At 39.4% G+C, this 57,671-nt stretch carries 53 protein-coding genes and 1 tRNA gene (1 of these 54 running past the window's edge); 20 read left to right on the forward strand and 34 right to left on the reverse strand.

What is annotated here, in order from left to right; genetic code table 11:
• Both DET49_RS14750 and DET49_RS14755 read left to right on the forward strand, forming a co-directional pair.
• Window positions 1–2,394: T9SS type A sorting domain-containing protein (locus tag DET49_RS14750; RefSeq protein ID WP_133549029.1), on the forward strand; the 2,394-nt coding region annotated here is incomplete at its 5' end.
• A 45-nt stretch (window positions 2,395–2,439) separates the two neighbouring features.
• Window positions 2,440–3,330, forward strand: a complete 891-nt coding sequence (locus DET49_RS14755) for an outer membrane beta-barrel protein (RefSeq protein ID WP_133549031.1) — start codon at window positions 2,440–2,442, stop codon at window positions 3,328–3,330.
• Window positions 3,331–3,848: 518 nt separating this feature from the next.
• Here DET49_RS14755 and DET49_RS14760 read toward each other — a convergent pair.
• Both DET49_RS14760 and pyrE read right to left on the reverse strand, forming a co-directional pair.
• Window positions 3,849–4,241: an SRPBCC family protein gene (locus tag DET49_RS14760; protein WP_133549033.1), complete on the reverse strand. Its 393-nt coding sequence runs from the start codon at window positions 4,239–4,241 to the stop codon at window positions 3,849–3,851.
• A gap of 3 nt (window positions 4,242–4,244) precedes the next feature.
• Window positions 4,245–4,886 carry an orotate phosphoribosyltransferase gene (gene pyrE, locus DET49_RS14765; protein WP_133549035.1) on the reverse strand — a complete coding sequence of 214 codons (642 nt, stop codon included), beginning with the start codon at window positions 4,884–4,886 and terminating at the stop codon, window positions 4,245–4,247.
• Window positions 4,887–4,893: 7 nt separating this feature from the next.
• On the opposite strand from pyrE, the gene DET49_RS14770 reads away from it, so the two are divergent.
• On the forward strand, window positions 4,894–5,517 hold the full coding sequence (locus DET49_RS14770; RefSeq protein ID WP_133549037.1) for an NUDIX hydrolase: 624 nt from the start codon (window positions 4,894–4,896) through the stop codon (window positions 5,515–5,517).
• Here the strand turns inward: DET49_RS14770 and DET49_RS14775 are convergent.
• Window positions 5,485–7,236, reverse strand: coding sequence for a M14 family metallopeptidase (locus tag DET49_RS14775; protein ID WP_133549039.1), 1,752 nt, complete (start codon window positions 7,234–7,236; stop codon window positions 5,485–5,487). The genes DET49_RS14770 and DET49_RS14775 overlap by 33 nt on opposite strands.
• Before the next feature lie 224 nt (window positions 7,237–7,460).
• Here DET49_RS14775 and DET49_RS14780 point away from each other — a divergent pair, with 224 nt between their 5' ends.
• Entirely contained in the window at window positions 7,461–9,749 is a 2,289-nt protein-coding gene (locus DET49_RS14780) for a TonB-dependent receptor (RefSeq protein WP_133549041.1), read from the forward strand.
• Window positions 9,750–9,859: 110 nt separating this feature from the next.
• On the opposite strand, the gene coaD is transcribed toward DET49_RS14780, so the two are convergent.
• Together coaD and DET49_RS14790 are read right to left on the reverse strand one after the other, a co-directional pair.
• The gene (gene coaD / locus DET49_RS14785) at window positions 9,860–10,312 is read right to left on the reverse strand and encodes a pantetheine-phosphate adenylyltransferase (protein WP_133549043.1); all 453 of its coding nucleotides are present in this window, start codon (window positions 10,310–10,312) and stop codon (window positions 9,860–9,862) included.
• Window positions 10,313–10,571: 259 nt separating this feature from the next.
• Complete coding sequence (locus DET49_RS14790) at window positions 10,572–11,552, reverse strand: D-alanine--D-alanine ligase (RefSeq protein ID WP_133549045.1); 981 nt, start codon at window positions 11,550–11,552, stop codon at window positions 10,572–10,574.
• Window positions 11,553–11,867: 315 nt separating this feature from the next.
• Between DET49_RS14790 and DET49_RS14795 the strand changes: the two genes are divergently transcribed.
• Window positions 11,868–12,485 carry a PASTA domain-containing protein gene (locus DET49_RS14795; protein WP_133549047.1) on the forward strand — a complete coding sequence of 206 codons (618 nt, stop codon included), beginning with the start codon at window positions 11,868–11,870 and terminating at the stop codon, window positions 12,483–12,485.
• A complete protein-coding gene (locus DET49_RS14800; RefSeq protein WP_133549049.1) occupies window positions 12,485–13,534 on the forward strand; it encodes an RluA family pseudouridine synthase in 1,050 nt (349 codons plus the stop codon). The genes DET49_RS14795 and DET49_RS14800 overlap by 1 nt, the downstream gene beginning before the upstream one ends.
• Window positions 13,535–13,667: 133 nt before the next feature.
• Here DET49_RS14800 and DET49_RS14805 read toward each other — a convergent pair whose 3' ends face one another.
• The 3 genes from DET49_RS14805 to DET49_RS14815 all read right to left on the reverse strand — a co-directional run bounded on the left by DET49_RS14805 (window position 13,668) and on the right by DET49_RS14815 (window position 15,313).
• Entirely contained in the window at window positions 13,668–14,396 is a 729-nt protein-coding gene (locus tag DET49_RS14805) for an SDR family oxidoreductase (RefSeq protein ID WP_133549051.1), read from the reverse strand.
• 279 nt (window positions 14,397–14,675) lie between these two features.
• A complete protein-coding gene (locus tag DET49_RS14810; protein ID WP_133549053.1) occupies window positions 14,676–14,924 on the reverse strand; it encodes a hypothetical protein in 249 nt (82 codons plus the stop codon).
• 92 nt (window positions 14,925–15,016) lie between these two features.
• Window positions 15,017–15,313: a TIGR03643 family protein gene (locus DET49_RS14815; RefSeq protein WP_133549055.1), complete on the reverse strand. Its 297-nt coding sequence runs from the start codon at window positions 15,311–15,313 to the stop codon at window positions 15,017–15,019.
• Between the two features lie 387 nt (window positions 15,314–15,700).
• Here DET49_RS14815 and yaaA point away from each other — a divergent pair, with 387 nt between their 5' ends.
• The 3 genes from yaaA to DET49_RS14830 all read left to right on the forward strand — a co-directional run bounded on the left by yaaA (window position 15,701) and on the right by DET49_RS14830 (window position 21,019).
• Window positions 15,701–16,462 (forward strand): peroxide stress protein YaaA, encoded by a 762-nt coding sequence (gene yaaA / locus DET49_RS14820; protein WP_133549057.1) that lies wholly within the window; start codon window positions 15,701–15,703, stop codon window positions 16,460–16,462.
• Window positions 16,463–16,874: 412 nt separating this feature from the next.
• The gene (locus DET49_RS14825; protein ID WP_133549059.1) at window positions 16,875–20,324 is read left to right on the forward strand and encodes a pyruvate carboxylase; all 3,450 of its coding nucleotides are present in this window, start codon (window positions 16,875–16,877) and stop codon (window positions 20,322–20,324) included.
• 35 nt (window positions 20,325–20,359) lie between these two features.
• Window positions 20,360–21,019, forward strand: coding sequence for a uracil-DNA glycosylase family protein (locus tag DET49_RS14830; protein ID WP_133549061.1), 660 nt, complete (start codon window positions 20,360–20,362; stop codon window positions 21,017–21,019).
• Between the two features lie 81 nt (window positions 21,020–21,100).
• Here DET49_RS14830 and DET49_RS14835 read toward each other — a convergent pair whose 3' ends face one another.
• The 5 genes from DET49_RS14835 to DET49_RS14855 form a co-directional block, all read right to left on the reverse strand.
• Window positions 21,101–22,378 carry a hypothetical protein gene (locus DET49_RS14835; protein ID WP_166636585.1) on the reverse strand — a complete coding sequence of 426 codons (1,278 nt, stop codon included), beginning with the start codon at window positions 22,376–22,378 and terminating at the stop codon, window positions 21,101–21,103.
• Window positions 22,379–22,459: 81 nt separating this feature from the next.
• On the reverse strand, window positions 22,460–22,702 hold the full coding sequence (locus DET49_RS14840; protein ID WP_133549063.1) for a peroxiredoxin family protein: 243 nt from the start codon (window positions 22,700–22,702) through the stop codon (window positions 22,460–22,462).
• A 76-nt stretch (window positions 22,703–22,778) separates the two neighbouring features.
• Window positions 22,779–22,967, reverse strand: a complete 189-nt coding sequence (locus DET49_RS14845; protein ID WP_133549065.1) for a hypothetical protein — start codon at window positions 22,965–22,967, stop codon at window positions 22,779–22,781.
• Window positions 22,968–23,768: 801 nt separating this feature from the next.
• Window positions 23,769–24,659: a CPBP family intramembrane glutamic endopeptidase gene (locus DET49_RS14850; RefSeq protein ID WP_133549067.1), complete on the reverse strand. Its 891-nt coding sequence runs from the start codon at window positions 24,657–24,659 to the stop codon at window positions 23,769–23,771.
• 19 nt (window positions 24,660–24,678) lie between these two features.
• Window positions 24,679–25,089: a hypothetical protein gene (locus DET49_RS14855; protein WP_133549069.1), complete on the reverse strand. Its 411-nt coding sequence runs from the start codon at window positions 25,087–25,089 to the stop codon at window positions 24,679–24,681.
• A 32-nt stretch (window positions 25,090–25,121) separates the two neighbouring features.
• Between DET49_RS14855 and DET49_RS18515 the strand changes: the two genes are divergently transcribed.
• A complete protein-coding gene (locus tag DET49_RS18515; RefSeq protein ID WP_166636587.1) occupies window positions 25,122–25,283 on the forward strand; it encodes a hypothetical protein in 162 nt (53 codons plus the stop codon).
• 200 nt (window positions 25,284–25,483) lie between these two features.
• On the opposite strand, the gene DET49_RS14860 is transcribed toward DET49_RS18515, so the two are convergent.
• From DET49_RS14860 to DET49_RS14870, 3 genes are all read right to left on the reverse strand, one after another.
• A complete protein-coding gene (locus DET49_RS14860; RefSeq protein WP_133549071.1) occupies window positions 25,484–26,020 on the reverse strand; it encodes a 2'-5' RNA ligase family protein in 537 nt (178 codons plus the stop codon).
• A 77-nt stretch (window positions 26,021–26,097) separates the two neighbouring features.
• On the reverse strand, window positions 26,098–27,321 hold the full coding sequence (lysA, locus tag DET49_RS14865; RefSeq protein ID WP_133549073.1) for a diaminopimelate decarboxylase: 1,224 nt from the start codon (window positions 27,319–27,321) through the stop codon (window positions 26,098–26,100).
• Window positions 27,322–27,430: 109 nt separating this feature from the next.
• A complete protein-coding gene (locus tag DET49_RS14870; protein ID WP_133549075.1) occupies window positions 27,431–28,603 on the reverse strand; it encodes an MFS transporter in 1,173 nt (390 codons plus the stop codon).
• Between the two features lie 268 nt (window positions 28,604–28,871).
• On the opposite strand from DET49_RS14870, the gene sucC reads away from it, so the two are divergent.
• The 3 genes from sucC to DET49_RS14885 all read left to right on the forward strand — a co-directional run bounded on the left by sucC (window position 28,872) and on the right by DET49_RS14885 (window position 31,081).
• Window positions 28,872–30,068: an ADP-forming succinate--CoA ligase subunit beta gene (gene sucC, locus DET49_RS14875; RefSeq protein ID WP_133549077.1), complete on the forward strand. Its 1,197-nt coding sequence runs from the start codon at window positions 28,872–28,874 to the stop codon at window positions 30,066–30,068.
• Window positions 30,069–30,289: 221 nt separating this feature from the next.
• Entirely contained in the window at window positions 30,290–30,541 is a 252-nt protein-coding gene (locus DET49_RS14880) for a hypothetical protein (protein ID WP_133549079.1), read from the forward strand.
• A gap of 207 nt (window positions 30,542–30,748) precedes the next feature.
• Complete coding sequence (locus DET49_RS14885; protein WP_133549081.1) at window positions 30,749–31,081, forward strand: hypothetical protein; 333 nt, start codon at window positions 30,749–30,751, stop codon at window positions 31,079–31,081.
• Window positions 31,082–31,156: 75 nt separating this feature from the next.
• Here DET49_RS14885 and DET49_RS14890 read toward each other — a convergent pair whose 3' ends face one another.
• The 6 genes from DET49_RS14890 to DET49_RS14915 all read right to left on the reverse strand — a co-directional run bounded on the left by DET49_RS14890 (window position 31,157) and on the right by DET49_RS14915 (window position 36,455).
• Window positions 31,157–31,966, reverse strand: a complete 810-nt coding sequence (locus DET49_RS14890; protein WP_133549083.1) for an MBL fold metallo-hydrolase — start codon at window positions 31,964–31,966, stop codon at window positions 31,157–31,159.
• Between the two features lie 63 nt (window positions 31,967–32,029).
• Window positions 32,030–32,485: a GNAT family N-acetyltransferase gene (locus DET49_RS14895; protein WP_133549085.1), complete on the reverse strand. Its 456-nt coding sequence runs from the start codon at window positions 32,483–32,485 to the stop codon at window positions 32,030–32,032.
• A gap of 78 nt (window positions 32,486–32,563) precedes the next feature.
• Window positions 32,564–32,929, reverse strand: a complete 366-nt coding sequence (locus DET49_RS14900) for a DUF1622 domain-containing protein (RefSeq protein WP_133549087.1) — start codon at window positions 32,927–32,929, stop codon at window positions 32,564–32,566.
• Window positions 32,919–33,929, reverse strand: coding sequence for a formimidoylglutamase (locus tag DET49_RS14905; protein ID WP_133549089.1), 1,011 nt, complete (start codon window positions 33,927–33,929; stop codon window positions 32,919–32,921). Before DET49_RS14905 ends, DET49_RS14900 begins: the two co-directional genes overlap by 11 nt.
• Window positions 33,929–35,167, reverse strand: coding sequence for an imidazolonepropionase (gene hutI / locus DET49_RS14910; protein WP_133549091.1), 1,239 nt, complete (start codon window positions 35,165–35,167; stop codon window positions 33,929–33,931). The genes DET49_RS14905 and hutI overlap by 1 nt, the downstream gene beginning before the upstream one ends.
• A gap of 232 nt (window positions 35,168–35,399) precedes the next feature.
• Window positions 35,400–36,455 carry an NAD(P)-dependent alcohol dehydrogenase gene (locus DET49_RS14915; RefSeq protein ID WP_133549093.1) on the reverse strand — a complete coding sequence of 352 codons (1,056 nt, stop codon included), beginning with the start codon at window positions 36,453–36,455 and terminating at the stop codon, window positions 35,400–35,402.
• A 180-nt stretch (window positions 36,456–36,635) separates the two neighbouring features.
• Here DET49_RS14915 and DET49_RS14920 point away from each other — a divergent pair, with 180 nt between their 5' ends.
• From DET49_RS14920 to DET49_RS14940, 5 genes are all read left to right on the forward strand, one after another.
• The gene (locus DET49_RS14920) at window positions 36,636–37,790 is read left to right on the forward strand and encodes a trans-sulfuration enzyme family protein (protein WP_133549095.1); all 1,155 of its coding nucleotides are present in this window, start codon (window positions 36,636–36,638) and stop codon (window positions 37,788–37,790) included.
• Between the two features lie 82 nt (window positions 37,791–37,872).
• Window positions 37,873–38,589 (forward strand): bacillithiol biosynthesis deacetylase BshB1, encoded by a 717-nt coding sequence (bshB1, locus tag DET49_RS14925; protein WP_133549097.1) that lies wholly within the window; start codon window positions 37,873–37,875, stop codon window positions 38,587–38,589.
• A gap of 139 nt (window positions 38,590–38,728) precedes the next feature.
• Window positions 38,729–38,804: transfer RNA gene (locus DET49_RS14930), tRNA-His, on the forward strand.
• 217 nt (window positions 38,805–39,021) lie between these two features.
• Entirely contained in the window at window positions 39,022–39,795 is a 774-nt protein-coding gene (gene mazG / locus DET49_RS14935) for a nucleoside triphosphate pyrophosphohydrolase (protein WP_133549099.1), read from the forward strand.
• Window positions 39,796–39,944: 149 nt separating this feature from the next.
• Entirely contained in the window at window positions 39,945–40,544 is a 600-nt protein-coding gene (locus tag DET49_RS14940) for a DUF998 domain-containing protein (protein WP_133549101.1), read from the forward strand.
• A 173-nt stretch (window positions 40,545–40,717) separates the two neighbouring features.
• Here the strand turns inward: DET49_RS14940 and DET49_RS14945 are convergent, their stop codons facing one another.
• The 8 genes from DET49_RS14945 to DET49_RS14980 form a co-directional block, all read right to left on the reverse strand.
• On the reverse strand, window positions 40,718–41,344 hold the full coding sequence (locus DET49_RS14945; RefSeq protein ID WP_133549103.1) for a class I SAM-dependent methyltransferase: 627 nt from the start codon (window positions 41,342–41,344) through the stop codon (window positions 40,718–40,720).
• Window positions 41,345–41,357: 13 nt separating this feature from the next.
• Entirely contained in the window at window positions 41,358–43,628 is a 2,271-nt protein-coding gene (locus DET49_RS14950) for a DUF349 domain-containing protein (protein ID WP_133549105.1), read from the reverse strand.
• 111 nt (window positions 43,629–43,739) lie between these two features.
• Window positions 43,740–44,468 carry a shikimate dehydrogenase family protein gene (locus tag DET49_RS14955; protein WP_133549107.1) on the reverse strand — a complete coding sequence of 243 codons (729 nt, stop codon included), beginning with the start codon at window positions 44,466–44,468 and terminating at the stop codon, window positions 43,740–43,742.
• Window positions 44,465–45,490: a DUF368 domain-containing protein gene (locus tag DET49_RS14960; protein WP_133549109.1), complete on the reverse strand. Its 1,026-nt coding sequence runs from the start codon at window positions 45,488–45,490 to the stop codon at window positions 44,465–44,467. Before DET49_RS14960 ends, DET49_RS14955 begins: the two co-directional genes overlap by 4 nt.
• Complete coding sequence (locus DET49_RS14965) at window positions 45,477–46,415, reverse strand: DUF368 domain-containing protein (protein ID WP_133549111.1); 939 nt, start codon at window positions 46,413–46,415, stop codon at window positions 45,477–45,479. The genes DET49_RS14960 and DET49_RS14965 overlap by 14 nt, the downstream gene beginning before the upstream one ends.
• Before the next feature lie 40 nt (window positions 46,416–46,455).
• On the reverse strand, window positions 46,456–47,853 hold the full coding sequence (locus DET49_RS14970; RefSeq protein ID WP_133549113.1) for a tetratricopeptide repeat protein: 1,398 nt from the start codon (window positions 47,851–47,853) through the stop codon (window positions 46,456–46,458).
• A 181-nt stretch (window positions 47,854–48,034) separates the two neighbouring features.
• A complete protein-coding gene (locus DET49_RS14975; RefSeq protein ID WP_133549115.1) occupies window positions 48,035–49,234 on the reverse strand; it encodes an aspartate aminotransferase family protein in 1,200 nt (399 codons plus the stop codon).
• Window positions 49,227–51,035 carry an OstA-like protein gene (locus tag DET49_RS14980; protein WP_133549117.1) on the reverse strand — a complete coding sequence of 603 codons (1,809 nt, stop codon included), beginning with the start codon at window positions 51,033–51,035 and terminating at the stop codon, window positions 49,227–49,229. The genes DET49_RS14975 and DET49_RS14980 overlap by 8 nt, the downstream gene beginning before the upstream one ends.
• A 252-nt stretch (window positions 51,036–51,287) precedes the next feature.
• Here DET49_RS14980 and DET49_RS14985 point away from each other — a divergent pair, with 252 nt between their 5' ends.
• Both DET49_RS14985 and DET49_RS14990 read left to right on the forward strand, forming a co-directional pair.
• Entirely contained in the window at window positions 51,288–52,031 is a 744-nt protein-coding gene (locus DET49_RS14985) for a ferritin-like domain-containing protein (RefSeq protein ID WP_133549119.1), read from the forward strand.
• A 27-nt stretch (window positions 52,032–52,058) separates the two neighbouring features.
• Complete coding sequence (locus DET49_RS14990; protein WP_133549121.1) at window positions 52,059–52,898, forward strand: ferritin-like domain-containing protein; 840 nt, start codon at window positions 52,059–52,061, stop codon at window positions 52,896–52,898.
• A gap of 97 nt (window positions 52,899–52,995) precedes the next feature.
• Here DET49_RS14990 and DET49_RS14995 read toward each other — a convergent pair whose 3' ends face one another.
• The 4 genes in view from DET49_RS14995 to DET49_RS15010 are tightly spaced (at most 35 nt apart) and all read right to left on the reverse strand, a layout consistent with a single transcriptional unit that may run on beyond the window.
• Window positions 52,996–54,267 carry an adenylosuccinate synthase gene (locus DET49_RS14995; RefSeq protein ID WP_133549123.1) on the reverse strand — a complete coding sequence of 424 codons (1,272 nt, stop codon included), beginning with the start codon at window positions 54,265–54,267 and terminating at the stop codon, window positions 52,996–52,998.
• Window positions 54,268–54,279: 12 nt separating this feature from the next.
• A complete protein-coding gene (locus DET49_RS15000) occupies window positions 54,280–54,735 on the reverse strand; it encodes a Fur family transcriptional regulator (protein WP_133549125.1) in 456 nt (151 codons plus the stop codon).
• Window positions 54,736–54,764: 29 nt separating this feature from the next.
• Window positions 54,765–56,975, reverse strand: a complete 2,211-nt coding sequence (locus tag DET49_RS15005) for a RelA/SpoT family protein (RefSeq protein ID WP_133549127.1) — start codon at window positions 56,973–56,975, stop codon at window positions 54,765–54,767.
• 35 nt (window positions 56,976–57,010) lie between these two features.
• On the reverse strand, window positions 57,011–57,671 hold the 3' portion of the coding sequence (locus DET49_RS15010; RefSeq protein WP_133549129.1) for a M48 family metallopeptidase. Its footprint extends 578 nt past the window's final position; 661 of the gene's 1,239 nt are visible here — the last part of the coding sequence; its start codon lies beyond the right edge, outside the window; its stop codon occupies window positions 57,011–57,013.

Genomic DNA, 57,671 nt, shown 5'->3' on the forward strand with positions numbered 1-57,671 from the left:
ACTTATACAGTGACTGCAACGATAAGCCAGGAAAATTACAATGATAAAATTCTTACTGCTGATCTTGTTATCGAAAAAGCAGTAGCGATAATCACTGCGGAAGCTCCTCAGACGTTTACTTATGATGGAACAGTTAAGAACGTTGTAGCTACACTAAACCACTCAGAAACTGAATTGGCCTATTCTCCTACACAAGGATATATCGATGCAGGAACTTATCCTGTTACGATTTCTTCCGAAGAAACCGACAATTATTTGTCGGCTTCAAAAGATGTATCACTGGTAATCGAAAATGCAGAGATCACAGGAGTTGCTTTTGAAGATGATACCTTCATTTATAATGGAACCTCACACAGCTTAGCTGTAACCGGACTTCCAGAAGTGGCTAAAGTAGAATATGACAACAACGGACAAATCAATGCGGACACTTATACAGTGACTGCAACGATAAGCCAGGAAAATTACAATGATAAAATTCTTACTGCTGATCTTGTTATCGAAAAAGCAGTAGCGATAATCACTGCGGAAGCTACTCAGACGTTTACTTATGATGGAACAGTTAAGAACGTTGCAGCTACGCTAAACCATTCAGAAACTGTGTTGGCTTATGCTTCTCAACAAGCTTATAAAAATGCAGGAACCTATGATGTGACTATCTCTGCCGAAGAAACCGATAATTATCTGGCTGCTTCAAAAGAAGTATCCCTGGTAATCGAAAATGCAGAAATTACAGGAGTGGCTTTTGAAGATGATACGTTTACTTATGATGGAACCCCACACAGCTTAGCTGTAATCGGGCTTCCAGAGAGAGCTACAATGAAATTTGACAACAACGGACAAATCAATGCGGGAATCTATAAAGTAACTGCCATTGTAAGCCAGGAAAATTATAATGATAAAGTCCTGACTGCCAATCTTGTGATCAACAAAGCTGAAGCGTTAATCACTGCCGATGCTACTCAGACCTTTACCTACGATAATAATGTTAAGACTGTTGCTGCAAGTCTGAACCATTCTGAAACTGAATTGACCTATACTCCAGAGCAAGGATATACCAATGTCGGTACATATTCTGTTACTATTGTTTCAGCTGAAACCGAAAATTATCTTTCGGCTTCAGAAGAAGTGTCTTTGGTAATCAAAAAGGCAGAAATCACAGGAGTTGCTTTTGAGGATGATACCTTCATTTATGATGGCAGCGAACATAGTATTTATGTGAGTGGATTGCCTGACGGGGCTGAAGTAAGTTATGAAAATAACGGAAAAACGAATGCCGGAAATTTCACAGTAAGTGCAACAATAAACCAGGAGAATTATAATGATTTAGTATTGTCTGCTCAGCTTGATATTAAAAAAGCATCACAAACTATCACTTTTGATGAAATTGAAGATCGAAATCAACTGGCAGATGATAATTTCCAACTGGAAGCTAAAGCAAGCTCAGGCTTACCGGTAATATATTCCTATGAATATGAGACAGAAAATCCTGCTGCTACAGTTGGTCCTCGAGGATTTGTAAGAATTCTAGGTGGTGGTCAAGTTGTTATTACCGCCACTCAAGAAGGAAACCAAAACTACGAAGCGGCAAATCCGGTTGTGAGAACTCTTTCTGTAAATGGTAGTGAAGCTCGTTTAAATACGGTTGTAATTAATGGAGTTTCATATACTAATCCCAGTGGGGAGATCTATTATTTAATTGGTTGTGGAAATTCTGAGAATGAGGTTCAAATTCAACTTGAACAAAACCTGGGTTCAACCATCGATCAGGATAATAGCTTAACATTAAGTACTCCGGCGCCTGGAATTTACCGGGAAACCGTTACCGTGACTTCGGAAGATGGAAATTCATCTCAAACATATAATATAACAGTAGAGAAGAATTTCAATTTCGAGGATATCGTCATTCAGAAGTTTAATAATGTATTGTTGGTTAATAACAATCCTGAAACCAATGGCGGCTACAAATTTGTGAGTTACCGCTGGTATAAAAATGGTTCAGTAATCGGAAATGGTCAATACTTTTCTGCAGGTAAAAATGCGGATGACCTATTGGATACAGACAGCTCTTATTACGTAGTATTGGAGACCGAGGACGGAGAAATTTTAAGAACCTGCACTTCTGCTATCCAGTTAAGGAGTTCTTTAAATGTTTCTTTAGCGCCAAACCCTGTAAGTTCAGGAGGTACAATGGAACTTCTTGCAGATTTCCCTAAAGAAGAACTTGAAACCATGCAGCTTTCGATACACAACCTTAACGGGATGCTCCTCAGGCAAATGAAATCGAATAGAAAAGTTACAAGCATAAGCTTGCCTTACAACCTTCAAATGGGAGTGTATATTCTTAAGATTGAAACTGAGAATATCAGTAGATCACTCAAGTTTATTATAAGATAAAGAAGCTTAGTACTTTTTGATAAATATTTTAAAGATTAAACATATATGAAAACTAATAATATAAAAGTGGCCAGTAAAAGCGCCGTTTGGAGACTTGCGATCGTACTTGTACTAATAAGTGTAAGTACCCAGGCCTTGGCTCAATCTAGTAATGAAGTTTCGTTTTACATGCAGGGTTCGTTTTCCCAATTAAGCTATGAAGCACTTGGAAATAATAGCGAAATGGGAAACGGTTTTGGCGTTGGAGCTAAGTATGCCTATTATCTTTCAGATAATTGGAGCCTTGGGACTGGTGCAGAATTCCAGTATATGGAAGGATCCATATTTCTACCCAATGTTCAAGGTGCTTACATGACCCAGGATTCGGAAGCTGAGGAGTTTGAATTTAGGTACCAGGCTGATAATTTATCGGAAAACCAGGAAGTATATTTCTTTAATATTCCCCTCCATATACAATATGAGTCTCTTGGAATGACCCGGTTTTATGCAGCAGCTGGTATTAAAGCAGGCTTAGTTTTAGATTCAAAATACACATCCAGGACTACTTCTTTAGAAACTAGCGGTTATTACCCGCAATACGATGTTGAACTTACCGACCCAGAATTTGCAGGCTTTGGTGAATTCGGAGCTGTAATTAATTCTGAGTCGGAACTTAACCTAAAAACAAATTTTATAGCACACCTAGAAAGCGGGATCAAACTGATGTTGGAGAACAGCCAGTCCCTTTATATGGGGCTTTTCCTTGATTATGGACTTCATGATATAAAAACTGATGTTTCACAGGATAGGTTTATTGATTATAATAATCAAAATCCAACAGCTTTTGCATTCGGTAGTCTATTATCCTCCCGGAGAGATATGAATTCAGAACAATATGTACATGAAGTGAGAACCCTGGCTTTTGGTCTAAAAATTCAATATGCATTTCAATTTTAGAGCTGTACCTTTTTTAGGACGCATAAGGGTATCTCTGTCCTGGGATTACGCTTAATCCCAAAGCGGAGGACAGATGACAGTTTCATTCATTGCAGGAGTTTAAGGAGCAGGGAGAGTACACAAGAGAATATTATTCATTATCGAGGATAAGTGTCTCTAAAATTGAACAATGAAAAAGTACACCTAATATCTCTAAAACTAAATTTTCTGGATACACCATCGATTGATATAAAAAAGAGGCAGAGTTTATATTGACCCCATGAGTATTTAAAAGATGAAAACTCTTAAGCAACCGGCGGTCAGGCTAGACAAAAGGAAGCTGCAACTAATTCAGCAAAAGCTTGGATGAGCTACTTTCAACCTAAAAAAACCGGGGTATAGCTATTTACTCCATCTTTTTCTAAAATCAAAGGTATAAATTAAGATACCGACTATACGAGAACCTAGAGGGTTGTAGTACTAGAGAACAGATAGAGAATAATAGTCTAAATTGATAATCCCTATCGTCATACTCGATTTTATAGCTTTCCAATGTTTTCAGCCAGGGTATTGATGAATTTTTTCAATGGAGATTTAACCATCATGGCCATCATGGTATTGAATTCACCATTAAATTCCATCTGTACTTCACTTTGATTTTCAGCCAAGGCCGCGATATGCGCTTGTAAAGTAAAATCCAATTTATCGGAAGTGGAACCCAGCACAACCAATTCCGGTTCTCTGGTTTGTTGAATTTGTAATTTTATGATAGGCATGCCCTTTAGTCCGAAAATGAAAGTTTTTTCGTCTTTAACTTCAAATTTTTCTATACTCTCGGGCATTAATTGTTCGTAATTTTCAATGCTGGTCAAAAAATTGAACATTTCCTGCTGACTTTTGTCAGCGGTAACTTTTTGGCTTTCTAAATTCATTTTTTATTTTTTCCAGTTTGCCGGATCCTTCCGCCAGTCTCTTAATAGATCGGCTTCGGTGGCGTTTATGTAGTTAGTTCTTTGGGCAGTTTCCAAAAGATAATCATAATCGCTAAGGGTATGCAACTCTATTGCTGCCTTTTCGAAATTTTCGTCGGCAGTTTGAAAACCGTATGTAAAAATGGCGAGCATTCCTTTTACATTTGCTTTTGCTTCCTTTAATGCTTTTACGGCATTAAGACTGCTGTTTCCGGTGCTAATTAAATCTTCTATTACCACTACGGTTTGGCCCTCAGATAAATTTCCTTCAATCTTGTTTTTTCGCCCGTGACTTTTTGCCTCAGGACGAACATAAATAAATGGAAGGCTTAAAATTTCGGCTACCAACATCCCGATGCCAATGGCTCCTGTTGCTACTCCCGCAATAATATCGGGTTTACCATATAGCTCTTCAATTTGGCGCGCAAACTGTTCCCGTAAGTGGTTTCTAATTGGAGGATAGGAGAGTACTATCCTGTTATCGCAGTATATTGGCGATTTCCAACCGCTGGCCCAGGTAAAAGGTTCTTGTGCATCTAATTTTATTGCTTTAATTTGCAATAACAATTCAGCAGTTGTTCTGGCTGTTTCTTTATTTAAAATCATACTGCAAATGTATAAAGTTTTTGTAAATGATATTCCCTTAATTCTCTCTACAAAGAAAGATTTTGGTGAAAATTATGTATCGCTTCCAATTAAGAAAGTGAGAATTAAGCGAATCATTAGGAAAATAAATGCCGGCGAACTGTCTTATGTGAATCTTTATCACGACAAGGAAGAAAAATTGCTGAAACATCTTTTTAAAAAATTGCGAGTAGTTACTGCTGCTGGCGGGATGGTGTTGAACGAGAAGGATGAAATTCTATTCATTTATCGAAAAAAACGTTGGGATCTTCCTAAGGGAAAAACCGAAAAAAACGAGTCTATTGAAGCTTCGGCAATTCGGGAGGTAGAGGAGGAAACCGGGGTAGAAGGTCTTAAAGTCACCAAATTCCTGGATAAGACCTACCATGTATTTAAACGAAAAGGCCGTTACCGACTAAAAGTCACACACTGGTATGAAATGCGCACCTCCTACCAGGGGGAATTGCGTCCTGAAACCAAAGAAGGAATTGAAAAAGCGAAATGGAAAGATTTAAAGAAAAGCCAGAAGGCGCTGCAAAAATCTTACGCGAATATTAAACTTCTTTTTTCTGAAAAATACTTAACGCGGGATTCTAAAGATAGGATAGCGTAGGTGTGCCGCTTCATAATGCCTGGATTGCTTGTGCAGCCAATCCAGTTGCTCATACCAGTTGTTAGAAAAATCGGCATCATTCCGTTTCTTTTCTTCAAATTCCACTTTTAAATCAGGATTTTTATCGAGCATTTCTTTGGCAACATCTTCAAAAACATAGGGGGAGAATCCTTCCTTTTGCTGAAGTACGGTATCAAAGAAATTCCAGTTGAAAAAGGAATCCGATGCTTCGGGTTCTAAAGTTTCAATTAAATACCGAACACCTTCCTGGAAGGTTTTTACCATATAATCTCCTTTTCGGAACTTCACCGAATCCATTTTTTTTGTAACGATGCTCTCACTATGTTTATAATGACCTTCGTAAGCCTGGTCAAGGGTTTTGTAATCTTTAATTCTGTAAACTTCGACAAATAGGGTAGTATCCTGTTCGAGAGGTTCCATTTTTATTTCATTGAGCTCTAAAAGGTCAATGGCTTGCCACCAACCCTGTGGGATAACATAGGCCCGGGGGATTTCAATGGTATCCTCCGCGATAAAATTATTATAATAATCTATTTCTTTTGTAAACGGTTGATCCCTGTTGTATTTTAATCGTTCTCCTCCGGTAACCTCACTTTCCACCATTTCCGCCTCATAACCTTTAAAATTTCTTTTACTGGGATTTTCCATATCTGGTTTAAAATTGATAGGGTACCACCTTTCCGTAAGGTATTTTCGGGAAGCTCTTTTGCGAATATCTTTTATTGTCAGCCTTTCTTTTTCAGCTATTCCAATTAGACTTCGCATCAGTTCGTAAGTCCCTTTTACACGTTTAGGATAAGGTTTTAGCATATGGGTCTCCACCATCAAACCCAGGGTGTTCCACAAAGCAGCATAGCCCGTGGAATATCTCGGGTGATCATTGAACTGGGTGAAACCTTCCTGGGGAACCTCATTAAAAACATTGACATAAGGGGTAATATCCCAATCTTTTTTAGCAAGAGAATCTTCAAGTGCCGGCATGATTTGCTCATCTAAATAGGCCCCCAATTCTCCGCCAAGTTTATCGTGCTGGGTAAAAAGATGGGTTAGGGTGTATTGATAATCCGCCCCGTTACTTACGTGATTATCTATAAAGATATCGGGTTTTACGTGATGAAAAATTTCGTAAAAGCTACGTGTATTCCGGGTGTCAGCCTTAATAAAATCACGATTAAGGTCGTAATTTCTGGCATTTCCTCTAAAGCCGTATTCCTCTGGTCCGTTTTGATTGGTTCTGCTGGTGGAATTTCGATTCAAAGCGCCTCCAACATTATATACGGGAATTGTAGCAAGCACGGTATTTTTCGGTGCTTTAATAGAGTCTCCTGCCAAATCCCTGAACAGCATCATCGTAGCATCTATACCATCGCTTTCTCCGGGGTGAATTCCGTTATTTATCAGGATGATGCTATTATCTTTACGTAATTGCTCGAAATCAAAATTTTCATCAGGGCTAAAGATGGCCAGGTGAAGGGGTTTCCCACTGTCAGTTTTTCCGAATTCCTGAAGGCTAACTTTTCCAGAACTTTCTGCAAGTTCCTTGTAAAAATCAATAACTTCGGCATATGTCCCTGTTTGTGTCCCCTTACTTTTTTCAAAACGGGTCTCCAGATCATATTCGGTAACCAGTTGATATTTTTCTAAATCGCAGGAAATCAGCGAAAGTAAACCCAAACTCAATAAGAGAAATTTTTTCATAGTATCCTTAGCAATTGATGGTATAAACTTAACTAAAACCCCAATAGCCACCAAAAAACTCAGGCTAATTGGCACATGTTAAAGTAAACCTAATCTGCTTTAAAAACTTTTCAGGCGAATTATTAAGGCCTAATTTTAGGCTAAAATATTCGGCTAGCTTAATTTTGCCCCCTACTGTAAAGGCTTACCGCTATTTGGCCAAAGCCGGATAAAACAAACCTAGGTTGGAAAAAAAAATATTGGCGCTATTGTGTCTTCTCTATGCGGGGAACCTGTTTTCTCAGGTAAACCAGTTCAAAATACTTAATACCAGTACCGCTGAACCAGTGGAAGGTGCAAGCATCTCCAATGCTACGGGCCTAATTGGTATTTCAAATGAAAAGGGAATCTTTAGCATCACTTCAGAAAATTTACCCGGGAATTATAAAATTTCCGCACTGGGATTTGAAACATTGGACATTGAGCTGAAAAAATCAGCAGGACTCGCAAAGATTTATCTTAGTCCAAGGCTCGAAGGTCTTTCAGAAGTGGTGGTGCGTAGTACGATGATCCCAAAACCCCTTATAAAAGTGCCGGCAGCCATTAGTCTAATTACAGCAACCGATTTTAAACGAACCGATGCTACCAATGTCCTGGAAACTTTCAATAATGTGCCTGGGGTTTATGTGAACCAGGGCGCTTTAAATACCAATAAGATCACTATCCGTGGTATTGGGGCTCGTTCTCAATATAGCACCAATAGAATTCAGGCCTATTTTGATGGGATTCCTTTAACCACGGCAGAAGGTGAACTGACCTTGGATGATTTTGATCAGGAGAGCCTGGAGAGGATTGAAGTGATTAAAGGACCAACTTCCAGTATCTATGGTGCAGGTCTGGGTGGTGCTATAAATTTGTACTCCACACAACCCGGTAAAACACAAGCGCGATTGGGCTTAAAAACACAGTTTGGAAGTTTTAATACCCAAAAGCAGGTTTACCAGGCTTCAAATACCACTGTTAATTCCTCTCTTTTTGCAGTCTTTACGAACTTAACCAGTGATGGGTACCGTGAAAATGGAAACTATGATCGCAAATCGGCTCTTTTAAATGGAACTTTAAAAACCAGTGAAGATGGAAGTCTATCGTACCTGGCCAATTTCACCAGGTTGAAAGCCTTTATTCCGAGTTCACTAAATGAAGATGACTTTTTAAACAATCCGAAAACTGCCGCTTTTTCCTGGGCTCAGTCAAAGGGGTATGAATCCTATGATCGTGGTATGCTTGGGGGTTCTTATACGCATGCACTGGTTGATGAATTAAGCAATACCACCAGTATTTTTATTAATTTCAGGAATGCTTACGAGCCGAGGCCATTTAATATTTTAAAGGAAGAAAGGGTTTCAGCCGGGGTTCGCACCAAGTTTAAGTTAGACGCCCGAGTTTTTAAAATTCCTTCTGAAATAAGCCTTGGAGCAGAATATTATAATGAATGGTATGAAATCGGCACTTTCCAAAACTTATATGAAGATTTTCCTGGAACAGGCAGTGTGCTGGGTAATCGTTTAAGCAATAATGAGCAGCGTCGGGATTATGCTAATTTCTTTGGACAGATCAGCCTGGAATTTAATGAAAAATGGAACCTGGAGGCTGGTTTTAACCTGAATACCACAAATTATAGCCTAAAGGATCTGTATGCACGGGATCAAGTGAATCAAACCGGTGACTATGGTTTTGCACCTGTTTTTTCGCCCAGAATAGGTACAAGTTACGAAATAGGGGAAGGAAAAAATGTTTATGTTTCCATAAGTCATGGGTTTTCAACACCTAGCGTTGCTGAAACGCTAACTCCACAGGGTCAGATAAACACCAATTTAGCGCCCGAAACAGGTATTAATTATGAAGCTGGTTTTAAAGGGAATTGGCTTGAAAATAAGTGGTATACTGAAATTTCTGTTTTTTCCATTCAAATAAAAAATTTACTGGTAGCCCAGCGCATAGGCCCTGATCAATATGTAGGAATAAATGCAGGAAAGACCAATCATAATGGGATAGAGTTCCTTACCAACTACCGGTTCTTAATGGGCTCAAAACTACAGGTTAAACCTTATATCAATGGAGCTCTAAACTTTTTTAAGTTTGATAGGTTCATAAACGATAATGTAGATTTTTCAGGTAATGAGCTTCCGGGAGTTCCTAAATACACGGTCAATTTCGGTGTAGATGTTCAAAGTGATTCAGGTTTTGAATTCTTCTCAAATTATAGAAGCGTAGGGAAAATACCTTTAAATGATGAGAACTCCAATTACACCGATGGTTACAATCTTTTGAATTTTAAGACGGGTTATAGTTTTAAAATTATTGACGATATACTTTTAAATGTATACGCGGGAATCAATAATGCTTTGGATGAGCATTATGCCGCAAGTGTGGTTACCAATGCTGTAGGCTTTGGAGGCGCTGCCCCACGTTACTATTATCCAGGAAATCCCAGGAATTATTATGGAGGCCTCCAGCTCAATTATGTTTTTTAAAAAATATCCGAGCCATTAGCTCCGGGGTTTACAGCAATCATTTTGCCTTCTATCTTTTTTTCCAATAGATTTAAGCTGAGCGTATAAATTTCTTTTCAGCCTTGAGCTCTTTATTTTCTTACCACTTTGGGGACCATAAACTCATAGTTTCCATGGTTACGAATCACATCACGAACCACCGTGGAAGAAATATGACTTTTCCCAGAAGAGGTAATAAAAAACAAGGTGTCTATACCACTCATTTTATAATTGGTCTGGCCAATGGCTTTTTCAAATTCAAGATCTTGTGCATTGCGCAATCCGCGTAGCAGGAAACCGGCGTTTTGCTCTTTGCAGAAATTTACCGTAAGACCTTTATAGGTAGTCACTTTTATTTTGGGTTCTTTATTAAAAGTTTCCTTTAAAAAGTGAAGTCGTTCTTCGAGGGTGAACATATATCTTTTATCGGAATTCGTGCCAATGGCCAGAATTATTTCATCAAAAAGTGGAAGTGCTCTTTCAATGATATCGGTATGTCCTAAAGTAATGGGGTCAAAGGATCCCGGAAATACTGCTTTTCTCATCTTGTTTGTTTAAAGTTGGCTGCCCCTGAATTCATCGGAAAAACTGTGGCAGGAAATCGCATTGGGTTTAGTTGATATTTTCTCGATCTAAAAAATTAAAAAAATGCGATGAACTTCTAATTTAGTCATTTTAAGATTAATCAAAAGGCTTGTCTACAGGAAGATCTCTTACTAATTTTGACCATCATCTAAAAATTGATTCATTATTCTTATTTCAACCAGAGCCCTTTATATAATACCTGATCACTGCCTTTTGAGATTAGGTAAATTTTAAGGCCGTTTCAATGGCGCTTCCATAAAGATCGGTTAAAGTAATATTAGCCGCTCTGGCTTGTTGAGGTAAAATACTGGCCTGGCTCAGGCCAGGAGTGGTGTTCATTTCAATAAAATGAGGCTCCCCATTGTGGAAAATAAATTCTGAACGTGTAAATCCACGCATGTGGAGTTTCCTGTATATTAACTTTGCGATTTCCTGTACCTGTTTGGTTTTTTCTTCAGAAATAGTTGCCGGGGTTATTTCCTTAGATTTTCCTAAATATTTTGCTTCATAATCAAAGAATTCATTTTCAGAAATAATTTCGGTCACAGGCAGTGCCTTTACCTTTCCCTTATAGGTAATAACGCCCACTGAAACTTCGGTACCATCAAGGAAGGATTCAATAATTACCTGGTCATCTTCTTTAAAGGAGGTTTTTGTGGCTGGAATCAATTCCTCTTCAGTTTTTACCTTAGTGATTCCAAAACTACTACCGGCGCGATTGGCCTTGACAAAACATGGCAGACCAACTTTAGCAATAATCTCCTTAGAATTTACTTTATCCTCTTTGTCAAGGAAATAGTTTACTGCTGTTTTTATCCCATAAGGTTTTAAAACGCTTATCAGGTCACGTTTATTAAAGGTTAAGGCCGCCTGGTAATAACCGCAGGTGGTTTGCGGAATTCCTACTAATTCCAAATAAGCCTGTAAAAGTCCGTTTTCTCCCGGGGTACCATGAATGGTATTAAATACACAATCGAATGAAATTGTTTTCCCCTCTATTTTTACCGTAAAATCATTCTTATTAATCGGATATGGAGTGTCATCATCGGCCACTACAAACCATTCTTTTTGTAATATATGCACCCGGTAAGGTTCATATAAGTCACGGTTTAAGTGCTTATAAACCATGTTTCCGCTATTGATTGAAATTCTGTATTCACTGGAAAATCCGCCCATGGCGATGGCAATTTTTTTCTTCATCCGAGTTTGGTGTTTTTAGTTCGTTGTTTCAATGATATCAACTTAGATTAAAAAAGCTTCTTGTTAAATGAAAAATATTTTAACCGAATTATTCGTTATACCTTATATGCTAGGTTAGCCCTAAATTAAACCAGGATGAAATAAATAATATCCAGTTTAAAAGTGTCCCTTGTATTATTTATAAGCCAGCACATAGCAAAAAATCAGATATAGTAAAGCTTAATCAATAAACCGGCAAAGCCGAAACAACAAATCTACAAACAATCTGCCACCAAAAGCAGGGGTTTTATATCTTTGCTGCCTAGAAACAAATGTATGGGATTCTTTAAATTTATTTTCAGCAAAACTTTTTTAATTCAATTAGTGATTGCTGCAATTTTAGTAATAGTTATCGCTTTTTTAGCGTTAAGATGGTTGGATTATTCTACTAATCAGGATCAGCGTATAGCAGTTCCGGACCTATCTAGACAATCCCTGGACGTGGTAGATGATAAACTGGCCGAGCTTGATTTGAGATTTGAAATCCTGGATTCGGCGAATTTTAATCCCGATTTTCCTCGATACTCAGTTATGGAACAGGTACCGGAACCGGGCAAGTTTGTAAAAGAAAACAGAAAAATTTACCTGACCTTAAATCCCTCTGGTTACCGAAAAGTAATGATCCCAGATCTAATTAGAAGGACCCGGCGGCAGGCTGAGCCTACCCTTAGGTCTTTAGGCTTTGAAATTGGCGATATCAGCTACAAGCCAGACATTGCCAAGGATGCGGTTTTAGAGTTAAGACATAAAGGTCAATTAATCGAACCAGGAGACCAGCTGATGAAAACCTCTACTATAGATTTAGTACTGGGAGATGGTTCTGGCCGCTACAAAATGGAAGGTGAGGAAGGACAGGATAGTATAATTCCTGAAGAGGAAGAAATTGAATTTTAATGAAAGAAGAGCAACAAAATGAAGTTGAAGAACAGGACGAAACTTTATACGAACATCATAAATTTGAGGCTGGAGAAGGACAGAAACCTCTAAGGGTAGATAAATTCCTTATGAATTTTATTGAAAATGCTACCCGGAATAAAATTCAGAAAGCCGCAAAAACCGGGAATATCTACGTTAACGAAGAACAGGTTAAACAAAATTATAAGGTCAAAGCGGGGGATGTGGTACAGGTAATGTTCGAGCATCCGCCCTATGAGTTTTTACTTACCCCTGAGAATATTCCATTGGATATCGTCTACGAGGACGATACTTTGCTGGTGGTGAACAAACCTGCGGGTATGGTGGTACATCCCGGACATGGCAATTACAGCGGCACCCTTATTAATGCATTGGTTTTTCATTTTGAAAACCTTCCCAATAATTCCAGTGATCGACCGGGATTGGTACATAGGATAGACAAAGATACCAGCGGACTACTTGTAGTTGCCAAAACAGAGCAGGCCATGACCTATCTTTCCAAACAGTTTTTTGACAAAACCAGCGAACGTGAGTATGTAGCATTGGTCTGGGGAAATGTGGAAGAGGACCAAGGCAGGGTGGAAGGCAATATTGGCCGCCATCCCAAAAACCGCTTACAAAATACAGTTTACGAAGGTCAGGATGCTGACCAAAAAGGAAAACCGGCCGTAACCCACTATAGGGTATTAGAACGATTTGGATATGTGACCCTGGTTTCCTGTAAGCTGGAAACGGGAAGAACCCACCAGATTCGGGTACATATGAAGCATATAGGTCACACCCTTTTTAATGACGAACGCTATGGGGGAGAAAGGATTCTAAAAGGGACAAGCTTTAGCAAGTACAAACAATTTGTAGATAATTGTTTCAAAATATTACCGCGTCAGGCACTACACGCAAAAACTCTTGGTTTCATTCATCCTAAAACTGGAAAGGCCATGAGCTTTAATAGCGAGATCCCTGACGATATACAGGCCTGTATTGAGAAATGGCGACACTACGCCAAGAATCAAAAGGAGGTTTTATAACATCATCATTATAAACTCGTCTTGGGGCCTAATCCCCTATGTAAAGTCTCTGGTTAAAGAAAAAACCACCCCTGCTTATTTTTAAGATGAGGTGGTTTTTCTATATGACCTTGAGGGTTTGGGGGTATAAGAATTAACTCTTCCCCGTAGGTTTTATAAGTAATTCATTCACATTTACACTATCAGGTTGTGTAGTTGCATAAAGCACGGCATCAGCGATATTCTTAGGTTCAAGTTTTGGTTCGCCGTTACCATAGTCTTTATCATCCAGTAATTCCTGGTCGCTGATATCTTCTCTCAGATCGGTTTCCACAGTGCCAGGTTCGATGGAAGTGACCCGAATATTAAAGTCTGGGGAAAGTTCCATGCGCATCGCTCTGGAAAGTTCTATAACCGCGGCTTTAGAGGCACCGTATACCGCACCACCTTCAAAGATTTCTTTTCCGTCTACAGAGGCGATATTGATAATATGACCGCTATGTTGTTTTTTCATCATTGGAAGTACGGCGTGAATACATCGCAGCGTCCCTTTTACATTTACTTCTATAGTTTGCAGCCAGTCTTCCAGCTTTCTGTTTTTAAGATAAGTAAGGGGCATCACTCCAGCGGAGTTCACCAGGATGTCAATGCTTCCGAAATGATCCTGGATCTTCTCAAAGGCTGTGGTAACACTTTCATTGCTTGTTACGTCCATTTCCACTTCAAAACTCTGGCTTAAACCTTTACCTATATCTTTTAATTTATCCAGACTCCGGCTGGCTAAAGCTACTTTACATCCTTTTTTGGAAAGTTCTTGGGCAATCGATTTTCCTATTCCACTACTTGCACCGGTTACTACGGCAACTTTATCATTTAAATCCATAATATTTTTTTAATCGTTGACTTGCAAGTTGCGAGGATTTAAGCGCTCGGGACGTTAAAGAAGTTTGAAATAACAACAATTTAACTAGTGAGTTTTTATGCCCTCTCCCTTTGGGCAGTGCATAGCCTGCTATGACTAATAGGTGATATTCGATACCAGGGAAAGTTCAGGATAAGAGCAATAGTCATACAGGGAATTAATTAAAACTGGTATAACAGGTTTTACTTACTACAGGATGAGTCTAAAGGTAAACGGCATACTATTGAACGAAAGCAAAAATCAGTTCAGGGAACAATCTACCATGGTCATCATTTTCCAATCGCAGTTAAACCCGGGTAGTTTTTTAGCGGACCTTAGTTTTTTCTTAAACCTGATCTTAATAAATTTCCCACCGGTAGTCTTATACCGGTAATTCGCTGAACTGAGTAATCGACCATTATAATCTATTATGATTCCTCCGGAATTTCTCCAAAGAAAACTGCCGCTAAAGGCCTTTACAAGCTTGGGATGTTTAGAGGAACCTTCCATATTTTGAGTTTTTGGTAGTATAAGGTAAGAAAAAGATGTCTTAATCTGAAGTTGGGGACTTAAATTAATTGATTTTTAAATATTTAAGAACTTCAATACTTCTTTTTTGAAATGTGATTGCCCGTGATCTGTCGTTGCGCCGAAGATTTAAACCTGGAAACCTGGTTATTCCTTAGTTTAAGGTGTTTGGTTTTTCTACCCTGAACCCTAGCTCGCCATTTTCTCCAGTTGCGAGGGTGCATTTGCTCCTGCATAAATTTTATCACGTCTTTTTCAGCAAGACCGAACTGGTATTCAATAGCTTCAAATGGCGTGCGATCTTCCCAGGCCATGGCAATGACACGGTCTTGCTGAGGTTCATCTAATTCAAATTTTTTAGCGATTTTCATTTTTTATCCTAAATCTAAATAAATTAGGAATTGCTACGGATTGAACATTAGTGAAGGTTTTTATAAATAAGAAGGCATCCTTACTAATTACGGTGCTTCCTCCTCTTAAGGGGCTAAGATTCGAACTTTAAATTCTTTTATAGTAAAAATCACCTTTAACAATAAAAGGAGTTTTTATAAAATGCTTATCAGATAATGCTGAATTTTTTGGCCTGTAATTATGGGTTAATTCTAACATTTTATCCAGAACGCTCCAAATGCTTACCATAATGCTGTAGATCTTTTAAGCTATAATAACTCCTAACTATTTCTCTATAAAAAACTACTAATGGGTAGTTTTCCCGTTTACCAAGCTTTCACTTATCTTTGAATTTAAAATAACCTACTATGAAAATTGTTGTTTCCCCGGCCAAAAGCCTGGATTACGAATCAAAATTACCTACTACTCGCGGCACCCAACCTGCCTTTTTGGAAACCACAGCTAAACTCAATAGGAAAATGTCCAGGATGACCAAAAAGGAAATTTCCAACCTGATGAGTATCAGCGATAAGTTAGCCGATCTTAATTATACCCGTTATCAGGAATTTCAGGAAGAGCACACTAAAAAGAATTCTCGCCCGGCCATGTATGCTTTTGCCGGTGATGTTTACACCGGACTGGATGCTTATACCATTTCTATGGATAAAATAGACCGTTTGCAGGATAGTTTACGAATTCTTTCCGGACTCTATGGTGTGCTTAAGCCGCTGGATCTGATGCAGCCTTATCGCCTGGAAATGGGCACTTCGGTAGGCATTGAACGTAAGCAGAACCTATATGAGGTTTGGCAAAATAAAGTCACCAAGCTGTTAAACCAGGAGATGGTGGAAGGGGAGCTTTTTATAAATCTTGCCAGTAATGAATATTTTAAGGTCGTAGATACTAAAAAACTGGCAGCCGAAGTGATCTCGCCCGTTTTTAAAGATTTTAAGAACGGAAAATTAAAGATCATTAGTTTTTTCGCGAAAAAAGCACGTGGTGCGATGGTACGTTATATTATTGACAAAGATGTAAAAACCCTGGAGGATCTGAGAGGCTTCGATTATATGGATTACCGATTTAGCCAGGAACATACCAAAAAGGAAAACGAGCCGGTTTTTATAAGGTAGTTTTCAGCTTTTTGGTTTTATGGTTTGCAGTTTTTTCTTACCTCGACTCCCTTTAAGAACGCTGTATAGTGGTCCTTTATAAGAAATAACTACTTCAGTAAGTTGTCTAAGTAAGAATAAAATGCCAGAGTCTCCTATCTTAGTGCTGATGAGTTAGCGCTGTCATTTTTGGCATTTAAAAAAAGCGTCGGTATTGAGAAGCGGCGTGGGTTTGTTCTGCAGTAGTTCTCTTTTGGTTTTTTTCGAATAAGAACAACATCAGAAGTCTCAGCTCTAAACAACAAACCACGACCTATAAAGAGAATGAGAAAAACTTTTATATAAAATTTAGCATATCAAATCACTGCTACTTCTGAATGTTTTAATAGTTTACGGTAATAACTAACTATTGCTAATTATCTAAACCAAAAACATGAAAATTCAAAAAGTACTGGTGGCCAATCGTGGGGAGATTGCAATCCGAATTTTTAGGGCGTGCACTGAAATAGGAATTAGAACCGTAGGAATTTTCACTTTCGAAGATCGATACTCCCTTCACCGTTACAAAGCAGATGAATCTTACCAAATCGGGCCTGATAAGGAGCCTTTAAAACCTTATTTGGACATAGATGCGATTATTAATCTCGCCAAACAGGTAGGTGCAGATGCAATTCATCCGGGTTACGGATTTCTTTCAGAAAACGCCAGGTTTGCCCAGGCATGTAAGGACAACGATATTATTTTTATCGGTCCCGAGGTTTCGGTTTTAAAAAGTTTAGGCGATAAAGTTACCGCAAAAACTGTAGCGGTTAAAAATAATGTTCCGGTCATTGAGAGCAATGAAAAAAAACTGGAAAGCCTTGAAATAGCCATAGAAGAGGCAAAGCGAATAGGCTATCCCATTATGCTGAAAGCTGCTAGTGGTGGCGGTGGAAGAGGCATGCGAGTACTACGGAAGGAATCTGAATTAAAAAAAGCTTTTTCAGAATCCAAACGGGAGGCTCTTAATGCCTTTGGGGATGATACCGTCTTTATCGAAAAATTCATTGAAAATCCCAAACATATAGAAATACAGATTGTAGGGGATAATCACGGGAATATGGTGCATCTTTTTGAACGAGACTGTTCTGTGCAGCGTCGTTATCAAAAAGTAATCGAGTTTGCACCTTCTTATAACCTAGATCAAACTACCAAAGAGAAACTCTATGAATATGCCGTCAATATTTGTAAGGCGGTTAATTATAATAATATTGGTACGGTAGAATTCCTGGTAGACCATGATGGCAGTATTTACTTTATAGAAGTAAACCCAAGGATTCAGGTGGAACATACTGTTACCGAAGTGGTAACCGGGATAGACCTGGTAAAAACTCAGCTATTTGTTGCCGGGGGATATAAATTAAGCGACCAGCAAATTAAAATTAAGGACCAGGCTTCCCTGCACACTAACGGGTTTGCGCTTCAATGTAGAATCACAACCGAAGATCCCGGGAACGATTTCCAACCCGATTATGGTACGATCACTACCTACAGAAGTGCATCTGGATTTGGAATTAGGTTGGATGCCGGGAGTTTGTACCAGGGTGTGACCATTTCTCCATTTTTCGACTCCATGCTTGTCAAAGTTTCCGCAAGCGGCAGGACCCTGGACGGTGCCTGTCGCAAAATGCGCCGTGCTCTGGCGGAATTTAGAATTCGAGGGGTAAAAACCAATATTCCGTTTTTAGATAACATTCTTCAGCATGAGAAATTCAGGGATGGTAGTGTGACCGTAAATTTTATCGCTAATAATCCAGAACTTTTTAAGCTAAAGCAAACCCGTAACCGCGCTACCCGAATGGTGGAATTCTTAGGTGATGTGGTAGTTAATGGTAATGCTGATGTCAAGGATATAACCGAAAAACCAAAACTTATAAAAGCCGAGGTTCCCGCCTTTGATCCGCACTCGGTCTATCCAAAAGGGACAAAAGACCTACTGAGCGAACTCGGCCCGGAAAAATTTGCTCAGTGGTTGAAAGAGGAGAAGAAAATTCATTTTACCGATACTACTTTTCGGGATGCACATCAAAGTTTGCTGGCCACCAGGATGCGCAGTATAGATATGTTGAAGGTAGCCCAGGGTTACGCTAAAAACAATCCTGAAATCTTTAGTATGGAAGTATGGGGTGGGGCCACTTTTGATGTGTGTCTTAGGTTTTTAAAGGAGAACCCGTGGGAACGTCTTCAATTGCTTAGGAAAGCCATGCCCAATATTTTATTGCAGATGCTAATGCGCGGTTCTAACGGGGTAGGGTATACAGCCTATCCCGATAATTTGATCGAAAAATTTGTTGCCCAAGCCTGGGAAAATGGGGTAGATGTTTTCAGAATTTTTGATTCTTTAAACTGGATGAAATCTATCGCGCCCTGTATTGAATATGTACGCAAAAATACTGCTGGTCTGGCCGAAGCTTCCATTTGCTATACCGGCGATTTACTGGATAAAAACAGCAAATATAATTTAGAATATTATCTTCAGTTGGCCAAGGAGATCGAAAATGCCGGGGCGCATATTTTAGCGATAAAAGATATGGCCGGTCTATTAAAACCTTATGCTGCCAGTGAGTTGATCTCAGCATTAAAGGCCGAGATCAATATTCCTGTACATTTACATACCCACGATACTTCTTCAATACAATCGGCAACCTATTTAAAAGCTATTGAAGCCGGGGTCGATGTGGTTGATGTAGCCCTGGGAGGTCTTTCCGGACTTACCTCACAACCTAATTTCAATTCTCTGGTGGAAATGACTAACTCCGGCCAGCGGAAAGCTGATTTCAATATGGAAAAGCTGAACCAGTATTCGCATTATTGGGAAGCAGTAAGAAAATATTACTTTCCCTTTGAAAGTGGACTTAAAGCGGGAACTGCCGATGTATACCAGCACGAGATCCCCGGCGGCCAGTATTCTAATCTAAAACCCCAGGCAGAGTCTTTAGGCTTGGCCTCCAGATTTCACGAAATCACCACCATGTATTCAAAGGTGAATCAACTTTTTGGTGATATTATAAAAGTGACACCAAGTAGTAAGGTAGTGGGGGATATGGCCCAATACCTGGTGAGCAATAACCTGAGTATAGAAGATGTGATGGAAAAAGGTGAAAACCTATCTTTTCCCCAGTCGGTCGTGAATTTCTTTAAAGGTGATCTTGGGCAGCCCCACGGTGGTTTTCCACCGCAGGTCCAGCAGATCATTTTAAAAGGACAAAAACCCTATACCGATAGGCCTAATGCTCATTTGGAGCCTATAGATTTTGAAAAGGAATTTAAAGAATTCTGCGATATTTTTAGTGAAGGAATGGGACGAAAACTGGAAATGACCGATTTTCTTTCTTATAAATTATATCCAAAAGTTTTTACAGAATATTTTAATCATTACAGGAAGTTTGGGGAGGTAATGAATATACCGACTCCTAATTTTTTCTACGGTATGCATCCCGGAGAGGAGATCACAGTGGAAATGGATAAAGGTAAAACCCTGCTTATTGAATTCTTATCGGTTGGAACCCCAGATGAAGATGGACTTGTAGATGCATTCTTTAAAGTAAACGGACAAACCAGAACCGTAAAAATTCAGGATAAGTCGATTAAGGTAGATAAGGTGGTTCATCAAAAGATCGATAAATCTAACGAAAAGCAAGTCGGAGCGCCTATCCAGGGTTCTATTTCTTCAATTTTAGTCGAAAAAGGTCAGAAAATTAAAAAGAACGAACCATTATTTGTGATTGAAGCTATGAAAATGGAAACCACGATAACCGCCAATAAAGACGGAGAAATTGATGAAATAATTCATAATGAAAACACCATGGTTTTCGCCAATGACCTAGTTATAAAACTCAAATAACCTCAATAGACTAATTAGAAATAAGAAGCAGAAACATGTTCCACCACACGCATCCCTATGAACCATATATTCCGGAAAATGCTACAAAATTAATCGTGGGTACCCTTCCGCCCCCGCGATTTACCAAAGGCCAGTTCAAGGAAGGCGATGTAGATTTTTGCTACGGAAGCCGGGACGGACTTTTATGGATAGTACTGGACACTATCTTTGAGCTGGACCTCAAATTTGAAACCAGCCAGGAGGCCATCAGGCAGCGTAAAAATTTTCTTAAGCAACGGGGGATAGGTATCTGCGATATGGTAGAAAGCAGCAGACGCGAAAAAGTAGATGCTTCAGATCTTGGAATGCAGGAAGTGGAGCTGCGAAATATGATTGGAATTTTAAAAGAAAATCCGAAAATTGAAACCCTGCTTTTTACCGGTGGAAATTCTAAAAATGGACCTGAATATTTCTTTAGGAGACACTTAAAAAAGATAGGTAGTGATATTCGCTTGAAAGTGATTTCTAATGAAGTGCCCAGGGTACATCAGTTTATCCTGGATGGTCGACTTATAAAAACGGTTTCTTTAACCGCTCCCTCCGGCTCTGCTAACCGGGCCATTGGGAGTATGGAGCTCTACAAGCAGCTTAAACAAAAGGATAAAGCTTTTAATACCATCGATTTCAGGGTGATGCAGTATAAGGAGTGGTTTTGATTTTTTTATAGCACCCCTGCGTAATCAGCTGCTACTAGTAATTCAGCAAATTCGCCGTACGGGGCGCCATAAAGTCGATCTTTACTTTCCACATTCAAAGCATTTTATCAATGCCGGGCTGATTTCGAGGTCTTCGGAACCTTTTAGAGGTTCGCTTAGCTTTTCTTTTTCTGTGATAATGCGATGGAATTCTTTTGCATACGCTACTAAATCTTCTCTTCGGGAGCTTATTTTTTTAGCGATTTCTTCTCCGTGTAAATCTTTGATTTCTTTTGGCCATACTTCTAATGCATCGGTAATAGCTTCATCGCTCATTAATTCCTGTAGCTTTTTTGCCTCCTTAATAAATAGTTCAACCGAAGTATCATTAAGGAAATAAACATCGTTAGGATAAACCAGGCCTGGCATATAATCGATGTCCTTCTCAAAAGACCTTACTTTAGGCTGGATATTCTTATTCGAGATTATCCCCGGAATTATTCCCTCTAAATTAAAGAAGGCATTATCGCGATCACCTGCCACGGGAATAGCCTTCAACTTATCACCCTTTTTTTGAAGCACCCAGCCCCACTGCTTGGCGTGGCGGTCCCAGTCACCAATAAGCATATCAAATAATCTCGCTCTTATGAAGGCACCCTTATCTATAGAGATCTTTTTAGGGTGTTCTTGCTTTGCTTTCTGCAGGTTTTTGGTATCAACGATCTCTTTTACTTTTTCATAGTGAGACCAGTTTTTTTTACCTTCGGTTTCATATTCCAGCAGAAATAAGCGATTGCCATATTTTTCGTTGTATTGCGCTCCAAGAACATCCTGTTTTGGGATAAAAACAACTTTAGGATTTGTATGCAGGATGCCGGCTTTTTCTGAAAGAGAAGCAGCAAGAAGAGCGCCGTAAGGATGCGAAGCTGAAATGGCGTCTATAACAATGTTTTCCAGACCAAGGCTTTGGGCAATTTCAGGTACGTGGGTAGAAGGATCCTTATTAACACTGCGCAGGGAGTATAAAAAGCCCGCTTTATCCTTTAACCGCAGGGAGTGGGTTTGTGTACCCCCGCCTTCTTCAACGATCTCCATCCCCCCGTATAGGGAATCCAGAAATAGCACTGGGACGTTCACCGGTGTAGTCCAGGCTGCCCGGTAATTTTCTCCCTGCATAAGGTTTTTAAGGCCATTGGATTCATATAAGTTACTGGCTTTTACCACAACCGAGTCCTGTTCCCTGAAATTTATGTCTTCCAGATCTTTAAAACCCTGGATACTTGCGGTATCAAACTCTTTATCGGTCGAGGAAACGGAAATATAGGTAAGGCCGATAAAGACGATGATAAAAATTAAAATAAGCCAAAACAGCTTTTTCATATGCTATGATTTTATTTCGGTTTAAAAATACATTTTTAGAAATACATCCGGGAAGAAAAATTGATTTTGCCTGTGTAAGGTTTAACCTGAAATTAATTTAGATTCAACCCAGTCTTCTTTATGGAGATCCCGGGAAATGGCTATGATCTCAAGTCCCTCGATCTTATATCGTCGAAATAGTTCTTTTAGTTCTTTGTTTTGCAATTTGCTAGGATTGCAGGTAGTGGCCCAAAATTGCAGGAGGGTAGCTTTTCCCAAAGGTTCGGAAAATTTGACCTGTTTTCCGTTAGGTGCAGTCGGTGTATTTTTCTCCTTTCTGGGGATGTCCTACTTATTTGAAAATTTAAGGATGCGTTTATCTAAAGAACTTTCCTGGATTTCTTTTGAGCCCCCAGAAAGCTTATAAAGCATCCGGATATTTTTCTATAAACCTTTCTTGCTGCTGTCTGAGTTTTTCCTCGTTGATTTTTTCAATATTCTCATAAATGGCTTTTACTTCATCTACCAATTCCTGGGAGATGGCACCGGAAATTTCTGCTTTTTCAAAAACACTATGGTTCCCATTTAAATACATAGGTCTATTCTGCAATCATAATTCTTCGGTCCTGGTATTCAGCAAAACCAAAAGCCGTGAGTCAGCAAAACTGTTTTCAAACTGGGTGGAATCCAGCGTAGTGCCGTTTACCAAACCGTGTAAATTACAATTTAAAATCCCAACCCATAAATACATCTTTACCTATTTAGAGGTTTTATTTAAACAAAATAGGAATTAAGAAATAGGAGGTAGGCTGAAGTTTTAATTTTAGAGAGAAACCTGTAAAAACAAATAATATGAATTCCCAGAAATTAACCTGTATAGAATTTTTTTATCCCTTGTCAAAACTTAAATCGGCCAGTGAGCACACAAGGGACTTACCGGCGAGAAGTCCGGATAGGAAATCTATCTCGCCGAGTTTAGAAATTAAAACTCAATTCTAAAGCGGTAATAAAAGCCAACATCTAGTAATCGGACCAGCATCATCTTTATAGGCTGTTCGTCCAGGCCTCTAATGCAGCTTTAAGGGCGAAATCAAGCAAAATTACCAACATTAGCGAAGTGAATATAATTCCTATTAATTTTAAAATATTTATCTGATCTTTCATGGTTAAATTTTTTGGAGTATAAAAGCACATTGAAAATTGCTTCCCGGATGAAATCTGTGTGATTTATAGAAGCGCCTAATGTTAAAGAAATTAGGAGTTTTATACTCGATTCTAATAAAACTAACTGTAAATATAAGGAATTTTATTGTTTTTTGCCAAATATAACCGTAAATGAAATGTTTTTAGGAGGAAATTGCTTAAAAGATGATAAGCCTTTTAAATTTTTGACAACCCCATTTCTGAAAATTTAAACAGGATTTTTTCGATGGATAACATTGTATAAGTTATGTTGGTATATGCTTGTGCTTTTGTTTTTTCTATAATATTTAAATATTAATAGAATCAAAATGGCCTGAAAGACAAGAGAGAAAATAGAGGCTTCAAACCCAAATTTCCCGCCATTAAAAATATTTTCCTGTTCAATTCTAAATTCTATGATCGAATAAAACTGCCTGCCACTTACGTTAAATCCAAAATAGGTTTGGAATAAGTTCCAGCTAAAGTGAAGGGCAATAGGAAACCATAAGTTCCTGGTGTAAATATAGGAGAGTCCAAGTAAAATTCCTGCAAAGAATAAACCGGTAAGAGCTATCCAGTTAAGATTCGGATTAAAACCGTGGGCCAGGGCAAAGATTACAGACGAAATGAAAAGGGCTACGTAATTATTGAAACTATACATTAAGTTGCGTTGTATATACCCTCTAAATAGGATTTCTTCTCCTAAACTGACAGCGAGAAATACACCTATGGACAAAAGAATTTCATTCCATTTTAAGTTTAGGTTTTGAAAATTGATTTCATCCAGGATAATTAATGAAAAATAACCGATGCTCATTACCATCAGACCAATCGCAGTGCCCAAAATTATATCTGGACCCCGCTTTTTGAGCTCCAGACCAAGTTCCATAAAGGGTCTTTTATCAACAAATCTCATAAAAAGATAAAGGATAAGTAGGGTTGCCGATAGGGTAGCCATGGCTACCAGAAATGACTGTAAACTGGTTTTCTGTATTTCTTCTTCAAAAGGTATTCCCGCCAGGGCATGGGCCGCAATTTGAAAAACACCCCCTACAATTAAATAGGGAATGATAAGAAGCAATACTCTTATCCAACCCATTAGTTTATCGTTTTTTTCCATTGTTTATAATTTGTATTACTCAGGTTTGTCCATATTTTATTTCAAATGCGTATAGCCGCTCGGTAAGTCTGTATAAGGAATCATTTTCGATTAAATCTTTGACAATCTTAATTTTTCTGTGGTTAGGTTCAAGGATACAACTGCTTTTAAACTTCCGGATTGCCTTAAGTTCCCTAAGCTTTAGACTCCTAGGAAAAAGGGATTTTTTTGTGATGGTATACTTATTAATAACCAGGTATTGATAGTTATTTTTGTAATACCAGGAGGAAATTTGGAGTAAGCCAAATAAAATCCAGATATAGTAAATTACGGAAGTAGGATCTAAACGTGCAATAACAATTCCCATTGCCAGTATTGATATACCTGAAATTAACTGGTATTTAAGCTTTCTTTTTTGGTAATAAATGATCACGTTAGTGGTTCTGTTCATTTGAATTGCGAATGATAGAAAACTCCTCTACCATGACCAGCAAATCCCAGGATTCGGTTTCTGCAGTTTTCAAAGACTTGTTTCTTGGCTTAAAGCATTTTGATCAGGTAATCCGGAAAACCAAATGGATTAAGGATGTGCATATAAATCCAGGAAATTTTAAAAATAATTTTAAGGTTGCAGGTAGCTATTAGATGCCTAATAGTCCTTGCTTAAAATGTTCCCAATCAGATAGAATGTTCCCCAGGATTACAAAGGTTATCACTAAAATAAAAAGAGTAGTTTTTGAGATACCTTGAGTTTTCTGTTGTTTCATAACCAGTTTTCAAAATAAGTGTGAAAGATAGGAAACTCTTGCATAAATCTTTTAAAATAATAATATGCATTCTGAAAATCAATTAAATTTGAATTCTAGATGGCGGTGCCAGAGTTTACCGTCGTGCTTGAAAAGGACAAGCTCATTGGCGTAGAAAGCAGCTTTAAATTCTCGCTTTTTAAAATCCTCCCAGGCCCCCGGGAATTCTTTATAGGAAAGGTCTCTACTGGCCAGGGTAATATGGGGATGAATTTTAGAAAAGCTTTCGTGTTTTTTTAAATTGAAATTTTTATTTAAAATTGCTTGTAACTCAGCGTGCAGCTCAGTAATTTCATTATGGCGTAGAATATTTACAAAAATCACCTTATGTGTAAACCTGCCAAAATCTTTTAATTCCACCTGGAAGCTTTCCTGCTTTTTCGCAAAATTATTTAATACTTCAATTATTCTTTCTTCTTGGTTTTGGGAAAGTTTAAAAGGGATTTGAAGCGTAATATGCGCCGGAAGTTTCAATGCATGTTTGGCTTCATACTTTTGGGCAATTTCCAGTTTTAACAATTTTATCTGCTCACAAATTTCTTGTGACGGGATTATCGCAAGAAAATAAAGTGGCATTTAGCAATGATTTAAAATTGTTCAGTTTTCTAAAAATAACAGTATAGCCAGAAAAAGCCTTTAAAAATGCTTAGCTTTTACTCTAAGGTGACCTGCTGGAAATCTATAACTTTCTGATGTCTGAGTAAATCTTCAAAAGTTTCGCGTTCCCTAATTAAATGTGCCTTCCCATTATAATATAAAACTTCCGCGGGCCGGTAGCGAGAATTAAAATTGCTGGCCATAGAAAAAGAATAGGCTCCGGCATTGCTAAAGGCCAGGATATCCCCTTCGGTAATTTCGGCAATCCTGCGGTTGTTGGCAAAAGTATCGGTTTCGCAAATATAGCCGACCACTGAGTAAAACCTGAATTTTCCTTCTGGGTTGGAAACATTCTTTATATCGTGATGAGACCCGTAAAACATCGGGCGAATCAAATGGTTAAATCCCGTATCAATCCCGGCGAAAACCGTAGAGGTCGTTTGTTTGATCACGTTGACTTTAGCCAGGAATTTACCGGCTTCGCTTACCAGGAATTTTCCTGGTTCAAAAACAAGGGTGAGTTCGCGACCGTATTCTTTGCAGAAAACCTTGAATCGTTCGGTTAGTTTTTCACCCAGTTCTTCTATATCAGTTTCAATATCATTTTCACGATAAGGTACTTTAAATCCACTACCGAAATCCAGAAATTCCAGGTTTTTAAAATTCTTAGCAGCATCAAATAGAATTTCGGATGCCCGCAGGAAAACTTCAATATCAAGAATATCGCTTCCGGTATGCATATGGATGCCGTTTATATTCATTCCGGTATTTTCAACAATGCGCAGTAAAAGAGGCATCTGGTGAATGGAAATTCCAAATTTTGAATCTACATGGCCCACTGAGATTTTAGAATTTCCTCCAGCCAGGATATGCGGATTGATACGAATACAAACCGGAACATCAGGATGCTTGGCGCCAAACTGCTCCAAAATAGAAAGATTGTCAATATTGATCTGGACGCCCAAACGTACCACTTGCTCGATTTCCTCTAAAGAAACGCCGTTGGGAGTATAAATAATATCCTTTGGCGGGACTCCGGCTTCCAGAGAAAGTTTTACCTCCTGAACTGATACGGTGTCCATTCCACTACCTAAAGAATTCAAATATTTCAGGATAGAAATGTTTGAAAGTGCTTTTACCGCGTAGTGAATACGCAGATCTTTAACCTGGGAAAATGCCTTTTTTAGTCGGTTAAATTGGAAAGCTATCTTATCGGCATCATAAACATATACAGGGCTGCCAAATTCTTTGGCAATGTCAAGCAGATCTTGATTGGTCATAACAGATGAAAAATTTAAGTGGCAAAAAACAGGAGAAATTTCTACTCCCACAAGTGCAAGTCTCAAAAATAACGAATTCCTGGATATTGTTAATATTAAAGAAGATACTTTAACTAGCGGTTGCCAGGGCAGTTTCTTTTCGTTTTCTTATAAGAATAATTGCCAGGGCAATAAATACCCCTAAGCCTGCCATAACGGCTCCTACTAAAGAGGCCGATGTAAAGCTATAGCCAAAAGCAATAGGTAATCCCGCAAAATATGCCCCTGAGGCATTCCCCATATTAAAGGCGCTTTGATTCATCGATGAACCCAGGCTTTCTGAGCCTTTCGCTGAATTGATCATCACCATTTGAATTGGGGTGGAGAGACAAAAAGCTATCGTTGCAATTAAAAAGGTCATAATCAGGATCGCAATTTGATTTTCGGCTACATAGGCATTGGTAATTAAGGCAAAAACCATAAGGATCATACTCATAATTACAGCATAGATAGGAGAGAATTTTTCGGCCAGTTTAGCACCGATAAGATTACCGATGACCATCCCTATGCCAGCAAGAATCATAACATAACTCACAAAGCTTTCCGGGTGACCAGCAACTTTGGTAATTAATGGTGCTATATAGCTATACCATGCAAAAAATCCAGCGGTACCAATGGTGGTTAGCAAGACAACCATCCAAAGTTCCCCGCGTTTTAGGACGTTAAGATCTTTCCTGATTCCTTCAGAAGAAGATTTTGGCAGTTCCGGCATCCAGAATTTTATGCTGGCCATGGCCAGTAATCCTATTACACCAACTAGCATAAAAGAAACGTTCCAACTATAATTATGCCCTAAATAGGTTCCCAGGGGTACTCCAAAAACATTGGCCAGGGTAAGTCCAGTAAACATAATGGCAATGGCCTGGGCGGATTTCCCTGGTTTGGCTAGTTGGCCAGCAACCACAGCGCCAATTCCGAAGAAAGCTCCGTGGGGTAAACCTGATAAAAAACGAGATACCAGTAATAACTCATAAGAATTGGCAAAGGCTGAAAGCGAATTAAAAACCGTAAACCAAACCATTAGTAGAAGCAGGGTTTTATGAGCGGGCCATTTTCCTCCAAAAGCGGTAAGCAAGGGTGCACCAACTACGACCCCTAAGGCATAGGCCGAAATAAAATGTCCCGCCTGGGGGATGCTGATATCCAAAGCTGAGGCAACATCTGGAAGAATACCCATAATTACGAATTCGGTCATTCCGATTCCAAAACCTCCAATGGCCAGTGCGATAAGTGCTTTATTCATTTTTTAAGTGCATTTTTACCCAGGGGGTAAAATTAAAGGGGATAATTCTAATAATACAGTTTTTGGTTAAAAATCTACGATAAGCTTATAGTAATGAAATCGCAGTAATAGCGGGGATTTTAAAAATTTGTAATCCTTAATAAAATGCTAAAATTTTTTGTGGCTTAAGATTATAGCAGGGCTGGGGATATCCTAAAAAAGATTGGTACAATAGCTATACATTTGTTACTTTTGCTATCCTTAATAAATACTGAAGAAATAGCTGATTATGAACATACACGAATATCAAGGAAAAGAGATTTTAAGCAGTTTTGGCGTACGCATTCAACGCGGATTAGTTGCGCATAATGCAAAAGAGGCCGTAGATGCTGCCAAAGAACTAACCGAACAAACAGGTACCGGATGGCACGTAATTAAGGCCCAGGTTCACGCAGGTGGACGTGGAAAAGGTGGCGGTGTTAAGCTGGCTAAAAATTTAAAGGAGGTAGAAGAGGTTGCAGGAAATATTATCGGGATGAACCTGGTAACTCCACAAACTTCCGCCGAAGGTAAGAAAGTCCACCAGGTATTGATAGCCGAAGATGTTTATTATCCAGGCGATAACGAGCCTGAAGAGTACTATATGTCTGTATTGCTAAACCGTGCAACCGGACGTAATATGATCATGTATTCTACTGAAGGAGGTATGGATATTGAAAGCGTGGCTGAAGAAACTCCGCATTTAATCTTTACAGAAGAAATTGACCCTGCAACGGGAATCATGCCGTTCCAGGCCAGAAGAATAGCTTTCAATCTGAAACTTAGCGGGACTGCCTTTAAAGAAATGACAAAATTTGTAATGTCGCTGTATAAGGCTTTCGAAAAATCTGATTCTTCACTTTTCGAGATCAACCCGGTTTTAAAAACCAGTGATGATAAAATACTTGCGGTAGATGCCAAAGTAACCCTTGACGACAATGCACTTTTCCGTCATAAAGACTACGCTGAAATGCGTGATATTCGTGAAGAAAATCAAACTGAAGTTGAAGCCAGAGAAGTTGGACTAAACTATGTTGACCTGGACGGAAACGTAGGTTGTATGGTAAATGGAGCAGGACTTGCTATGGCAACAATGGACCTTATTAAGCAAGCAGGGGGTGAACCGGCTAACTTCCTTGATGTTGGTGGTACCGCCGATGCAAAACGAGTAGAAGAAGCTTTCCGCTTGATTTTAAAAGATGAAAATGTAGAAGCAATACTGGTAAATATTTTTGGTGGAATTGTTCGTTGTGACCGTGTGGCCCAGGGAATTGTGGATGCCTACAAGAATCTTGGAGACGCTATAAACGTTCCAATTATTGTCCGTCTACAGGGAACCAATGCGGATATCGCTAAACAATTAATAGACGATAGCGGATTTAAAATTCATTCAGCAGTTCAGTTCCAGGAAGCTGCAGATAAAGTACAGGAAGTACTTAAAAAATAAAATCACAGGAATTTATTCCTTTGAGGTTACAACTGTCTAAGGTTTGATCTAGACTGTTTGAAAAGTTATGAATATCGTTTTGCTGGATTGTTTCAGCTTGACCAAAAAGAAAGCTCTTCAAACAGTTCCCTATCAAATTTTAGGCAGTTTTTTTGTGCGCTACTGTAACAGTTTCATTAGTAGGAGGGTCTCTTGGTTATAAACCAATTAAATCATTCCTTATGAATAAGTTAGTAGTTTTTTTAGGCATCTTCTACTTTGGCTTTAGCAGTTTTGCTATGGCAAGGATCCATCCCGACAAGGTTTTTATTAATCAGATCTATCTTCTGCTGGAGGATCTTCCCATGGAAATTGAGGAGGAAGTCCTGGTCTGGGTAAACTTGAACATGGACCAGCAAAATTATATAAAAGTGAGGTCTGTCGAAACCAAGGACCCCCCTGTTGCGAAAATTAATAAAAAAACGATTACATAATAACAGGCTGGCACTTCCCATAAAAGCGGAAGGCTCTTATCTTCTGCCAATTAGGATCAGCTTATAGAAAATGATGAAGCCTTGTAATACTGGTTTTTTTAAAGGCTAGTTTGGAATAGTTAAAATTTGTTAAAATGATTTTAGGTCTGTAACAATTAGCGTTCTGAGGCGGTCTTTAAAATGTATAACCTTTAAAATTTTATTATTATGAAGAATTTAAAATTAGCATTGTTCGCTTTAGCAATTAACCTTGTAGGTCTGCTTCACGCAGCGCCAGGAAACTCACCCGATACAAGGGCTGCCTTTAATGAAGAGATTCAGCACTTACTCAAGAATATGGCAATCAGTATTGAAGAGGATGTGGTGGCCAATCTAGTGGTGAGTTTTAACCAGGAAAACGAAATCCAGGTGCTTTATGTGGGGACAGAAAATACCAAGGCGGGTAAATTGATCAAAAAACATTTGAACCATAAAAAGATCAGTACCGTATTAGACCCATCAATCAAAAAATATAAGTTACCAATAAGATTGAAATCTTAGGTATTTCCTCAATCAAGAAATGTAAAAAAACAAAAAACCCGGTTCATCACCGGGTTTCATTTTTTATAAAAATTCTTATTCTTGCCGGTCAGGATACCAGTTCAGCATTTCCACCTTGATATCTTTATCGCCCTGGTTTACCAATGATTTGAACCTTTCTACATCGGCATATCCCTGCTGTCCTCTAAAATGATAAGGGATCACTTTTTCTGGTGCAAAAGCTAAAACACCTGCAGCAGCATCTTCCACCGTCATTGTATAAGGTAAGTTCATAGGGATCAACGCAACATCAATACCTTCCAGGTTTCTCATTTCCGGAATATCCTCAGTATCTCCTGCGATATATAATTTTTTTCCATTGTGCTCAATTACATACCCATTCCCCCGACCTTTAGGATGGTAGGCTTCTGGATCCTCAGGAAGATTATACATGGGGATTGCGTTAATACTAAAATCCAAAACCTGGGTGGTAGCTCCATTTTCAAGACTTGTAAGGGAACTGTTCATTTCTGCTGGTAATTCATCCTTTACCGCCTGCGGTACAATAATCTTTACACCTTCAAGATCCATAGCCTGTAAGGTTTCTGCACTCATATGATCCCCATGGATATCGGTAATAAGGATAAAATCAGGCTTTTTCATTCCTTCAAAGGCCTGGGCTCCACCCACAGGGTCAACGTAAAAAGTGGACTCATCCCAATTGATCACTGCTGTAGCGTGGGATATGGGTTGAATCGTGATGCCCGTAGTATCCGTTTCTTTTTTGGCTTCCTCTGTTATGGAAGCATTCTCACTCATTGTTTCGTCCTTTTGAGCTTTGTTCTCCTGGTTTTTACAAGAGGTAAGAAAAAGACCAATGCTTAATAATGTTAAGATAAATCTCATAAGTTTCTATTTTCTTATAAAATTAGATAACACAACTTGGATTAACACAAATTTTGTAAAAATTTAAGAAAGGTCTAAGCGCATTTTTATATCTCCGCGCGAGTAAGGATTATCCTCAATGGGAATTTCCCTAAATCCATACTTTTTATAGATATAAACAGCATTTTCGAGCTTCCTGTTTGAAAATATAATCAGGTGCTCCCAAGCCTGGTCTCTTGCAAAAGCAAGGGTGTGCTCCATTAATTTTTGGCCAATCTTATTGCCTTGATACTTGGGGCTTATGGCCATTTTAGTAAGTTCGAAAACTCCTTCCTCCATTTTCATTAGAGCCACACAGCCAATAATTTCCTTGTCTTTTTTTACCAGGAAGATATTTCCCCCGGGTTCTATGATATATTTCCCTGGTTGTCCAAGTACTTCCTCATCGTGAGGCTCCACATAAAAAAACTTTTCGAGCCAGGCTATATTGAGGTCTTTAAAATCTTTGGCATACTGGGGCTGGTATGAAATTATTTCCATATTTCTATCCTGAAATTTTTGGCTAAAATAGAAAATATAGCTGTTTTCAAGCGCTGGCAGATTAAAAATTAAAGAACATTATTTTTGTCCAGTAGTTCTGCTCTTTCCCTGGTTCCAGGGCCATTTTCCCTCGATTTCAACCTCAAGTGTAAAACTCAGAAAGGTTCGAATTAGAATGATAAGCCCTAGTTTAAGAATTTGTTCCATTTGTACATCGTAGACCACCGTGGCAATGATATCTGCGGCAATAAGGATTTCCAGACCAAGCAAAATAGCTCTTCCTAATTCCTCCCTGATCTGCTGAAAACTTCTGATGTTTTTTCCCTGCAGTTTAAAAGCATACCTGCCCAGGGCGAGAAAAGTACCGATTATCATAACCAGGATCCCTACCACCTCGATACCCATGGCGGTTATTTCAATAAATTCTTTTACTTTATCTTCCATAATCTGCTTTCATAAAATCTGTTATAAAAAAGGATAGTGCTTTTCCGACCTGTCCGGGGTTGTCAGCATTCGGAACCCCTTCGCATATATGAAGGTATTTACAATTTTCTTCCTCCGAAGTTATTCGAAGGAAATTCCTGATCATATTAAGGGCAAAGCCCGAAGGTGACTGTGCGCTGGAGGGAAAATTTATGATCGCATCACAGTCGAGTTCCAAACCAAACGCCTGTTTATTTACAAATTCCAGTTGCGAATTAAAAGCGGCCATTTTTCCCTTGTGTGTTTGTAAAATTAGGTCTTCAAAAAGATGAAACTTGATATTGGGAATTGTCTTAATTTCTTTGAAAATATATTGTGGGGTATAGTTTTTATGTAACCCGAAGATCGCATATTTATTAAGAAAACCCTCACTTTTTGCAAAGCTAAAACCATTACCGCTATGCCTGTGTTCCAGCTTTCGCAAATCGGTATGCGCATCGATATTTAATATATTCAAGGGTTTGTTTATCGCTCTAGAAGTACCTTTTATATTTCCGTAGGCATTGTTATGTCCGCCACCGATTATGATAGGAGTTTTTCCTGCTGAAATGATCTTTTCCACCAGAGCACTCACTTTATCATCTATTCTTTTAACCAGATCGCCAAGTTTGGGTAAATAATTCGGGTCCTGGTCATCTATATTGGCTGCTTTCTCCAATTCACCTTTACAATCAATCTCCCCGAGTAAAATAATATTTTCAGGAGCGGTAAATTCATTATGCTGGATATTCAACAACGAATTCAGACAGGTCTCCCAGGCCTTAGCAGCACCCGATTTGCCGTGATTGGCTCTTATTCCAATATCTTCCGGAATTCCAAAGAGTACGTATTTAGCTTCTGATTTTGTTAAATCCTCAAGCCTTGTAATAAAAGCTATTTTCTCCCCAAACCGGCTTTCACCTTCCCGAACTGAAATAAGTTTTTCAATCGATTTATAGGTATAGATTTTTAATCCTTCCATTAGACTAGCATTTTTCCATTAATAAAGACCGACTCGATGGAGTTCGTACCAAAGGCATAAGGTAAAAAGGTATAGGATGGAATCTCTTTGGTGAGTATAAAATTAGCCTTCTTACCCCTGCTGATACTGCCGTGCGTTTTACTGAGTTCCATCGCGTAAGCAGCATTTACCGTAGCCGCATTTATAGCTTCTTCAGGGGTCATTTTCATTTTAATACAAGCTAATGATACTACTAGATTCATGTTTCCACTGGGTGAACTTCCAGGATTGAAATCGCTAGCCAGTGCCAGGGGTAGTCCTGCATTTAGCATTTCCCGGGCAGGGGTATATGGAATGCTTAGAAATAGGGAACAGCAGGGGAGTGCCACCGGCATTGTTCCGGTTCCTTTTAGGCTCTCTATATCTTCAGGGCGCATAACTTCCAGGTGATCTACACTTAGTGCATTATGCTTAATTCCAGCCTGGATTCCACCTATTGCGTTGAACTGGTTCACGTGGATTTTTGGTTTTAGACCAAATTTGCTTGCCGCAGCTAATAATTTATGAGTATCCTCCACACTGAAATATCCCTTTTCACAGAATATATCAATGTATTGAGCCAGCTTTTCCTGGGCAACTTGTGGTAAAATTTCTTCTATGACCAAATCCATATAGGCCCCAGGCCTTTCCTTATATTCTTTTGGAATAGCGTGAGCACCTAAAAAAGTAGCTTTGATAGGAATATCGTAATGCTGCTTAAGTTTTTTTATAACCCTAAGCATTTTTAGCTCTCCTTCTTGAGTTAAACCATACCCTGATTTAATTTCTACGGCACCCGTACCGAGTTTCATTACTTCTTCAAGGCGCTTTGCGGATTGCTTATAGACTTCTTCTTCGGAAGTTTCCTGCAGGGTTTTGGCTGAATTTAAAATTCCGCCCCCGCGATTCGCGATCTCCTGGTAGGAAAGTCCCTTGATCCGGTCTGCAAATTCAAGTTCCCGGTTTCCGGCATATACAATATGCGTATGGGAATCACACCAGGTAGGCAGGATTATTTTTCCCTGGGTATCGATAGTTTTATCGGCATTAATTTTCGGCAGGGAATCCATTAGGCCGTAATCGGTAATAATATCATCTTCAATAAGCATCCAGGCATTTTTAAGGACTGGTAGCTCCCTTAGCTCGGCTCCGGAGAGTTTATCAACCGGGTGATCCCTTACCTGCAGGAGTTCTTTTATATTAATAAATAATTGTTTCATGCTGCGTAGTTTATATAGGTGTTTTTTGATGAACATCAACTAAACAAATATAAAAACTAAGCGGGGAAAACCTGCTTTTTCAGAAAAAACTAAAAAGGGGCGTCCATAAAAATTTTCAGATGATCTGCATTTTTTTATGGGTTACCAGGAGGAAAGCTGAAAAAATCATGATGCTCCCAGGTATTTTCAGCCAGCCTTTTTAATAATTTCACATTTAAAAATATGAGGAGGTCTATTGTTGTTCCTTGAGCGATTTCATATCAATGACAAATCGATATTTTACATCAGATTTTACTACACGATCAAAAGCCTGGTTGATATTTTGCATATCAATCATTTCAATATCGGAAACGATATTATGCTCACCACAAAAATCCAACATTTCCTGGGTCTCCTTTATGCCTCCGATCACTGAGCCGGCAATGCGTTTGCGCCTTCCGATTAATCCGCCACCGTGCAATGGCTCCAGGGGTTCGATGGCACCAACCAGAACCATAGTAGCATCCCTTTTGAGTAAAGCTACATAAGGATTCATATCGTGACCAACCGGAATAGTGTTCAGTAGAAAATCAAAAGTCCCTGCCTGCTTTTTCATATCCGCTTCATTCTTTGAAACCAGTACCTTATCGGCGCCTAGTTTTTTCGCATCTTCTGCTTTAGAAGGAGAAGTTGTGATCATCACCACCTGGGCACCTAAAGCATGGGCAAACTTCACACCCATATGTCCAAGTCCTCCAAGGCCAATTACCCCGACTTTATCTCCTTTCTTTACATTCCAGTGGCGAAGAGGAGAATACGTGGTAATTCCCGCACAAAGTAGCGGTGCAGCTGCTTTGGCATCTATATTTTCAGGAACACTAAGTACAAATTCCTTGTCAACAACAATTTCCTGGGAATAACCTCCATAGGTATGTCCGCCCAGATGTTTGTCTTTACTATTGTAAGTAAGGGTGGCACCATTTTCACAAAATTGCTCTAGATCTTCTTTGCAGGAATCGCACTCCTGGCAGGAATCGACCATACAACCTACGCCTACCAGATCACCTTTTTTAAAATTGGTTACGTTTTTCCCTACCTGGGTTACGCGTCCTATAATTTCGTGGCCAGGAACCACTGGGTATTTTGAATTTTTCCAGTCATTTCGTACCTGGTGGATATCACTGTGGCAAACGCCGCAGTATTCGATATCAATTTTTACATCGTCCTGGGTAATTTCCCTGCGTTGAATTTTCAGTGCTTTTAAATCGGCATCGCTGGATTGCGCACCGTATGCTTTTACTTCACTCATCTCAATTTGTTTTCCTTAAAGATAAGAATCGCAGGCGCAATATTCCGGGCCCGGTATAGGTTTAACTTAATTTAACTTCTGTTTGAAAAAATCATGGTGAAATAACAGGAAACAGCCTGAGAACGCAGGTGATTTAGAATAATTCTTTTTACATTAGGGCGAATTTTGAAAGCATTAAAAATGACAAAAAAACATCCCGGTATAAATACTATTTGCACCCATAGCGGAGAGCTTGAAGACAAACAATTCAAAGGGGCGGTTTCTCCCTTGTATATGGCAACTTCTTATGCATTTGAAGACGTAGAGGTTAAACGTTACCCCAGGTATTTTAATACGCCTAACCAGGTGGCGCTTGCCCAGAAAATGGCCGCGCTAGAACATGGGGAGGCCGCTCTGATTTTTGGTAGTGGAATGGCCGCGGTAAGCACAGCCCTTATGGCTTTCGCACAGAAAGGGGATCACGTGGTTTTTCAAAATACACTATACGGGGGGACCAGTAATTTGATTACCGAAGAATTTGAGAAATTCGGGCTGGAATATTCCTTTACTAAAGACTCTAAACCCGAATCTTTTGAGGCTGAAATCAAAGAAAATACCAAGGTGATCTATATAGAGACACCTTCCAATCCCCTGCTTACCATAACCGATATCAAAGCCATAGCTGAAATTGCCAAAAAGCACAAGTTGGTCAGTATGATAGATAATACTTTTGCCTCCCCGGTGAACCAAAATCCTATAGATTTCGGAATTGATATCGTGTTGCATTCGGCTACTAAATATATGGGAGGACATAGCGATATTTTGGCTGGAACCGCTATTGCTTCTGAAAAGCACATAGATAAGATCTTTCAGCTGGCAAAGAATTTTGGTGGAAGTTTAAGTGATTTCACGGTATGGATGCTGGAGCGTAGTTTAAAAACCATGGGGCTACGGGTAAAAGCCCAAAATAACAATGCCTTGGAATTAGCTCAATTTCTGGAAGGTCATCAGGATATTTCCAGGGTTTATTATCCTGGTTTAAAATCCCACCCGGACTATGAACTGGCAAAATCCCAAATGAAAGGCTTTGGAGGAATGTTGTCTTTTGAATTGCGCGAAGGACTGGATTTTGATCTTTTTCAGAAGAAATTGAACCTGATAAAATCTTCTATGAGTCTGGCAGGCGTGGAATCAACTATTTTATCTCCTTCGAAAACTTCCCATGGTTTGCTTTCCCCAGAAGAAAGAAAGGCCCAGGGTATTAAGGATGGATTGATGCGTTTTTCAGTGGGAATAGAGGAGAAGGAAGATTTAATAGAAGACCTTGAACAGGCCTTGAAACAGGTTAGAGGTTGAGCCTGTTGATCCGGGAAAAGTAAGTACTTGGGATTTCCATAGGGTTTGTTTTTTTGGGAAGGTAAATGAAAAAGTAAATATTATGAAACTAGATATATTAGCTGTAGGATCTCATCCTGATGATGTGGAATTAAGTTGTTCGGGCACAATCGCAAAAGAGGTGGACAGAGGAAAAAAAGTAGGAATTTTAGACCTTACCCGTGGGGAGTTGGGCACCAGGGGCACGGCGGAAACCCGTGACCAGGAGGCAAAAGATGCAGCCGAGATACTCGGAGTTTCCGTGAGAGAAAACCTCGATTTTAGTGATGCTTTTTTTGAAAACAACACGGCACATCAGCTGCAAATCATTAAGATCTTACGAAAGTATCGGCCCGAAATTGTCTTATGCAACGCTGTAGACGATAGACATATAGACCATGGGAAAGGTGCAAAACTGGTTAGCGACGCTTGCTTTTTAAGCGGGCTTAGGAAAATAGAAACTATTTTCAATGGAGATAGTCAGCAGGCCTGGCGACCAAAGCACGTTTATCATTATATCCAGTGGAAAAATTTAAAACCCGATGTAGTCGTTGATATTTCAGGGTATATAAATATAAAAATGGAAGCGGTCAAGGCATATAAAACACAGTTTTATGATGAAAGATCCAAAGAACCGGAAACCCCGATTTCCAGCAGTAACTTTTTAGATAGTATCAATTATAGGGCTAGAGACCTGGGGAGGTTAATAAATACTGAACACGCTGAAGGTTTCACCGTAGAACGCTACCCGGCAGTGGATTCAATTTTTGATTTGATTTAGGGGGTTAGGTTTTGCAATTATTTAATTTGTAGGTTTTTAGACATACTCTCGGGAAATAGCGGTAAAATTCATTCTAATATTGAAAAAATTTCTTTGGGAAATAGCTAAAATAAACTACATTTGCAACCGCAATTAAAATGGTGGTTGTAGCTCAGCTGGTTAGAGCGCCGGATTGTGGTTCCGGAGGTCGCCGGTTCGAACCCGGTCTTCCACCCCTTTATTCAACCCTTCAGTTCGCTGAGGGGTTTTTTTATATAAATTTTTAGCTAGTGCATCTTATAAGATTCCAGCTAAATTGACCCGCTTTTTGCTGAACTTTTTTATGGATCCAGCCTATCTCAAAAGCTCAGTGGAACTGAATAATGAATTTTTTATCTTAGGGCTATCAATTCCTAAAATCAATCTTTATTTTTATTAAAAAAAATGCTACTTATGAACTCTAGAGAAAAGCAGCTGACAGCATTTGATCGGTTATTGACTATTATGGATGAACTTAGGGAACAATGTCCATGGGATAGAAAACAAACTATGGAATCGCTGCGACATCTTACCATAGAGGAGACTTACGAACTTGGGGATGCCATTTTGGACAATGACCTGGAAGAAGTGCGGAAGGAATTGGGAGATTTATTGCTTCACCTGGTGTTTTATGCCAAAATAGGAAGTGAAAGCAAAGATTTTGATATCGCCGATGTGGCAAACGGGATATGCGATAAATTGATCGCCCGGCATCCGCATATTTATGGCGATGTTGAGGTCGCTGATGAAGAGGAGGTCAAGAGAAACTGGGAAAACCTCAAATTAAAAGAAGGCAAGAAAAGTGTTTTAGAAGGGGTGCCAGGGTCTTTACCGGCAGTGGTAAAAGCAAGCAGGATACAGGAAAAAGTGGCCGGTGTTGGTTTTGATTGGGAAAAACCGGAACAGGTCTTTGAAAAGCTACAGGAAGAATTGGGAGAATTGCAACACGAAATAAATACCGAAAATAAAGATAAAATAGAAGCCGAATTTGGCGATGTGATGTTCTCTATGATCAATTATGCCCGTTTTCTTGGTGTAAACCCGGAAAATGCCCTGGAGCGTACTAATAAAAAGTTTGTCACTCGTTTTCAATATTTAGAAGGTAAAGCCAGGGAGCAAAATAAAGCTTTAAAAGATATGACTTTAGCTGAAATGGATGTGTTTTGGAACCAGGCTAAACTTTTATAAAAAGGAGGTGAACCCACAGCCTTGAGATTTTAATTCATAAAAAGTGAACCCAGGGCGAAATTTATTGCCTGCTTATTTCAGTTTTACCACCCTAAAATTTTAGTAACCGCTTTTGATCGACAAGCGTATTTTATGGAATATTTGAATGAATGAATAAAAGTACTATATATAAGATTTGTGGGGCTCTCGGGATCTTTGGTTGTTTCGCTGTTGTAGCTGGTGATATAATAGGAATAGCCCTTCACGAGAAACATGACCCCATAAGTGATACCATTAGCATGCTTGCCATTGGCAAATATGGCTGGATCCAGGATTTAGGGTTGGATATACTGGCATTGGGTTACCTTTCCCTTGCTATCGGCCTTTATACCTGGAAACAAAAAGGAGCGAAATGGATTATTAGCCTGGTTATTCTGGTTTTGATAAGTGCAGATCTTATATTAATCGCTGAACACAATCAGTATGCGGGAAGACCTGGCTATACGATCCATCGTAAGCTGGTGTATATCCTGGCTGGTTTGTTCCTAATGTTAACTGGTCTGGTGGGGTTTGAACTAAAAAACCTCAAGCCATTTTTAAAAAATTTTTGTCTCTGGATAGCTTCTTTATGGCTTATTTCCGCCCCCCTATTTCCTTTCATACCGGAGTCTTGGGATGGTGCCTATGAACGACTCGTTTGCACTTTATTAGTTATTTGGCCAGGAGTAGTAGCTTTTCACTTATTCAAATTATCGGGCAGAGAATCCTAAGCAGGTCTATGTTTAATTTGATAAAGGAGCTGAAACATATAAGTTGCTGTATCATTTGATTTCATTCTTCAGGCGAAAATTACACAGGTAAGAATGGGCGCTTAAAAAATTATTTTAATACCCCTTCATTGAAATTAGCATTTGTAGGAGCCAAAGCACGGAGGGGTTTGAGCTTATTTACTAAAGACCAACACCTTAGGAAGAATCTCCAGGCTAGAGAAGCCCAGGTTGTCTTTTATCCATTGCAGGCTCGAGCTTGTATAGAAAAAAACGTGGGTAGGATCGTTTTTGTAATACCAGTTATCAAAATCAATTTCTTCTGAATAAACAGAGGTCTTGCAATAGAGTTTCCCGCCGGGATTCAAACGGGCACTCAATTTATGAAATTCGTGTTTGGGCTGATAGAAATGCTCTATGACCTCACAGCAGATTATATAATCATAAACCGCAGATAATACCGTCTTATCGGGATAGAAATAGGGATCGTAAAGCGCTAAGTGATATCCTTCTTTTTTAAGCTCGTTGGCAACCACAGGGCCGGTGCCACAACCGTAATCCAAACCGCGGTGGGCCGGAGAGAAATCCTTTAGAATTCGAGAAGTGATGGGTTTCACAAAATCCTGATACCCGGGATCTTCAACATCATTATTATGAGTGAGATAACGCGCCTTCTCCGTTTCTTTGGAAATATAAAATTCCGGTAATAGTTGAATGCCGCCACAACTGGAGCATTCAACAAATTCCCGATTCTTACTCTTCCAAAATTCTTTTGTGGGCCCCTGACAAAGAATACATTTCATAGCCGCCCTTTCTTTAGTAAAGCGACTTGATTTTACGTAATTTTTCTTGCCAAACTTCCAGTTGTTCTTTTTGGTCAGCTATATTTTTATGCACCTCCTGTACCAGCGGATTTTCTTGATCTGCATTAGAGAAGAACTGCAGGTTGTTTTCCAACTGGCGTATTTCAGCCTTTGTTTCTTCTATTTTTTTGGTAAGGAAATAATGCTCGTTACGAAGCTTTTTATCATCATCGGCATCGTTTAAAGCCTGTACCTTATTCTCATATTTGAGCATTTCAGCTTTGGTATGATCCACATCCAACTTGTTAAAAAGTTGATCCAGGGCTTTGTTAAATTTCCCTTCTATAAAACGCTTGTTATAAGGGACCCTGCCAAGATTCTTCCAATCCTCGATAAATTGTTTGATTTTAGGCAGATCTTCTTTTTTATCGCCCGTTAGCTCGAAAGATTTTACCTGCTCCAACATGTCTTTTTTCTTATCAAAAGCTTCAAACTCCTCTTTGTTTTCATCATCACGACTTTCGTGCATGCGTTCAAAATAATGATTGCAGGCTGCCTTAAACTGTTTCCAGACTTTATCGCTGTCCTTTCTGGGGACGTGACCAATTTTTTTCCAGTCGGCCTGGATTTTTTTCATCAAGGGAGTTACCGTTTTAAAGTCGTCACTGTCCTTATTGTCTTCAGCAATTTGAATCAGCTCCTTTTTCTTTTCGAGGTTATCGTATTGCTGTTTTTTTAAGTTCTTGTAGAATGCGTTTTTATTTCGGTTAAACCGGCGCACGTTTTGCTTAAAGTCAGTCCAGGTTTCTTCATTTTTGCTACGTGGAACTTTCCCCGCATTAAAAAAGGCTTCCCGAAGCGCTTCGATTTCCTTGATTTTTTGTTGCCATTTATTGTGGCTTGTATATTCTTCTTCTGCAATTACCTTAATTTTCTCGATAATTACCTGCTTGGCTTTCCAGTTCTCTTCGTAACGCTCGTCCATGGTGTTGAAGTACTCCTGCCGCTTGTCGTGAATTTGTTTGGTAGCACTGCTAAAACGATCCCAGATGTCTTCGCGAAATTCTTTAGCAACCGGTCCTAGTTCTTCTTTCCACATTTTGTGAAGCATTTGTAGTTCCCTGAAAGCACGGTTGATGTCGTCTTCCTGAACCAGTTCTTCGGCGCGATCAATAACTTTTAATTTCTGATCGAGATTGTGTTTGAAATCAAGGTCACGGAATTCCCGGTTTAAATGCAGAAAATCATAAAAATTCTCTACGTGGTGGTGATAGGTGTTCCACACATCGTTATATTTTTCCCGGGGAATTGGTCCTGCCACGCGCCAGCGATCCTGAAGTTCCTTGAAATGCTTGTAAGTGGTATTTATATTTTCTTCAACATCTATAAGGCCTTTTAATTCTTCGATTATTTCCAGGCGTTTGGCCAGGTTTTTATTGAGGTCCTGTTTGAGTTGCTTGTAGTAGTTGTTGCGTTTTTCCCGGTAATCAAAATAGAGGGAATTAAAATGATTTTTAAGTGGGGTGGAGTAGTGGAAGTCAATAATATTTCCGCCATCGGCAAGGAACTCCTCTTTCTTCTCTTCTTCCTCTTCATTAAACTTTGCATTGAATTCCGCTCGAATTTCAATCACATGGTCTTTAATGGCCTGTACTTTTTCTTTTTTAAGCAGCGATTCAAATTCATCTACCAACTGCTCTTTACTCATGGCATGGTAATCTTTCTTTGCAATATCATGACGTTCGGCCTTGCTCTCATCTTCGCTGTCTTCGGCAACCGAATCATCAATATGCTCCTGGTGATGTTTTAGGGTACGGCCCTCTTCAGAAGAAGTTTCTTCCTCATCATCCTCGTGATCCTCATCTTCCTGGGCGGAATCCACTTTTTGAGATTCATCCACGGTCTCAATTTCCGCCTGAACTTTTTCTTCTTCCGGGCGGCTCTTTTTTCGGCTTTCTTCTAAAATGGCATCATCTTCGTCCTCCTCCATGCTTGCTTTGTTTTCTTCCGAAGTATTCTTCTTATCTCCGGCTTCCGCAATCATAGCATCTTCCAGCCTGTCGTTTTCAGATTTAACTTCAGAGGCGGTTTCCGCCGGTTCTATGACCGGCTGTTTTTCCTCCTGAGATTTTTCGGTTTCAGACTTTTGAGAAAATGAATTCTCCTCTTCGCTAGCTTCCTTGTTTTCTGTGGTCAACTTTTTTTCCTCCTGAATTTTTTCAGGATTCCCGGTTGATTCGTTAGAAAACTCCTCTTTATTTTTATCATTTTCTTGCTGAGACATATCTTTCAATGTTAAGGTTCTTGAACTTAATTAGGCTGAAAGATAGTAACTCCACTAAAATTGGACAAACAATTACCTTTTTTTGTAAAATTAAAAAATAAAAGGCAGGAGTTATTTATTCCAGATTTTCCATGCGCTTTCGGCCTGTAACTTTAGCATTTTGGAACCATTGGTTACCGTGGCTCCCTTTTGTTTGGCAAGTGCCATTAATTGGGTGGTTTCCGGATTATAGATAAGGTCATAAACCAGGTGTTTTTCATTTAAATACTCAAAAGGAATTTTCGGGTGTTGCTCCACATCAGGGAATGTTCCTACGGGAGTTGTATTGACGATGACAGTATATTCGCGGAGTATTTCGTTTGAAAGATTTTGATAACTGAACTGATTTTTTTCAGGGGTCCTGGAAACAAATTTATACGTGATGTTTAATTTCTTTAAGGCGTATGCTATAGCTTTTGATGCCCCGCCGGTACCCAGAATTAGTGCTTTTCTGTGGTGAGATTTAAGATAAGGTTTTATCGATTCAAAAAAACCGATATAATCCGTGTTATACCCTGTAAGCTTATTGCCGTCTACTTTGATCGTATTTACGGCACCCATTTCCTTAGCTTCAGGAGCCAATTGATCTAAAAAAGAAATGATCTCCTCTTTGTAGGGAATAGTGACATTGAGTCCAACAAGATCAGGGGTTTCCTTTATCACATCCCGGAATTGCTTTAAATTTTCCAGGTCAAAGTTGCGATACCGGGCTTCAATTTGTTCTTTTTTAAATTTTTCACTAAAGTAAGACTTGGAAAATGAGTAGCTAATATTTTTTCCAATTAGGCCATAATTTTTCATCGCTTTGCAGGTTTTTGGTTTTTCTTTTCGTACCAGGCCAGTCCAAGTACAATGAATATCCCTACAAAGATAAAGAAAATTGCGATCCAGGTTTCCGCCGCACTGAATGATGGGAAATACCTGTCGTAATAATCGATCACTCCATTTCCCTGGCTGTCAAGAATTATCTCTCCATTGGCATTTACTTTAAAGATCTTTTCTTTCCATGGCCAAACTACCCCCAGGGACCCTGTGATAAAGCCTATGATGGCGGCAAAGGTATCTTTTTTATAGTGCTTCAGGACGTAACCCAGAAAATGGGAAAGCGTTACTAAGCCGGCCAGGGAGCCCGCGCCAAATACCAGTATAACTTCAAGCAGGCGAATTCGATCTGGATTGTCTAAAAAACTAAAATCCAGCATGACTAAATCAGCCATGGTATCATATAAGGCATTTACTGCGTCTACAAGTAGCAGGACATAATTTCCCATTAAGATAAGAATAAAAGATCCGGAGAGTCCGGGTAAGGTCATTCCTGAGACGCCAACAATGCCACAAAAGAATACAAACCAGAGATTATCATTTTCTTTGGCAGGTTCAAGAAAGCTAATGGATAAACCTACAATTATCCCCAGCAAAACGAAGCTCAGGGAACGATTACTCCACTCGTCAAAATCCTTGCTGATATAATAGATGGAACCGACGATCATTCCGAAGAAGGCGGACCAAACATAGAGTTCGTAATGAAGTATTAAATAATCAAGCAACTTGGATACGCTAAAATAACTAATAAGCATCCCCAGGATGAGTAAACCAAGAAATTTTCCGTGGATATAATGGTATAAACTTCTGAACCGCCCGTTGATAAGCAGGATAAAAGCTTTATAATTTATCTTTTGTAAGGAATAAATAAATTCCTCATAGAAACCGGCCACAAAAGCCACCACACCACCAGATACCCCGGGAACTTTATTAGCTGCTCCCATAGCTAAACCTTTAAGCACTAAAAGTACTTTGTCTGTAAAGGTTCTAGTCTGTTCCATTGGTTTTTTCTGAGCTTTTTGAAGCGAAGATTTCCAGGCCAAGAATTAAGAGAAAACCGGCGAGCATTAAAAGCAGGGCATATAGGGTTTGCGGCTGACCATCAAAATTCCATGGCAAAACCGAAGCTTCCTTTAGTACCACTTCTTTATCACCATACATTTGCGTTTGTAAGACATGCTTCCAGGGCCATATTTTATTAAGAGATCCGGCAATAAATCCGGTTAGTACTGCCAGGGTAATACTGCTGTAATGCACGAAAAGCCATTTTAAGATCTTAGAGAAACTAAGTAGTCCAATGATTGCACCCAAAGCAAATATTCCCAAAGTTTGGATATCGAAGTCGTGGGCGGCTTCGGTAATTCTTTTATAGGCTCCCAAAAGCACTAAGATAAACGCTCCTGATATCCCGGGAAGTATCATAGCGCAGATGGCGATGGCACCGGAAAAAAAGATAAATAAATTACTGTCGTTGGCCGCCATTGGTGGCAGGGAAACAATATAAAATGCAACACCTGCCCCGATAAATAAAGCCAGGAAGATTTTAAAATTCCACTGGGGGATTTGTTTTCCAACATACCAGATACTGGCAAGTACAAGACCAAAGAAGAAAGACCAAATGAGTATGGGATGATTTTCAAGCAAATAATTTGCAACTCGCATCAAAGAAAATACGCTGATGAGGATACCGGTTAAAAGGGCTAAAATAAATGGCCCGTTAAGCTGATGCCACATCGCTTTAAAACCTTTTTCCTTCCAGGTGGTTATCAGTGAAAAATTTACTCCACTAATGGTGGAGATTAATTCTTCGTAAATTCCTGAGATAAAAGCAATGGTTCCTCCCGAGACCCCGGGTACAACATCTGCAGCGCCCATTGCCATCCCTTTAAGGGTTACAGAAAAATGATCTTTAAAGGTTTTTCGCATGGTAACAAATTAAAATTCCGGCTCAAAGTTAGTAAAATAACTAAGAGAGATTTATAAAGGAATTTATAATTTGCCTTACGCTTTTTCGGTTAAATATTTGAGGAAATAATTCTTCGATCACAATATAATACTCGGCATCTAACTTTAGTCCTTTATTGAGGTGAAAATATGCTTTTTCCCCTTCATTATGACTGAAATAAAGCCCGGCCAATCTAAATTCTATCTCAGCGGTATCCGGATAAAATTCCAGTGCCTGATTAAGATTTTGAATGGCGGTTTCAAATTCACCTAGATCTATTAAAATATCACAACGTCTAATCCAGGTCTCCAATTCGTAGTTTCCAAGATCAAGGCTTTTTTTATAACCGCGTTCGGCTTCCTCATAAAACTTCAGGCGATTATTTATTTTAGCATAACGTTTCCAGTACAAAACGTTTTCCTCATCTATATTGATGGCCTTATTGATATAATAAAGCGCTTTCTGATAATTCTTCTTTTTGATATAAAAATCGGTGATCGCAATCCAGCCTTTGTCAAGAAGCGGATCCTCATGTACGCAATCTTTATAATGCTTGAGCGCGAGCTCATTTAAGCCTAGCTTTTCGAAACACTTGCCAATTCGCAGGTAGGCAAAGGAAGTAGGATCGTCGAGCTCCAGGGTTAAACGGTAATTTTCTATAGCCTCGTGATAACGATTTAATTTTTCAAGCACTTTGCCCTTTTCGAGATAAGCCCCTATAAAATAATCATCACTGATTATGGCGAAATCGAAAGCGGATAATGCTTTCTCATAATCCTTTAAGTCAAAATATTGTTTTCCAACCTGGTGCCAGGCAACCTCGCAGTATGGATTTTTATCCAAGTACATATTCAGGTATTCAATGGCCTGGGTTTTTTGATCAAGAAAATCAAAACAATACATAATATTGTAAAGGGCTGAATAATCTTCCTCATCGGCTTCCAGACATTTCATAAAGCTGAATTTCGCATGCTCAAAATCTTCGAGAAATAGATATTCCATTCCAATAAGGGAGTAAACTTCAGCAGGGTCAAGGGTGATATCCAGGGCCATTTCTAAAACCTCAATGGCTTTGGCATGCTTATCACGTTTAGAAAGAATTTGCGCTTTTTGAATGTAGATTTCTTCGTTAGAAGATTCCAGTTGTTGGAGCTGCGTAAGCATTGCTTCAGCTACATCGAGTTTATCTTCAAAAACCAGAATCTCTATTTTAAAAAGTTTTAGGTTTGTAGAAGCAGGATGCTGTGCAAGGCCTAACTTAACCGCCTTTTTGGCTAATGCAAATTTCCCGTTCTCTAAATAGTAGTTAATGATATCCTCAAATTCCGCCGAATCAAAAAATAAAACATCATTAGTTTTAAGCATAGATTCAAATCGGGACAGTGAGAAATTATTTTCGTCGTTATGGCTTAATTGCATACGTAGGTAATTACGGGATTTCTACTTTACTCACCAAGTGAGATTTAAAATATTTCGACATTCGGTCGAAATTGCCTGATCTTTTTCAACTTAAGACCTTGGACCAGTGTTCTAAGGTATTTCTTAAAATTAGAAATGTTTATGTTTAAAAAGCAGTAAAAACAATATTGTTGTTAACAAATTAATTAACAGTTCGCTGTTCCTTCAACATATTATTCAGTACGTCAATAATGATGCCACAGCCTTGCTTTATTTCATCTGGTGTTATAGTTAACGGCGGGGTAATCCGCACCGCTCTTTTCTCAAATAAAAGCCAGAATAGGATGAGGTTTTTTTCTTTACATTTTAGGATTAGTTCATTGGCTACTTCCTCTGAAGTAGTAATGATGGCAAGCATTAAACCAATTCCTCGTATTTCAGAAATAAGTGGGTGAACCAGTAGTTCCCTGAAGCGTTTTTCTTTTTCCAGGCTTTCTGCCATTAAGTCTGAAGTGGTGATTTCCTGTACAGTAGCTAATGCGGAAGCAGCTATTACGGGATTTCCCCCGAAGGTAGTGATGTGGCCCATTTTTGGATTATCAGAAAGAGTATCCATTATTTTACCCGCGGCAGAAAAGGCGCCTATGGGCATACCCCCGCCCAGTCCTTTTCCAAGTACCAATATATCCGGAACCACTTGAAAGTTTTCAAATCCAAAGAGTTTACCGGTCCGTCCCATACCGGGCTGGATTTCATCTAGTAGGAATAGGGCACCGACTTCCTGGCAGCGTTGTTTGACCTTTTGCAGGTAATTATGTTTGGGAAGTATAAAACCCGCTCCCCCCTGAATACTTTCCAGGATCACAGCAGCGGTTTTCTCCGTGATTCTCTGCAGATCTTTCTCCTGGTTGAACTCAATAAATGAAATTCCCCCTAAAAGTGGCCTGAAAGGTTTTTGTCGTTCTTCATAATCCATTAGGCTTAAAGACCCCATAGTATTGCCATGGTAAGCCTGGCGGGCAGCGATAATTTCCCCGCGCCCTGTATAGCGACGGGCAAGTTTTAAAGCACCTTCAATAGCCTCGGTTCCAGAATTTGTCAGGTAGGTTTTTTCCAGTGGTTCAGGAAAGTGCCTGGCCAGCAGTTTAGTTAATTCAACTGCCGGCTGTTGTGCATATTCTCCATATACCATTACATGAAGGTATTTTTCAGCCTGGTGTTTTATGGCCTTTACCACCTTGGGATGACAATGTCCTAAACTACAGGCGGAAACCCCGGCAACAAAGTCAAGGTGTTTCCTGCCATCGGTAGTAAAAATATAGGAGCCACTGGCCGATTCCACTTCCAGCCCCAGAGGGTGCGGAGTGGTCTGTGCCTGGTACTTTAGAAAGTCTTTATTCATTATCCTGATCTACTTCAGCTTTAGTTTCTTCTTCGGATGCCTGCTCCCCAACACTCGATTTGATCAAAGTCTGCGGCTCTTTTAGTTGTGGGATACTATCTTTTGCCCTGTTTTGTAGATCTTCGGGTTTTAATCGTGATTTGTCATTTAGTAACAATTCATCGCCTTCTTCCCGCTCATCAAAAAATTCACCGGTATCCTCAGGTAAAGGGATCCCTTCAATTTTAACCAGATCCGGCGGTGGTTTGCCTTCGAATAAATCCTCTTTTTCCATTAACCTTTCATCCCCGCGCCAGTTGAAGCCTATCAATTTACGCACGTTCACCGGAAAATCTGCTTCGGGTGTTAAATTGCCATCTACATTCTGGTAATAATAAATATCTTGAATTTCCCGATTTTCAAAAAGTATTTTAATAGAGCTGGAGAGGGTCTTGTTTATCCCTATAAGCTCTTGCTCGTTATTTCTGCTATAATATAGTGTTTCTGTATTTTTGTTAATGTCCACCTGGTACAATTCATTATCATCGAAGAGGCCTACCAGGTCCATGCCTTTCACCTGGTTATAACCTTCAATGGTATCTTTCTGAATCAAAAATGCGTTGTTAAACACCCGCATGGAATCGAGTTTTTCGGTTTTGGTATTGCTCTGTAAATGAATGGTATCTCCGGTCATCTGGCTGAGTCCGCTCCAAAGAACCGGGCTTCTACGCTTGTCTATTGAGGAAACAGGCCCGGAAGTGATATTGATCATTTTGGTGAGGCCGGTTTCCTGATTAATATGTACCGAATCACTCTTGCCGCTCATATCGCTTTTAAAAAGTCGAACATCATAAAATCCCCGGATAATACGCTTATCGGGTTTGCCAGTAATCATAATGGTATCACCGTGAATAAAGAGGGAATCATTATCCTGCACGGTAGCAGCAACAGCCCTCTTGGTAATAAAAACGGAATCTTTGTCCCTGAAAACCTCGGCATAATGCCCGGTAACCAGACTTTTATTAGCGGTATCTATTACCCTGATATTGTTGGTGGCAGAAGCAAAATTGGTATTTCGGTTAAAATACATGCTGTCGCCTTTAACGGTTCTATTTTCATAATCTATCCTGGAATTTTTAACAAAGTACCCCGTATCGCCACGGGTGTCATAAAAGCCGCGTTCACAATATACCGTACTGGTCTCACTTTCAATAGTAGAAGGGCCGTATAGATAAGCATGGCCGGTTTCGCCATAAAAATCCAGTTGTTCTGAATTAATAACATATTCAGGATTGGTGAGTACTACATCTGATACAAAGGAATATTTATCCTCTTCCATAAAATAGCGTCCGATATTGCTGGTTATTACCCCACCGGTATCAATAACCTTTCCGCCACTTCTATAATAGGCCTGTTGTTTGATCCTGTCAAAGAACAGACTGTCCGTTTTAAGAGTGGTCTGTGGGCGGTTCATCACAACATCGCCACTGGCAAAGGCAAACTGGGAATCTCCATTATATTCCGCATAACTGCTGTTTAAAGTGACGGTATCGCCCTGTTGCATTCTTACATTACCAAAGGCTCTGAAGAAATTTTCATCTTTATAGTGAATGGCAAGATCGCACCAGACCTCGATCCCTTCGTGTTTAAAATATACCTGGTTTTCTACCTTGCTTAGTACAAAGGCCCCTGGATATTTCTCATCCTGAATATTTCTATCGGCACTATAATCAATTTCTTTAGCTTCCTGCGCAATGCCATTAATTGGTATTACCCATAGCGCTATAATTATAAAAAGAATAAATTTTTTCAAGCTGAACATTTTTTCAAAAGTAAACAAAATTTAAGCCAAAATTATTCATTTCTAATCATTGAAATCGGCCAGGAAACTTATTGGAAAATTAATGCATGCTCTTTATTTTTTATCCTTGCTAGGATAAACAAACGGTAAATTTTTCTAAAAATTCACAGTATTTAAGGTTCCCGGGTTTTCGTTTAGAAAACTTTAACGTGGATTATAAAACCAAGGCTTACTTCATCCCGTAAGTTTAAGAAATAACTAAAAATTTAAATTATGGAAAAACCACGTATTAAGGTTAATGCGGTCTCCGCAAAACCTTCAAAAAACAGTAATTCTCGAAGAAAATTCCTTAAGATAGGAGGGCTTGCCATGGCTGGTTCCGGCTTATTGCTTTATGGTTGTAGTGACGATGATGATATGGGGCCAGAACCAATGCCACCAGGAGAAGTTTTTGATCTTGGAAGCGGCGATGTTGGGATCTTGAATTATGCTTATGCATTAGAACAACTGGAAGCAGCATTCTATACTAAGGTCTTAGATGGTTCTTATTGGGCGGGAGCCAGTGCTGAAGAAAAATTAATTTTAGAAGATCTATATGACCACGAGGTAATTCACAGAGAATTCTTTAAGGCTGCTATTAGCGCAAATGCTGAAGCTAGCCAGGTTTTACCAGAACTGGAATTTGATTTTAGCAGTGTCAATTTTGCTGACAGGGATTCTGTGTTAGCCACCGCAAGGGTTTTGGAAGATACGGGTGTAGCCGCTTATAACGGTGCTGGTAGTTTACTGCAAACTCCCGATTTCCTAGTACTTGCCGGTAAGATTGTATCGGTAGAGGCCAGGCATGCGGCAGCAATTCGTTCTATATACTTAGAAAGTGATACAGCCTTCGCAGGTGATGAGATTATTGATAGCAACGGACTCGGCCTTGCCAAGGATCCGCAGACAATTCTTAGCGAAGTTGGAGCTACCGGCTTTGTTGTTACAGAATTTACTGCCAACAATTTGCCTCAATAATTATTTAATCAACTTAAAAACAATATTATGGATATTATAAAATTTTTAGACGAATTTACTACAGATAGTCTTACCAAAAAAGCTTCTTCAAGACGGGAAATGCTCGGGAACCTGGGGAGCTTAGGAAAAAAAGCAGCCATGGTAGCAGTTCCTTTTGGACTTGCCTCCACCTCGGGTAAAGCTTTCGCTCAAAGCAGCGCAAGTGATGCCACGGCGGCTCTTCAACTTGCCCTTACCCTGGAATATCTTGAAGCTGAATTCTATATGAAAGCATTAGATTCTGGTGTACTGCCCAGTGGCGGAAGAGCAGAAGCGGTTTATAACCAAATCTCGAAACACGAATCAGCCCACGTTGCATTTTTACAAGCTGGATTAGGGGATAACTCCGTTGCTTCTCCAGAATTCGATTTTACGGCAGGAGGGGCTTTCGATCCTTTTAACCCGAATAACGATATGGCTTACGCCCAGTTACTGGCTTTAGCGCAGGCTTTTGAAGATACAGGGGTTAGAGCGTACAAAGGACAGGCCGGTAACCTTATGGGAACCCAGTTCTTAACCCCTGCCCTGCAAATACATTCTGTAGAGGCAAGGCATGCCTCGGAAATCAGAAGACTAAGAGCTGAAGTGATCAATGAAAGTTTGAATGAAAATGCCCTAGGTTGGATTACTTTGGATAACCGTGGACCAGGAATGCCAGAAGCCACGAAAGATGTTTATGTTGGTGAAGATAATGTGGTTCAAGGTGGGGTAAACCTGGTAGATGCTACCGGATTTGATGCGGTTTCTGTTTCCCAGGCCTTTGATGAACCTATGAGTGGAGAGGTAGCCCAGCAAATTGCAGGATTATTTATCGTACCCAGTGAGTAATAATGAATATTATTCTAAGTTTTTGTTACAGGAATTTAGTTAAAAAAAGCCGTTTCATTGCTGAAACGGCTTTTGATTTTTATATCGCTATTTATATTTAACGTTCTATGGTTTGTGTTCTGTCAGGCCCAACAGAGACCACTTTAATTGGAATTTCCAGTTCTTTCTCTAAAAACTCAACATATTCATTGAATTCCCTGGGGAGTTCCTCGGCCCTGGTCATTCCGGTTAAGTCTGCAGCCCAACCCTTGATTTCTGTATAAACAGGGGTTACATTCTCTGGTTCAATATTATAAGGTAAATGATGGATTTCTTTTCCTTTATAGTTATAGGCTGTACAAACCTTAAGGGTTTTAAATCCACTGAGCACATCGCCTTTCATCATAATAAGCTGGGTAATTCCATTGACCTGTACGGCATATTTTAATGCCACTAAATCCAGCCAGCCACATCTGCGCGGTCGTCCGGTGGTAGCACCAAATTCATTGCCAACGCGTCCCATTGTTTCTCCATCCTGGTCAAAAAGTTCAGTAGGGAAGGGGCCACTGCCAACCCGCGTGGTATATGCCTTGAAAATTCCAAAGGCTTCACCAATTTTATTAGGTGCAACACCAAGTCCGGTACAGGCTCCTGCAGCTGTAGTAGTGGAAGAAGTTACAAAAGGATAGGTTCCAAAATCTATATCAAGTAAAGATCCCTGGGCACCTTCTGCTAAAATAGTTTTTCCTTCCTTTTGTGCCTGGTGCAGATATGCTTCACTATCTATGAAAGTTAATGATTTTAAGGTCTGAACCGCATTAAAGAATTCCTTTTCCAGTTCCGCAAGATCATATTGTACATCAACATCGTAAAACTTGATCATTTTCTCATGCTTATCGGCCAGGGTTCTGTATTTTTCTTTCCAGTTTTCCAGTTCCAAATCCCCCACACGAATGCCATTTCTTCCGGTTTTGTCCATATAAGTCGGGCCAATACCCTTTAGGGTGGATCCGATTTTAGCCTTTCCTTTAGAAGCTTCAGAAGCAGCATCTAAAAGTCTGTGTGTAGGCAAAATCAAATGTGCTTTTCTGGAAATAAGCAGGGTAGATAAATAATCTATCTTGTGCTTGCTGAGGTTATCCAGTTCCTTTTTAAAGATTACCGGATCAATTACAACCCCATTTCCAACAAGGTTAATAGTTTCTTTGTGAAAAATCCCTGAAGGAATAGTGTGGAGTACGTGTTTTTGTCCATCGAATTCCAGGGTGTGTCCTGCATTTGGTCCTCCCTGAAACCTCGCAATAATATCGTATTTAGAGGTGAGCACATCAACAATTTTTCCTTTGCCTTCGTCACCCCACTGGAGACCGAGTAGTAAATCTACCGCCATTGAAATCTTAAGTTAGTTGGTTGTTTTTTTGTTGCCGTAAAAATATAAAGAATGTTTGGTAATTTCAATATCAAACACCTCTTCTATTGTTTGCTTAATAGATTGAATACGGGGATCGCAAAATTCTATCACCTCTCCTGTGTCAGTCAAAATAACGTGGTCGTGCTGACGGTCAAAATAGGATTTCTCATATTGCGCCTGGTTTTGTCCAAACTGGTGTTTTCTTACCAGTCCGCATTCTAATAGTAATTCTATGGTATTATAAAGGGTGGCACGACTTACCCGGTATTTCTTATTTTTCATTTTAATGTAGAGGGACTCTATATCGAAATGATCGTCGTTATTGTAGATTTCCTGAAGTATAGCAAAACGTTCGGGGGTTTTTCTATGCCCTTTTTCCTCCAAATACTTGGTGAAAACGTTTTTAACTACTGCCTGATCGTTCTTATTTACAACTTTTTTACTCATAGTTCTTTGTAGCTTACAAAGGTATAGGATTATTCACGGCTAACCTTATCGATGCCGTTAATTTTTTTGAGACGGTTGATGATTTTAGTAAGGATAGAATTGTTCTTTACCCTAAGGGTTATTTGTCCGCTAAACACACCATCTACACTTTCGAAATTAATCTTTTGCATATTCACATTCAGGTTGCTGGAGATCTCCCTGGTGATCTCACTAACAAGCCCCAGGTTGTCAATCCCGGTCAATTTGACTACAGCTTTAAAGTCCTGCTGAGAAGAATCTATCCATTTTGCGGGAATTATTCTGTAGGCATAGTTGCTCTGGAGCTGAAGCGCATTCGGGCAGTTCTTCTTATGAACTTTAATCCCGTCATTTACGGTTACAAAACCAAAAACCTGGTCTCCCGGAATTGGATTACAGCAATTGGCCAGTTTATATTCCAGGGTCTCATCCTCATCTCTACCAAATACCAGTTGGTCGTATTTAGAGGTGATTTCATCTTTATTGAGATCTTCCGCAATAACCGGTTTGGTAATTTTACGTTTAATATAACTGACAAGGGCATTGCTCCTGGAAGATGCAAATTCTTTGAGTTTCTGATTGTCAATTTTCCCAATGCCCACCCGATAAAATAGATCCAGGCTGGTCTTAAGGTTGAAATGGATCACCAGCTCATTGATGACCTTTTCATTGAAAGGGATTTTTTGAGCCCTTAATTTCCTGGTAAGAATCGCTTTTCCTTCTTCGGCAATTTCTCTTTTTTCGTCTTTTAAAGACGATTTTATCTTGGCGCGTGCCCTTGCGGTGGTAGCATAGTCGAGCCAGTTGACATTAGGCTGGGCGTTTTCAGAGGTAATGATCTCTACCTGGTCGCCACTTTTTAATTCGTGACTTAATGGTACTAGCTTATTGTTTACCCTTGCCCCACGGGTCTTTAAACCGATTTCGGTATGTATGCTAAATGCGAAATCCAGGGGGGTAGATCCTTTTGGGAGGGATTTTAAATCTCCCTGGGGCGTAAAAACAAATATTTCTTTTGAATAAAGATTGAGCTTAAACTGCTCCACAAAATCTACGGCATTTACATCTGGATTTTCCAGGGCTTCCTGCAGGCGGTTTAACCATTCTTCTATTCCATGGTCTTCCTGGGCACCACCCTGTTTATATTTGTAATGTGCTGCATATCCTTTTTCGGCAATTTCATTCATTCGCTGGCTGCGAATTTGAACTTCTACCCACCGGCCTTTTGGTCCCATTACAGTAATGTGCAGGGCTTCATAGCCTGTGGATTTAGGGGAAGAAATCCAATCCCGAAGCCGGGTGGGGTTTGGCCTGAAATGATCGGTGACAATAGAATATATCTTCCATGCCAGGAATTTCTCATTGGCCTGGTCACTTTTATAAATTATCCGGATAGCAAATTTGTCGTAAACCTCATCAAAACTCACATTTTGAGCCTGCATTTTTCGATTGATGGAATAGATAGATTTTGGCCTCCCCTTAATTTCATATTTAAGGTCTTCCTGATTCAGGGAGTCTTCAATAATCCTGGAGAATTCTTTAATATAGGCATCCTGTTCTTCCTTACTTTCCTTTATTTTGGTGTGAATCTCGTGATAAACCTGGGGTTCGGTATATTTTAAGCCAAGATCTTCAAGTTCAGTTTTAATATTATAAAGCCCGATTCTATGAGCCAGGGGCGCATAAATATAAAGGGTTTCTGATGCGATCTTTTCCTGTTTGTCGCGTCGCATCGCATCCATAGTTTGCATATTGTGCAACCGGTCGGCAATTTTTATGATAATCACCCGAATATCATCATTCAGGGTAAGTAACATTTTGCGGAAATTTTCAGCCTGCAGGGAAACATCTTTGTCCTTTTTCAGGCTGGATATTTTTGTGAGTCCGTCCACAATTTTAGCAACGGTATCACCAAACATCTTTTCAATATCCTCAAGGGTATAAACGGTATCTTCGACTACATCGTGCAAAAGAGCAGCTATAATAGAAGTGGCATCCAGGCCAATTTCTGAAGCTACGATCTTGGCCACGGCAATGGGATGAAAAATATAGGCTTCCCCAGATTTTCTTCGCTGGTCTTTATGGGCATCTACAGCTGTATCAAAAGCCTTTCTGATTTGCTTTTTATCATCATCACTTAAGCTTCGGTAACTTATACGCAACAGCTCTTTATACTGCCTTGCAATTTGTTTATTTTCTTTTTCTATAGCGGCTTCTGTCATAATTTAAAAGTACAATTAACATGATAAAGAAACAACTACGAGCTACGCTTTAAGTTCCTGAATCTTTGGAGGAGCGTAGGATGGGAATAATGCATAAAAACATATGCTTTGTGTGGGGTAAGGTTGCTTAAACTGTTATTGCTTAATTTTTTTAAGCTTGAAATTAAAGGCCCCGCCCCATAGGTTTTTTTCGCATAGTTATCGGCCTGGTATTCAAATTTTCGCGATAAATAATTCATCAGTAATCCAGTGATTTCTGAAATAGGACTGTATAAAAGCCCGAAAGCAATTAAGCCAATATGAAAACTGGGTTCTTCTACTCCCAATGCCCCTGATAAGACAGGACTGCCTATGAATAAGGAAAGCAGCCACAGGGTAAAGCCAGTGGTTAAAATAGATGCTCCTAGATTTACCATAATATGGTGCTTCTTGTAATGCCCGACTTCATGGGCCAGTACTGCAACAATTTCTTCCTCTTCCAGATCTTTTACCAGGGTATCAAAAAGAGTGATACGTTTTTCTTTTCCAAATCCTGAAAAATAGGCATTTGCCTTGGTACTCCTTTTAGAACCATCTATAATAAAAATATTATCCAAAGTAAAACCAACACTTTGGGCATAAGCTTCAATTTTTCTGCGAAGGGATCCCTCTTCCAAGGGACTCTGTTTATTGAACAACGGTACGATGAGTTTGGCG

Source organism: Salegentibacter sp. 24 (assembly GCF_004362395.1).
In the GTDB taxonomy this organism is placed as follows: domain Bacteria; phylum Bacteroidota; class Bacteroidia; order Flavobacteriales; family Flavobacteriaceae; genus Salegentibacter.

Coding starts and splice junctions, on each gene's coding strand:
- DET49_RS14855 (WP_133549069.1), bottom strand. CDS start 25,089: ATGAACAGAACCACTAACGTGATCATTTATTACCAAAAAAGAAAGCTT.
- DET49_RS14825 (WP_133549059.1), top strand. CDS start 16,875: ATGAAAATTCAAAAAGTACTGGTGGCCAATCGTGGGGAGATTGCAATC.
- sucC (WP_133549077.1), top strand. CDS start 28,872: ATGAACATACACGAATATCAAGGAAAAGAGATTTTAAGCAGTTTTGGC.
- lysA (WP_133549073.1), bottom strand. CDS start 27,321: ATGACCAATCAAGATCTGCTTGACATTGCCAAAGAATTTGGCAGCCCT.
- hutI (WP_133549091.1), bottom strand. CDS start 35,167: ATGAAACAATTATTTATTAATATAAAAGAACTCCTGCAGGTAAGGGAT.
- DET49_RS14970 (WP_133549113.1), bottom strand. CDS start 47,853: ATGCAATTAAGCCATAACGACGAAAATAATTTCTCACTGTCCCGATTT.
- DET49_RS14870 (WP_133549075.1), bottom strand. CDS start 28,603: ATGAATAAAGCACTTATCGCACTGGCCATTGGAGGTTTTGGAATCGGA.
- mazG (WP_133549099.1), top strand. CDS start 39,022: ATGAACTCTAGAGAAAAGCAGCTGACAGCATTTGATCGGTTATTGACT.
- DET49_RS15005 (WP_133549127.1), bottom strand. CDS start 56,975: ATGACAGAAGCCGCTATAGAAAAAGAAAATAAACAAATTGCAAGGCAG.
- yaaA (WP_133549057.1), top strand. CDS start 15,701: ATGAAAATTGTTGTTTCCCCGGCCAAAAGCCTGGATTACGAATCAAAA.
- DET49_RS14890 (WP_133549083.1), bottom strand. CDS start 31,966: ATGAGATTTATCTTAACATTATTAAGCATTGGTCTTTTTCTTACCTCT.
- DET49_RS14830 (WP_133549061.1), top strand. CDS start 20,360: ATGTTCCACCACACGCATCCCTATGAACCATATATTCCGGAAAATGCT.
- DET49_RS14790 (WP_133549045.1), bottom strand. CDS start 11,552: ATGAAGAAAAAAATTGCCATCGCCATGGGCGGATTTTCCAGTGAATAC.
- DET49_RS14885 (WP_133549081.1), top strand. CDS start 30,749: ATGAAGAATTTAAAATTAGCATTGTTCGCTTTAGCAATTAACCTTGTA.
- DET49_RS14995 (WP_133549123.1), bottom strand. CDS start 54,267: ATGGCGGTAGATTTACTACTCGGTCTCCAGTGGGGTGACGAAGGCAAA.
- DET49_RS14920 (WP_133549095.1), top strand. CDS start 36,636: ATGACAAAAAAACATCCCGGTATAAATACTATTTGCACCCATAGCGGA.
- coaD (WP_133549043.1), bottom strand. CDS start 10,312: ATGAGAAAAGCAGTATTTCCGGGATCCTTTGACCCCATTACTTTAGGA.
- DET49_RS14945 (WP_133549103.1), bottom strand. CDS start 41,344: ATGAAATGTATTCTTTGTCAGGGGCCCACAAAAGAATTTTGGAAGAGT.
- DET49_RS14755 (WP_133549031.1), top strand. CDS start 2,440: ATGAAAACTAATAATATAAAAGTGGCCAGTAAAAGCGCCGTTTGGAGA.
- DET49_RS14900 (WP_133549087.1), bottom strand. CDS start 32,929: ATGGAAGATAAAGTAAAAGAATTTATTGAAATAACCGCCATGGGTATC.
- DET49_RS15000 (WP_133549125.1), bottom strand. CDS start 54,735: ATGAGTAAAAAAGTTGTAAATAAGAACGATCAGGCAGTAGTTAAAAAC.
- DET49_RS14905 (WP_133549089.1), bottom strand. CDS start 33,929: ATGGAAGGATTAAAAATCTATACCTATAAATCGATTGAAAAACTTATT.
- DET49_RS14980 (WP_133549117.1), bottom strand. CDS start 51,035: ATGTTCAGCTTGAAAAAATTTATTCTTTTTATAATTATAGCGCTATGG.
- DET49_RS14985 (WP_133549119.1), top strand. CDS start 51,288: ATGGAAAAACCACGTATTAAGGTTAATGCGGTCTCCGCAAAACCTTCA.
- DET49_RS14835 (WP_166636585.1), bottom strand. CDS start 22,378: ATGAAAAAGCTGTTTTGGCTTATTTTAATTTTTATCATCGTCTTTATC.
- DET49_RS14860 (WP_133549071.1), bottom strand. CDS start 26,020: ATGCCACTTTATTTTCTTGCGATAATCCCGTCACAAGAAATTTGTGAG.
- DET49_RS14950 (WP_133549105.1), bottom strand. CDS start 43,628: ATGTCTCAGCAAGAAAATGATAAAAATAAAGAGGAGTTTTCTAACGAA.
- DET49_RS14990 (WP_133549121.1), top strand. CDS start 52,059: ATGGATATTATAAAATTTTTAGACGAATTTACTACAGATAGTCTTACC.
- DET49_RS14965 (WP_133549111.1), bottom strand. CDS start 46,415: ATGCGAAAAACCTTTAAAGATCATTTTTCTGTAACCCTTAAAGGGATG.
- DET49_RS14760 (WP_133549033.1), bottom strand. CDS start 4,241: ATGAATTTAGAAAGCCAAAAAGTTACCGCTGACAAAAGTCAGCAGGAA.
- DET49_RS14880 (WP_133549079.1), top strand. CDS start 30,290: ATGAATAAGTTAGTAGTTTTTTTAGGCATCTTCTACTTTGGCTTTAGC.
- DET49_RS14770 (WP_133549037.1), top strand. CDS start 4,894: ATGTATAAAGTTTTTGTAAATGATATTCCCTTAATTCTCTCTACAAAG.
- DET49_RS14960 (WP_133549109.1), bottom strand. CDS start 45,490: ATGGAACAGACTAGAACCTTTACAGACAAAGTACTTTTAGTGCTTAAA.
- bshB1 (WP_133549097.1), top strand. CDS start 37,873: ATGAAACTAGATATATTAGCTGTAGGATCTCATCCTGATGATGTGGAA.
- DET49_RS14810 (WP_133549053.1), bottom strand. CDS start 14,924: ATGGAAGGTTCCTCTAAACATCCCAAGCTTGTAAAGGCCTTTAGCGGC.
- pyrE (WP_133549035.1), bottom strand. CDS start 4,886: ATGATTTTAAATAAAGAAACAGCCAGAACAACTGCTGAATTGTTATTG.
- DET49_RS14805 (WP_133549051.1), bottom strand. CDS start 14,396: ATGGATTTAAATGATAAAGTTGCCGTAGTAACCGGTGCAAGTAGTGGA.
- DET49_RS14940 (WP_133549101.1), top strand. CDS start 39,945: ATGAATAAAAGTACTATATATAAGATTTGTGGGGCTCTCGGGATCTTT.
- DET49_RS14955 (WP_133549107.1), bottom strand. CDS start 44,468: ATGAAAAATTATGGCCTAATTGGAAAAAATATTAGCTACTCATTTTCC.
- DET49_RS14915 (WP_133549093.1), bottom strand. CDS start 36,455: ATGAGTGAAGTAAAAGCATACGGTGCGCAATCCAGCGATGCCGATTTA.
- DET49_RS14895 (WP_133549085.1), bottom strand. CDS start 32,485: ATGGAAATAATTTCATACCAGCCCCAGTATGCCAAAGATTTTAAAGAC.
- DET49_RS14800 (WP_133549049.1), top strand. CDS start 12,485: ATGAAAGAAGAGCAACAAAATGAAGTTGAAGAACAGGACGAAACTTTA.
- DET49_RS14850 (WP_133549067.1), bottom strand. CDS start 24,659: ATGGAAAAAAACGATAAACTAATGGGTTGGATAAGAGTATTGCTTCTT.
- DET49_RS14775 (WP_133549039.1), bottom strand. CDS start 7,236: ATGAAAAAATTTCTCTTATTGAGTTTGGGTTTACTTTCGCTGATTTCC.
- DET49_RS14795 (WP_133549047.1), top strand. CDS start 11,868: ATGGGATTCTTTAAATTTATTTTCAGCAAAACTTTTTTAATTCAATTA.
- DET49_RS14975 (WP_133549115.1), bottom strand. CDS start 49,234: ATGAATAAAGACTTTCTAAAGTACCAGGCACAGACCACTCCGCACCCT.
- DET49_RS18515 (WP_166636587.1), top strand. CDS start 25,122: ATGACCAGCAAATCCCAGGATTCGGTTTCTGCAGTTTTCAAAGACTTG.
- DET49_RS14815 (WP_133549055.1), bottom strand. CDS start 15,313: ATGAAAATCGCTAAAAAATTTGAATTAGATGAACCTCAGCAAGACCGT.